At 57.7% G+C, this 57671-nt stretch carries 50 protein-coding genes (2 of these 50 running past the window's edge); 17 read left to right on the top strand and 33 right to left on the bottom strand.

Annotation, left to right across the window (positions count from 1 at the left end; all coding sequences use genetic code 11):
* A protein-coding gene (locus PSH59_RS01020) for a hypothetical protein (RefSeq protein ID WP_305394088.1) crosses the window boundary here: on the top strand, positions 1-639 show its 3' portion. It extends 72 nt beyond the left edge of the window; 639 of the gene's 711 nt are visible here — the last part of the coding sequence; its start codon lies beyond the left edge, outside the window; its stop codon occupies positions 637-639.
* Positions 640-1193: 554 nt separating this feature from the next.
* On the opposite strand, the gene glyA is transcribed toward PSH59_RS01020, so the two are convergent.
* The 5 genes from glyA to serC all read right to left on the bottom strand — a co-directional run bounded on the left by glyA (position 1194) and on the right by serC (position 6978).
* A complete protein-coding gene (gene glyA, locus PSH59_RS01015; protein WP_305394087.1) occupies positions 1194-2459 on the bottom strand; it encodes a serine hydroxymethyltransferase in 1266 nt (421 codons plus the stop codon).
* A 26-nt stretch (positions 2460-2485) separates the two neighbouring features.
* Positions 2486-3667 carry an aspartate aminotransferase family protein gene (locus PSH59_RS01010; protein WP_305394086.1) on the bottom strand — a complete coding sequence of 394 codons (1182 nt, stop codon included), beginning with the start codon at positions 3665-3667 and terminating at the stop codon, positions 2486-2488.
* Between the two features lie 29 nt (positions 3668-3696).
* Entirely contained in the window at positions 3697-4536 is an 840-nt protein-coding gene (locus PSH59_RS01005) for a YggS family pyridoxal phosphate-dependent enzyme (protein ID WP_248082935.1), read from the bottom strand.
* Entirely contained in the window at positions 4536-5768 is a 1233-nt protein-coding gene (locus PSH59_RS01000) for a benzoate/H(+) symporter BenE family transporter (protein ID WP_305394085.1), read from the bottom strand. The genes PSH59_RS01005 and PSH59_RS01000 overlap by 1 nt, the downstream gene beginning before the upstream one ends.
* Positions 5769-5895: 127 nt before the next feature.
* On the bottom strand, positions 5896-6978 hold the full coding sequence (gene serC / locus PSH59_RS00995) for a 3-phosphoserine/phosphohydroxythreonine transaminase (protein ID WP_305394084.1): 1083 nt from the start codon (positions 6976-6978) through the stop codon (positions 5896-5898).
* Between the two features lie 136 nt (positions 6979-7114).
* Between serC and PSH59_RS00990 the strand changes: the two genes are divergently transcribed.
* Positions 7115-8611, top strand: coding sequence for a PLP-dependent aminotransferase family protein (locus PSH59_RS00990; RefSeq protein ID WP_248082924.1), 1497 nt, complete (start codon positions 7115-7117; stop codon positions 8609-8611).
* A gap of 10 nt (positions 8612-8621) precedes the next feature.
* Here the strand turns inward: PSH59_RS00990 and PSH59_RS00985 are convergent, their stop codons facing one another.
* Complete coding sequence (locus PSH59_RS00985; RefSeq protein ID WP_248082922.1) at positions 8622-9920, bottom strand: serine hydroxymethyltransferase; 1299 nt, start codon at positions 9918-9920, stop codon at positions 8622-8624.
* Positions 9921-10159: 239 nt separating this feature from the next.
* Between PSH59_RS00985 and PSH59_RS00980 the strand changes: the two genes are divergently transcribed.
* The 5 genes from PSH59_RS00980 to PSH59_RS00960 all read left to right on the top strand — a co-directional run bounded on the left by PSH59_RS00980 (position 10160) and on the right by PSH59_RS00960 (position 14711).
* Positions 10160-11377 carry an MFS transporter gene (locus tag PSH59_RS00980; protein ID WP_305394083.1) on the top strand — a complete coding sequence of 406 codons (1218 nt, stop codon included), beginning with the start codon at positions 10160-10162 and terminating at the stop codon, positions 11375-11377.
* A gap of 154 nt (positions 11378-11531) precedes the next feature.
* Positions 11532-12494, top strand: a complete 963-nt coding sequence (locus PSH59_RS00975; RefSeq protein ID WP_248082918.1) for a diiron oxygenase — start codon at positions 11532-11534, stop codon at positions 12492-12494.
* Positions 12491-13543 (top strand): 2Fe-2S iron-sulfur cluster-binding protein, encoded by a 1053-nt coding sequence (locus tag PSH59_RS00970; protein ID WP_305394082.1) that lies wholly within the window; start codon positions 12491-12493, stop codon positions 13541-13543. Before PSH59_RS00975 ends, PSH59_RS00970 begins: the two co-directional genes overlap by 4 nt.
* A gap of 37 nt (positions 13544-13580) precedes the next feature.
* The gene (locus tag PSH59_RS00965; RefSeq protein WP_248082914.1) at positions 13581-14282 is read left to right on the top strand and encodes a glutamine amidotransferase; all 702 of its coding nucleotides are present in this window, start codon (positions 13581-13583) and stop codon (positions 14280-14282) included.
* Positions 14283-14354: 72 nt separating this feature from the next.
* The gene (locus PSH59_RS00960) at positions 14355-14711 is read left to right on the top strand and encodes an antibiotic biosynthesis monooxygenase (protein ID WP_065880860.1); all 357 of its coding nucleotides are present in this window, start codon (positions 14355-14357) and stop codon (positions 14709-14711) included.
* 155 nt (positions 14712-14866) lie between these two features.
* Here PSH59_RS00960 and PSH59_RS00955 read toward each other — a convergent pair whose 3' ends face one another.
* The 3 genes from PSH59_RS00955 to PSH59_RS00945 all read right to left on the bottom strand — a co-directional run bounded on the left by PSH59_RS00955 (position 14867) and on the right by PSH59_RS00945 (position 15856).
* Positions 14867-15109: a hypothetical protein gene (locus tag PSH59_RS00955; RefSeq protein WP_305394081.1), complete on the bottom strand. Its 243-nt coding sequence runs from the start codon at positions 15107-15109 to the stop codon at positions 14867-14869.
* A gap of 12 nt (positions 15110-15121) precedes the next feature.
* On the bottom strand, positions 15122-15244 hold the full coding sequence (locus PSH59_RS00950; RefSeq protein WP_305395334.1) for a hypothetical protein: 123 nt from the start codon (positions 15242-15244) through the stop codon (positions 15122-15124).
* A gap of 111 nt (positions 15245-15355) precedes the next feature.
* Complete coding sequence (locus PSH59_RS00945; protein WP_305394080.1) at positions 15356-15856, bottom strand: N-acetyltransferase; 501 nt, start codon at positions 15854-15856, stop codon at positions 15356-15358.
* A 203-nt stretch (positions 15857-16059) separates the two neighbouring features.
* Here PSH59_RS00945 and PSH59_RS00940 point away from each other — a divergent pair, with 203 nt between their 5' ends.
* Positions 16060-16518, top strand: a complete 459-nt coding sequence (locus tag PSH59_RS00940) for a GNAT family N-acetyltransferase (protein ID WP_305394079.1) — start codon at positions 16060-16062, stop codon at positions 16516-16518.
* Between the two features lie 392 nt (positions 16519-16910).
* On the opposite strand, the gene PSH59_RS00935 is transcribed toward PSH59_RS00940, so the two are convergent.
* On the bottom strand, positions 16911-17369 hold the full coding sequence (locus PSH59_RS00935) for a VOC family protein (protein WP_056840931.1): 459 nt from the start codon (positions 17367-17369) through the stop codon (positions 16911-16913).
* A 234-nt stretch (positions 17370-17603) separates the two neighbouring features.
* On the opposite strand from PSH59_RS00935, the gene PSH59_RS00930 reads away from it, so the two are divergent.
* On the top strand, positions 17604-18383 hold the full coding sequence (locus PSH59_RS00930; RefSeq protein WP_305394078.1) for a helix-turn-helix domain-containing protein: 780 nt from the start codon (positions 17604-17606) through the stop codon (positions 18381-18383).
* 689 nt (positions 18384-19072) lie between these two features.
* Here the strand turns inward: PSH59_RS00930 and PSH59_RS00925 are convergent.
* Positions 19073-20011 carry a LysR family transcriptional regulator gene (locus PSH59_RS00925; RefSeq protein ID WP_305394077.1) on the bottom strand — a complete coding sequence of 313 codons (939 nt, stop codon included), beginning with the start codon at positions 20009-20011 and terminating at the stop codon, positions 19073-19075.
* A 101-nt stretch (positions 20012-20112) separates the two neighbouring features.
* Here PSH59_RS00925 and PSH59_RS00920 point away from each other — a divergent pair, with 101 nt between their 5' ends.
* The 4 genes from PSH59_RS00920 to PSH59_RS00905 are packed head-to-tail and all read left to right on the top strand — an operon-like array spanning position 20113 to position 24794.
* The gene (locus PSH59_RS00920) at positions 20113-21009 is read left to right on the top strand and encodes a DMT family transporter (protein ID WP_305394076.1); all 897 of its coding nucleotides are present in this window, start codon (positions 20113-20115) and stop codon (positions 21007-21009) included.
* Positions 21010-21062: 53 nt separating this feature from the next.
* Positions 21063-21446, top strand: a complete 384-nt coding sequence (locus PSH59_RS00915) for a cupin domain-containing protein (protein WP_305394075.1) — start codon at positions 21063-21065, stop codon at positions 21444-21446.
* Entirely contained in the window at positions 21446-23104 is a 1659-nt protein-coding gene (locus PSH59_RS00910) for an acyl CoA:acetate/3-ketoacid CoA transferase (protein WP_305394074.1), read from the top strand. Before PSH59_RS00915 ends, PSH59_RS00910 begins: the two co-directional genes overlap by 1 nt.
* Positions 23105-23147: 43 nt before the next feature.
* Positions 23148-24794, top strand: coding sequence for an FAD/NAD(P)-binding protein (locus PSH59_RS00905; RefSeq protein WP_305394073.1), 1647 nt, complete (start codon positions 23148-23150; stop codon positions 24792-24794).
* Positions 24795-24935: 141 nt separating this feature from the next.
* On the opposite strand, the gene PSH59_RS00900 is transcribed toward PSH59_RS00905, so the two are convergent.
* From PSH59_RS00900 to PSH59_RS00890, 3 genes are all read right to left on the bottom strand, one after another.
* The gene (locus PSH59_RS00900; RefSeq protein ID WP_305394072.1) at positions 24936-25319 is read right to left on the bottom strand and encodes a hypothetical protein; all 384 of its coding nucleotides are present in this window, start codon (positions 25317-25319) and stop codon (positions 24936-24938) included.
* Between the two features lie 349 nt (positions 25320-25668).
* Complete coding sequence (locus PSH59_RS00895; RefSeq protein WP_305394071.1) at positions 25669-26208, bottom strand: AAA family ATPase; 540 nt, start codon at positions 26206-26208, stop codon at positions 25669-25671.
* A 232-nt stretch (positions 26209-26440) separates the two neighbouring features.
* A complete protein-coding gene (locus PSH59_RS00890) occupies positions 26441-27505 on the bottom strand; it encodes a 2,3-butanediol dehydrogenase (RefSeq protein WP_248083178.1) in 1065 nt (354 codons plus the stop codon).
* A gap of 363 nt (positions 27506-27868) precedes the next feature.
* Between PSH59_RS00890 and PSH59_RS00885 the strand changes: the two genes are divergently transcribed.
* The gene (locus PSH59_RS00885) at positions 27869-28504 is read left to right on the top strand and encodes a LysE family translocator (protein ID WP_305394070.1); all 636 of its coding nucleotides are present in this window, start codon (positions 27869-27871) and stop codon (positions 28502-28504) included.
* A gap of 91 nt (positions 28505-28595) precedes the next feature.
* Here PSH59_RS00885 and PSH59_RS00880 read toward each other — a convergent pair whose 3' ends face one another.
* Genes PSH59_RS00880 through PSH59_RS00870 form a run of 3 tightly spaced genes read right to left on the bottom strand, consistent with a single transcriptional unit; the run spans position 28596 to position 31455 of the window.
* A complete protein-coding gene (locus PSH59_RS00880) occupies positions 28596-29216 on the bottom strand; it encodes a hypothetical protein (RefSeq protein ID WP_305394069.1) in 621 nt (206 codons plus the stop codon).
* Positions 29213-29785, bottom strand: coding sequence for an RNA polymerase sigma factor (locus PSH59_RS00875; RefSeq protein ID WP_248082877.1), 573 nt, complete (start codon positions 29783-29785; stop codon positions 29213-29215). The genes PSH59_RS00880 and PSH59_RS00875 overlap by 4 nt, the downstream gene beginning before the upstream one ends.
* Before the next feature lie 41 nt (positions 29786-29826).
* Positions 29827-31455, bottom strand: coding sequence for a VWA domain-containing protein (locus PSH59_RS00870; protein WP_305394068.1), 1629 nt, complete (start codon positions 31453-31455; stop codon positions 29827-29829).
* A gap of 464 nt (positions 31456-31919) precedes the next feature.
* Between PSH59_RS00870 and PSH59_RS00865 the strand changes: the two genes are divergently transcribed.
* Entirely contained in the window at positions 31920-33599 is a 1680-nt protein-coding gene (locus PSH59_RS00865; RefSeq protein WP_305394067.1) for a M10 family metallopeptidase C-terminal domain-containing protein, read from the top strand.
* Positions 33600-33649: 50 nt separating this feature from the next.
* On the opposite strand, the gene PSH59_RS00860 is transcribed toward PSH59_RS00865, so the two are convergent.
* From PSH59_RS00860 to PSH59_RS00830, 7 genes are all read right to left on the bottom strand, one after another.
* Positions 33650-34300 carry a DUF799 domain-containing protein gene (locus tag PSH59_RS00860; RefSeq protein WP_248082871.1) on the bottom strand — a complete coding sequence of 217 codons (651 nt, stop codon included), beginning with the start codon at positions 34298-34300 and terminating at the stop codon, positions 33650-33652.
* The gene (locus PSH59_RS00855) at positions 34297-34659 is read right to left on the bottom strand and encodes a DUF4810 domain-containing protein (RefSeq protein ID WP_248082869.1); all 363 of its coding nucleotides are present in this window, start codon (positions 34657-34659) and stop codon (positions 34297-34299) included. The genes PSH59_RS00860 and PSH59_RS00855 overlap by 4 nt, the downstream gene beginning before the upstream one ends.
* Positions 34660-34688: 29 nt before the next feature.
* Entirely contained in the window at positions 34689-35369 is a 681-nt protein-coding gene (locus PSH59_RS00850) for a CsgG/HfaB family protein (RefSeq protein WP_305394066.1), read from the bottom strand.
* Positions 35370-35411: 42 nt separating this feature from the next.
* Complete coding sequence (locus PSH59_RS00845) at positions 35412-35993, bottom strand: hypothetical protein (protein WP_305394065.1); 582 nt, start codon at positions 35991-35993, stop codon at positions 35412-35414.
* 352 nt (positions 35994-36345) lie between these two features.
* Entirely contained in the window at positions 36346-36966 is a 621-nt protein-coding gene (locus PSH59_RS00840; RefSeq protein ID WP_305394064.1) for a hypothetical protein, read from the bottom strand.
* 239 nt (positions 36967-37205) lie between these two features.
* On the bottom strand, positions 37206-37898 hold the full coding sequence (locus PSH59_RS00835; protein WP_305394063.1) for a hypothetical protein: 693 nt from the start codon (positions 37896-37898) through the stop codon (positions 37206-37208).
* 77 nt (positions 37899-37975) lie between these two features.
* The gene (locus PSH59_RS00830; protein WP_305395259.1) at positions 37976-38368 is read right to left on the bottom strand and encodes a DUF2846 domain-containing protein; all 393 of its coding nucleotides are present in this window, start codon (positions 38366-38368) and stop codon (positions 37976-37978) included.
* Between the two features lie 508 nt (positions 38369-38876).
* Between PSH59_RS00830 and PSH59_RS00825 the strand changes: the two genes are divergently transcribed.
* Positions 38877-39134 carry a hypothetical protein gene (locus tag PSH59_RS00825; RefSeq protein WP_145336111.1) on the top strand — a complete coding sequence of 86 codons (258 nt, stop codon included), beginning with the start codon at positions 38877-38879 and terminating at the stop codon, positions 39132-39134.
* 33 nt (positions 39135-39167) lie between these two features.
* On the opposite strand, the gene PSH59_RS00820 is transcribed toward PSH59_RS00825, so the two are convergent.
* The 3 genes from PSH59_RS00820 to PSH59_RS00810 form a co-directional block, all read right to left on the bottom strand.
* Positions 39168-39506 (bottom strand): RDD family protein, encoded by a 339-nt coding sequence (locus PSH59_RS00820; protein ID WP_305394062.1) that lies wholly within the window; start codon positions 39504-39506, stop codon positions 39168-39170.
* Positions 39507-39832: 326 nt separating this feature from the next.
* Positions 39833-40315: a hypothetical protein gene (locus PSH59_RS00815; protein ID WP_305394061.1), complete on the bottom strand. Its 483-nt coding sequence runs from the start codon at positions 40313-40315 to the stop codon at positions 39833-39835.
* A complete protein-coding gene (locus tag PSH59_RS00810; RefSeq protein WP_305394060.1) occupies positions 40312-44523 on the bottom strand; it encodes a hemagglutinin repeat-containing protein in 4212 nt (1403 codons plus the stop codon). Before PSH59_RS00810 ends, PSH59_RS00815 begins: the two co-directional genes overlap by 4 nt.
* Positions 44524-44925: 402 nt before the next feature.
* Between PSH59_RS00810 and PSH59_RS00805 the strand changes: the two genes are divergently transcribed.
* Positions 44926-45183 carry a hypothetical protein gene (locus PSH59_RS00805; protein ID WP_032883635.1) on the top strand — a complete coding sequence of 86 codons (258 nt, stop codon included), beginning with the start codon at positions 44926-44928 and terminating at the stop codon, positions 45181-45183.
* Positions 45184-45646: 463 nt separating this feature from the next.
* Here PSH59_RS00805 and PSH59_RS00800 read toward each other — a convergent pair whose 3' ends face one another.
* From PSH59_RS00800 to PSH59_RS00775, 6 genes are all read right to left on the bottom strand, one after another.
* Positions 45647-45877 (bottom strand): hypothetical protein, encoded by a 231-nt coding sequence (locus PSH59_RS00800; RefSeq protein ID WP_167656017.1) that lies wholly within the window; start codon positions 45875-45877, stop codon positions 45647-45649.
* Positions 45878-45954: 77 nt separating this feature from the next.
* On the bottom strand, positions 45955-46353 hold the full coding sequence (locus PSH59_RS00795) for a hypothetical protein (RefSeq protein WP_305394059.1): 399 nt from the start codon (positions 46351-46353) through the stop codon (positions 45955-45957).
* Between the two features lie 156 nt (positions 46354-46509).
* Positions 46510-46728 carry a hypothetical protein gene (locus tag PSH59_RS00790; RefSeq protein ID WP_137220436.1) on the bottom strand — a complete coding sequence of 73 codons (219 nt, stop codon included), beginning with the start codon at positions 46726-46728 and terminating at the stop codon, positions 46510-46512.
* Positions 46715-50428 (bottom strand): hemagglutinin repeat-containing protein, encoded by a 3714-nt coding sequence (locus PSH59_RS00785; RefSeq protein ID WP_305394058.1) that lies wholly within the window; start codon positions 50426-50428, stop codon positions 46715-46717. Before PSH59_RS00785 ends, PSH59_RS00790 begins: the two co-directional genes overlap by 14 nt.
* Positions 50429-50968: 540 nt before the next feature.
* Positions 50969-51355 carry a hypothetical protein gene (locus PSH59_RS00780; RefSeq protein WP_248082845.1) on the bottom strand — a complete coding sequence of 129 codons (387 nt, stop codon included), beginning with the start codon at positions 51353-51355 and terminating at the stop codon, positions 50969-50971.
* Positions 51328-57671, bottom strand: the 3' portion of a protein-coding gene (locus PSH59_RS00775; RefSeq protein WP_305394057.1) for a DUF637 domain-containing protein. The gene runs 1438 nt beyond the window's last position; the window shows 6344 of its 7782 coding nt (coding positions 1439-7782); the start codon falls outside the window, past its right edge; the stop codon is at positions 51328-51330. The genes PSH59_RS00780 and PSH59_RS00775 overlap by 28 nt, the downstream gene beginning before the upstream one ends.

Genomic DNA, 57671 nt, shown 5'->3' with positions numbered 1-57671 from the left:
CGTTGTGACAGCAAACAATTCGAATCTCGATTCTTAATGCTAGACGATTTGTTATCAAAAGGTCCTACTTGTTATCTAAGTCAGTTTCTCCCCGACCCTCTGGTGAAAGGAGTACAACATATTTACTTAGAGGAGGGGGAAGGTATACCTGTAGTCAACACTCTAAGCATTCAAAAAATGAGCATCAATATTAACGACTGCAGATATATAAGTGACGAGGCATTTTCTGCATTAACACCAACGAGGAAACTCATTAAAAATGACGTTCTACTCACAATGGACGGAGGAACCTCAATAGGTAAACCAGTTCTATTCGACCTAGTCGGTGACTATTCTGTAGATAGCCATGTAGCTATTTTGCGACCGAAAGGTATTTCTCCAAAAGCTCTAGTATATCTGCTCGCCTCACCCTTAGGGCAGTTACAGTTTCAACGATTTGAATCTGGCGCTTCGGGACAAACAGCGGTTACTGAAGAGGATCTTCGACGGTTCAAATTTCCACTATCATCCTTGCAGCGTCTTGAAGAAGAAGTTTCGACGCTCGATACAGAAAGAGTTCGGATACAGATTGCGCGTGACAAGTTAGATCGTGATGAAAAAGAACTTTGGGAGAACTTCACACTGAAGGTATTGCGGTAGCGGATTGCGCAGCCAGCTTATCAACTTAAACGGCCATGAAATCTGCCACAATTTTGCCACACCCGCCCCGCTAAGCGGGGCGAAATCCCGCTAACGCTAGCCTACACAAGTCGTTGATTTACCAGCTAATCCCCGCTAACGTATTGATTCTAAACGTCGACTTTTAGGACTCCGAAGGCAGGGGTCGTGGGTTCGAATCCCGCCGGGGCACCATATAGCAGTCTTGGGCTGTCTCAGACAGTCTACGACCCCCCCCCAAGAAGCCCGCCCCGTGCGGGCTTTGTTGTTTCACAGACCTCAGCCTCTCCTTTGAAAAGCCTAAGCCACAGCCCATTTGAAACGAGGGTGCTACCCCGCTCGGGGATGCTGATCACATTCTCAATATCGCCACCGAAGCGCTTTAAGAGCAGTCCGTTACGAACCTCTCCGGCATATCATCACGACGCCCCCACTCCCCCGATCGAACGCCTGATAAAGCTGGAAGCGGGCTGTATGCGCGTCCTTTTCGGGTAAAGGCGTGAATCAGGGGCCGTCCACACGGCCCCCCAAACCAGTCAGCGATAAACCGGATAACGCCGGCACAGTGCGACAACCTGTTCGCGCACGTGGTGGCCGACCTTGTCACTGTCGCCATATTCCAGGGCGTCGAGTACGTCGCACAACCACCCTGCCACTTGCTCGCAGGCCTCGACCCCGAAGCCCCGCGTCGTCACCGCCGGGCTGCCGATGCGCAGGCCGGAGGTCACGAAGGGTGAGCGTGGGTCATTCGGCACCGAGTTTTTATTCGCGGTGATGTAGGCGCTGCTCAATGCCGCATCGGCGTCCTTGCCGGTGTAGGGCTTGTCGGACAGATCGATCAGCATCATGTGGTTGTCGGTTCCGCCCGAGACGATCTTGTAGCCGCGTTTTTGCAGCACAGCGGCCATGGCGCGGGCGTTGATCACCACTTGGGTCTGGTAGACGCGGAACTCGGGCGTCAGCGCTTCCTTGAACGCCACGGCCTTGGCTGCAATTTGGTGCATAAGCGGGCCGCCCTGCACGCCGGGAAACACTGCCGAATCGAGTTTCTTGTAGAAGGCTTCGTCCTGGCCTTTCGACAGAATCAAACCGCCCCGTGGGCCGCGCAGGGTTTTGTGCGTGGTGCTGGTGACCACATGCGCATGGGGCAGCGGGTCCGGGTATTCGCCGGCGGCGACCAGCCCGGCGACGTGGGCCATGTCGACCCAGAATATGGCGCCGACCTTGTCGGCGATGGTGCGCATGCGTGCCCAGTCCTTGTAGCGCGAGTACGCCGAGAAGCCGCCGATCAACATTTTCGGGCGCGTCTGCAGGGCTATTCGTTCCATCTCGTCGTAGTCGAGAAACCCGGTTTTCGGGTCCAGCCCGTAGGGCACGATCTTGTAATGCCGGCCCGAAAAGTTCGCCGGGTTACCGTGGGTCAGGTGGCCGCCCTGGGCCAGGTTCATGCCCATCACCGTGTCACCGGGGTTGATCAATGCGAGGAACACCGCCGCGTTGGCCTGCGCACCCGCGTGAGGTTGCACGTTGGCGTAGTCGCAGTTGAACAGGGTCTTGACCCGCTCAATCGCCAGCCGCTCGGCGACATCAACGTATTCACAACCACTGTAGTAGCGCTTGCCGGGATAGCCCTCGGCGTACTTGTTGGTGAGTACCGTGCTCTGGGTCTGCATGACCAGCGGGCTGGCGTAGTTCTCCGACGCGATAAGCTCAATGTGGTCTTCCTGGCGATGCGCTTCGTTATGAATCGCCTCACGCAGTTCAGGGTCGAAAGCATCCAGGGTGAGCGTTGAGTCGTACATGGTGGGGGCGTCCTTGGTTAACAAATTCAAACAGCGGGCGACAGCAGGCGAATGACACGTGCGGCGATCTCGTCGATCTGTGCGTCATCGCAGATCAGTGCGGGCAACAGGCGCACGGTGGTGCCACGGGTGACGGTGATCAGCAGGCGTTGTTCTTCACGGGCGCGGTCGACCAGCTCGCCGCACGGGCGGTTGAGTTCGACGCCGACCATCAAGCCGATACCACGAATGGCCACCACCTCGGGATGGTTACCCAGCGCCAGCTTGAGCGCGGCCAGCAGGCGTCGGCCGCTGGCGGCGGCGCGTTGTGGCAGGTGCTCACGCTGCATGATGTCCAGCACCGTGCACCCCACACGGCAGGCCAGCGGGTTACCGCCAAACGTGGACGCATGATGACCGGGAGAAAACAGCTCGGCGGCCTTGCCCCGCGCCAGGCATCCGCCTATCGGGTAGCCGTTGCCAAGCGCCTTGGCCAGGGTGATGACATCCGGCTCGATGCCCGCGTGTTGAAAGCCAAACCAGGCGCCGGTGCGGCCCATGCCGGTTTGCACTTCATCAATCATCATCAACCAGTCGTGTTCATCGCACAGGGCGCGCACCCCTTGCAGGTAGCCCGCGAACGCCGCATGCACCCCACCCTCACCCTGCACCGGCTCGACCAGCACTGCAACGATGTTGGGTGACCGCGCCGCGACCGCCCGAATCGCCTCAATGTCGTTGTACGGCACGCGCACAAAGCCGGGCATCAACGGTTCGAAACCGACGTGCACCGCCGGGTTGCCGGTGGCCGCCAGCGTGGCGAGGGTGCGCCCGTGGAAGCTGTTGTCCATCACCAGCACCTGCGGCTGGGCCACGCCTCGAGCATGGGCGTGCAGCCGCGCCAGTTTCAGTGCGGCTTCATTGGCCTCGGCGCCGGAGTTGCAGAAAAACGCGCGCTCCATGCCGGACAACAGGCACAACCGCTCGCCTAGTTGCTCCTGCCACGGGATGCGAAACATGTTGGTGGTGTGCAGCAACTGCGTGGACTGCTCGGCGATGGCGGCGGCAATTTCCGGGTTGGCGTGCCCCAGGCTTGTCACGGCCACGCCGGCGATGGCATCCAGGTATTCAACGCCGTCGGTATCCCACAGGCGAGCGCCCAGGCCTCGGCTGAACGAGACCGGCTGACGGGACGAGGTGTGCATCAGGTAAGCGGATGCTGCGGACATTGCAGGCCTCCTATAGAGATCAATCAACGTTAAGGGGCGAGCGCCGGCAACTCGTCGCCGTTGCGCGGTCTGGCGTCGGCCGTAGGCCAGTAATAGGCATCTGGCATGGCGCGGGCACCGAAGATGGCTTGGCCGACGCGTACCACGGTTGCCCCCTCTTCAATGGCAATTTCAAAGTCGCCCGACATGCCCATCGACAACGCCTGCAGCGACACGCCCTCGGGCACCTGCGCGAGCAAGCGGTCGCGCAATTCACGCAAGCGCACGAAGCAGGGGCGCACCCGCGCAACGTCGGCGCAAAACAGCGCCAGGGTCATCAGCCCGCGAACCCGCAGCGCCGGGAATGCCGGCAGGGCCGCGATGAACGCCGCCACATCCTCGGGAGCCAGGCCGTACTTGCTGGCTTCGCCCGAGGTGTTGACCTGCACGAACACATCCATCTGCCGACCTTCGAGCTGCAGGCGATGGTTCAGCACTTCGGCCACGCGCAGGCTGTCGAGCGCCTGGAATTCGCTGGCAAAACGCGCAACCTGCTTGGCCTTGTTGGTTTGCAGGTGGCCGATGACTGACCATTGCAGGTCGTGCAGGTCGCTCATGGCTTGCGCCTTGCGCTGGGCCTCCTGCACCTTGTTTTCGCCGAGCTGGCGGCAACCGGCGGCATAGGCCAGGCGCAGATGGGCTTCGTCGAAGGTCTTGCTGACCGGCAGCAACCGCACGGTGGCCGGGTCACGCCCGACGCGATGGCAGGCATCAATGATGCGTTGCTGCACAGCGGCAAGATTGCGACGAAAGTCCTCGACGCTGACCGCCTGCGGATAGCGACCGTGGTCGGCGTGGAGCGTGGTGAGGTGTTCGGCTTGCCCAGTCATCAGCGGGTCGCTCCCTTGGTGGTCACCGCAGTGGTTTTTTCACGATGTGGCAGTTGCCCATTGAGTACCGCATACGCCGCGAGGCCGATGAGCAAGCCCCAGAACGCGCCGCCAATGCCAAGCAAGGTGATGTTGGCGGCGCACGCCAGAAAGGTGATCAACGAGGCTTCACGGGATTTGACGTCCGCCATGGCATTGGCCAGGCTGCCGCCGATGGTGCCGAGCAGCGCCAGCCCGGCCAGGGTGGTAATGAACGTCGCCGGAAAGGCCATGAACACCGCCGCCAGGGTTACGCCAAAAATCCCCACCAGGATGTAGAACACCCCTGCCGCTACCCCGGCGATCCAGCGTTTGGAAGGGTCTTCGGACGCTTCCTTGCCGGTGCAGATCGCCGCCGTGATTGCCGCGATATTGAACGCATGGGAGCCGAACGGCGCCATCAGCAGCGAACCCAGCCCGGTCACGCTGAGAATCGGGTTGGCGCTGGTCTTGAAGCCGTCATTGCGCAGCACCAGCATGCCCGGCATGTACTGCCCTGTGAGGGTGATCAGAAACAGCGGCAACGCCACGCTCAGCAACGCATTGAGCGAGAACTCGGGCCGCGTGAATACCGGTGTGGCGAACGCCAGCGCCAGCCCGGAAAATTCCACCCGCCCCTGCATCAGCAAAAAACCCAGCCCCAGCACCAGAATGCCGACCACCGCGTAGCGTGCGCTCAAGCGCTTGAACAAGATGTAGGCGCCGATCAACAGCCCCACCAACAGCGGGTCGACCGTCATGCTCGCGAATGCGCCGATGCCGAACTGCAAGAGAATGCCGCCCAGCAGGCCCGCCGCAACGCCAGGCGGGATAAGGCGCACAGCCCTTTCAAAATAGCCGGATACCCCCAGCAGCACGAACGCCGCCGCTGAGATCAAATACGCACCAATCGCCTCGGCGTAGGGCGTGGTCGCCAGGGCAACGATCAAGAACGCCGCCGCCGGGGTCGACCAGGCGGTGATGATCGGCTCGCGGCTCACCCAACTGAGGAACAGCCCGGTCACACCGACGCCAATCGACACCGACCAGACCCACGACGCCGTCAGCTCAGGGCTGAGGCCGGCCACCTTGGCGGCCTGGAACACCAGAATGAAGGTGCCGCCGTAATTGACGATCACCGAGATCAGCCCGGCAACCACCGGGTGCAGCACATCCCGCAGACGCAGGGACGACTGGGATTGAGTAGAGGGCATAAGTCTTGGCTCCTTGCTGGACAATGGATCAGGCCGTGGCCAGGCGGCCATTTATAGCCGTTGAATGGTGGGGTTCGCCCCTACGCTTGCGCGCGGCAGACCAGACCACTTTTTCGCGCAGGGGCGGTTACCCATGTGCACGTGCGAAGTCAGCCATAAAGTCGGTCAGCGCCTCGACTGCGGTTAACGAGACGGCGTTGTAGAGACTGGCGCGCAGGCCGCCGACGCTGGCGTGGCCTTTCAAGCCGTTGAGGCCGGCGTCTTCGGCGCGGCGCAGGAAGGTCTTCTCCAGCGTCGAATCCGCCAGCACGAACGGCACGTTGTTGATCGAGCGGTACGCCGGCTGCACCCGATTGCGGTAGAAACCGCCGCTCTCGTCAATGGCGCGATAGAGCCGGCGCGCCTTGGCCTGGTTACGCTCATGCAAGGCCGGCAGACCGCCGTTGTGCTTGATCCACTTGAGCGTCAGCCCGGTGAGGTACCAGGGAAACGTCGCCGGGGTATTGAGCATCGACTGCGCATCGCTGATGTGGGCGTAGTTGAGAATGTCCGGAGTGAAGGCATGGGAGCGCTCCAGTAATGCGGGGTCGACGATGACCACCGTCAACCCGGCCACCCCCATGTTTTTCTGCGCGGCGGCATACACCAGGTCATGCCGGGCGACGTCCATCGGCTTGGACAAAAGGCTTGAACAGGCATCACACACCAGCGGCGCGACGCTGTCGGGCGGGGCGATGAATTGCACGCCGTGGACTGTCTCATTCTCGGTGTAATGCAGGTAGGCGGCGTCAGGATTGAGGTGCCAGCTCGCTGCGTCAGGCACGCGGTCGAAGCCGGTCGCGCGGGCACTGGCCGCGATACGCACATCGCAATAACGCCGCGCCGCTTCAATCGCCTTACCCGACCAGAGGCCGGTGTGCAGGTAGTCCGCCGTGCCTTTGTCGCCCAATAGATTCATGGGCACCTGGGCGAACTGCAGCGAGGCGCCGCCTTGCAAAAACAGCACTTTGTACGCGTCCGGCACGCCGAGAATGTTGCGCAGGTCCTGCTCCGCCTGGCGGGCCACGTCCATGAACACACGGGAGCGATGGCTGATCTCCATCACCGACATACCGGTGCCAGCAAAATCAAAAAATTCTTCGTGTGCCTGGGTGAGCACTTCCAGCGGCACCGCCGTGGGGCCGGCGCTGAAGTTGTGGGATCTGGCCATCGTCGCGTAACTCCTGTTCAAGAACACTCGCATCGTGCGGGCTCGCCACGCGCCGGGGCCGGGTTGGCGAGGGCTGGATTCTACGGATAGACTGGCCTGCCATTACCGGCCAATTCCAAAGGATGGAGCAGACCACATGGCAAAAACCTTCGAGCTCGAAACCCTGAAAATGCGCCTCAACGACGTGGAGTTTCAGCTGCTGGACTTGCACCAGCGCATCCAGCGGGCGTTGCGCGCACTGATCCTCGACGGCGCCCTCGGCCCCGGCCTGAAACTGCCGGCCACGCGGGTGTTGGCAACGTCGCTGGGGTGCGCTCGCGACACCGTCGAGAACGCCTACGTGCAGTTGCATCGGGACGGGTTTATCGTGCGCCGCGAGGGTGCCGGCAGTTACGTCTGCGACACGGTCGGCGTCGAATTGCGCGGTGCCACACGCCGGCGCATCAAGGCCCAGGAAGTGCGCAGCAACGCCGCCGCACCCGGCGCCGAGCTGAGTCAGCGCGGGCGGATGATCTTCGAAACGGGCGGCGTCAGCGACCAGCAAGTCATCAAGGCCTTCGCCACCGGCTTGCCGGAAACCCGCAGTTTCCCCACGGATGTCTGGGAACGCCTGCAACGCCAGGTGATGAAGGACTATCGCGCCAACGTGCTCTTGCACGGCGACCCGCAAGGCGCCGAGCCGCTGCGCAAGGCGATTGCCACCTACTTGAACCTGGAACGCGGGGCCAAGTGTTCGCCCGATCAGGTGCTGGTGCTGAGCAGCACGCGCCAGGCCTTGTACCTCTGCGCGCAGTTGCTGGTGGATGCCGGCAAACCGATCCTGCTGGAAAACCCTGGCTATTACGGCGCACGCAAAGCCTTCGAGATCGCTGAAGCCAAGGTGCTGCCCATCGATGTCGATGAACGCGGCATCCGCACCGACCTGCTGTACGCCGACCGCAGCGGCGCCAACTGCGTGTACGTCACACCGTCGCACCAATACCCCACCGGCGTGACGCTGCCGCTGGAACGGCGCCTCGAGTTGATCAACTGGGCGGCAGAAAAAGGCAAGTGGCTGATCGAGGACGACTACGACAGCGAGTTCCATTACGACGGACAACCCACCGCCTGCGTGCAGGGGCTGGACAAGTATCAGCGCACGCTCTACATCGGCACGTTCAGCAAGACGCTCTATCCCGGCTTGCGCATGGGCTACATGGTGCTGCCCCACGAACTGGTCAAGCCCTTTGCCTATGCGCGCAGCATGATGGACGGGCATACGCCGCAAGTGCTGCAACTGACCCTGGCGCGGTTTATGGAAGACGGCCATTACAACGCCCACGTGCGCGCCATGCGCAAGCTGTATGCCGGGCGCCGCTCGATCATGCATGACGCCATTGGCAAGTACCTGGGCGAGGTCGTCACTGCCCAGTTGCCGCCGGGCGGGTTGCAGATTCCGTGTCTGCTGAAAGCGGGCTGGAGCGAAGAAAAAACCATCCGCCAAGCGGCCACCGCCGGCGTGCAATTGTCCGGACTCAGCAAGCTGTACGCAGGCGAACCGCAGCAATACGGCTGGCTGCTGGGCTACTCATCGTTGACCGCGTATGAAATCGAAGCCGCCATGCTGCGCCTGGCCAATGCGCTGAAGATCTAGAGGCAGCCGCTCAGTAAGGAAGCTTGAAACGCTTGGTCAGGTCGCCGATGCCTTCGCGAATGGAACGCTCGGTGCGACTGTCGAGGGCTCCGCTGCGCACACCGCCGAGCATGGCGAGAATCATGTCGCCGATCTCGCGAAATTCATCCACACCCATGCCCCGCGACGTGCAGGCCGCGCTGCCGATACGAATGCCGGAGGTAACGCTGGGTTTGACCTCGTCGCCCGGCACGATATTTTTGTTCACGGTAATCCCGATCGCTTCCAGCGCCTGTTCGGCGACATTGCCGACCAGGCCCCAAGGCCGCAGGTCAATCACGCCAAGGTGACAATCGGTGCCGCCCGAGACCACCGACAACCCGCCTTCGGCCAAGCGCCCGCACAAGGCCTGGGCGTTCGCAATCACCGCATGCGCGTAGGTGCTGAACGCCGGTTGCAGGGCTTCGCCGAGCGCCACGGCCTTGGCCGCCAGCGTGTGCATCAGCGGTGCGCCTTGCAGGCCGGGAAACACCGCCGCATTGATTTTCTGCGCAATGCCCGGCTCGTTGCACAGGATCATCCCGCCGCGCGGCCCGCGCAGTGTGGTGTGGGTGCTGATGGTGGTGACGTGGGCGAACGGCACCGGCGACGGGTACGCACCGCCCGCTACCAGTCCGGCGACGTGGGCAATGTCGGCCATCAGGAAGGCCCCCACTTCGTCGGCAATTGCGCGAAAGCGCGCGAAGTCCAGCGCCCGCGAATAGGCCGAAGCGCCGACGATGATCAATCGCGGGCGTTCCTGGCGGGCCATCTGCTCGACCTGGTCCATGTCGACCCGATGGGTCAGCGGATGCACGCCGTAACTGAGGGCCTGAAACCAGCGCCCGGACATATTGAACGCCGCGCCGTGGGACAGGTGCCCGCCGGACTTGAGGTCCAGGCCGAGGATCTTGTCGCCCGGTGCCAGCAGCGCCAGAAACACCGCCTGATTGGCCTGGCTGCCCGAGTGGGGTTGCAGGTTGGCGTAGGCACAATTGAACAATCGCCGGGCGCGCTCGTTGGCCAGCTCTTCTATCGCGTCGACGTTGCAGCAGCCGGCGTAATAACGGCGCCCCGGATACCCTTCGGCATGCTTGTTGGTAAGTACCGAGCCCTGAGCCTCAAGCACTGCACGGCTGACGAAATTCTCGGCAGCAATCAGCTCGATTGACTGCATCTGGCGCTGGCGCTCGGCGTCGATGGCACGCCACACATCCCCGTCCGCCTGGGCCAGTGCGACGCCACTGAGCACCGGCAGCGCGTGCCCGTCTCGATAAGCGAAATGCGGCATGGTCACTCCCTGTGAAAACGTCGATTGGAAAACGGCGTTTACCCTAGCGGCCCCCGGCCCGCGCCGATATACCAGTTTGCGCCAGCGTTGCAGACCACTGTGCGGCGCGGCGCCACGGCGCGAGACCAGTAGCGCTGCAAAGTGGTCTGGTGAACCTTTGAACATTGGACTATCCCGCAAGACCAACGCCTCACTAAGCTCTGCGCCGGTTTTGTCACCCCCATTCCACAGGTTCCGCCATGACGTCTTTTCGTATCGGACTGCTGCCGCAGGTCGCAGCCGCGCACTTTGTCAGTCATCTGCACATCATGGTGCTGGCGGCGTTGTTTCCGCTCCTCCCGGCTTTTTTCGACGTCGATTACCTGCAGTTGGGCCTGGCCTTGAGCCTGTTCAACATCGTCACCGCGCTGGTGCAGGCGCCGATGGGATTTGCCGTGGACCGCTTTGGCGCACGCCGCCTGCTGTTAGCCGCGCTGGCAGTGGGCAGTGGCAGTTTCCTGTTGATTGCGCTCGTGCCCAGCTACCTTTGCCTGCTGATCGGCATGGCGTTGGCCGGCGTCGCCAACGCGGTTTACCACCCGGCCGACTATGCCCTGCTGTCCCGCCATAGTGACCCTGCCCACATTGGCAAAGCGTTCTCTGTACACACCTTTGCCGGCTTCCTCGGCGCCGCCGTGGCCCCGGTGTTTTTGTTGAGCATCGCCGTGGCGAGCACGCCGGCCATGGCGTTTGCCGCCGCCGCAGGCGTAGGGTTTGTCGCGCTGGCGGTGTTGTCGATACCTGGCGCTGCACTGGCCCAACGCAATTATGTGTCGCCAGCGACCGACCCGGAGCCCCTCGAGACGCGTCGGCGCTCGTTGCTTTCGCCCTTGGTGCTGAGCCTGACGTTGTTGTTCGTGCTGCTGAACCTGAGCACCGGCGCAATTGAAAAATTCTCGGTCGCTGCCCTTATGCAAGGCCAGGGCGTGGCCTTGACCTGGGCCAACTCGGCACTCACCGCGTTCCTGTTTGCCAGCGCCTTTGGCGTGCTGGCAGGCGGCGCACTGGCGGACCGCACCCGCCGCCATGGCGTGGTGGCCGCCAGCGCGTTTGCCGTGGCCAGCGGGTTGATACTGTTGGTCGCCACGGCGCACTTGAGCGAGCTGGCACTGCTGCTGGTACTCGGTGTCGCGGGTTTCCTGACCGGGGTGATCGCGCCGTCCCGCGACATGCTGGTGCGCGCAGCGTCGCCGAAAGGCGCGGAAGGCAGGACCTTCGGCATTGTCTCCAGCGGCTTCAATATCGGCGGCATCCTCGGCCCGGTCGGGTTCGCCTGGCTACTCGACCAAGGCCACCCCAACTCGATTTTCTGGGCCAGTGCTGCCTTTATGGGCCTGACGGTCGCGCTGACCCTGATGCAGGAACGGCACCTGGCCAAAGCCCGGAAAATGCCCGCATTACACGCGCAATTCAGCTGACCTGGAGCAATAACCCCGGCGCTTTTTTGCCGCAGACTTGAAGGGCAACGTCCCGCATTTATTACGCCGCAACCCGCTTGTGCGGCCCCGTCATGTTTGCAAAGGACTGCACTGTTAACCCGAACACCAATAGTTGTTTCCTTGGAGTTAAAACATGGACCGTTTGAATTGTGGTACCGATGACGTGGTAAAAAACATGCTCGCCAAGTTGTCCGGGCTCTGGAAAACCCGCGCTGCCGTGAACAATCCGCAACCGGATTACTGGGGCCTGGCCTTTGACCCGAACAAGCAGGATTTCAGCCTGTCGCTGCTGCCGTTCCGTCATCACCAGGCCTGGCTCGAAGCACCGCAGGACCTGCAATCCAAGTGCCTGTCCTACGCGTGGGGCATCTACAACCTCAAGACGATCTACATCGAATGCGACGTGGTGGTGCCCGCCTGCGAGGACATCATCAAGACCCCGCCACACAGCCAGAATCGCGCCCTGCTGCAGGACGTGATGTCCCAGGCACTGCTCGACGAAGCCCTGCACACGCGCATGTCGATCATGGCCTGCAACTACATCTACGACATGCGCAAACTGACTCCGCTGGATTTCAGCGCGTTCAACCTGGTGACCTGGCGCGAAGCCCTGCTGGCCAACTGCACGGCCGAATGGGAACGTCGCCTGACCCGTTTTGGTGTGGCCTGCGCGAGCGAAACGCTGATCACCGATTACCTCAAGACCATGGCCGAGGACACCAGCATCCAGGCGGTGTGCCACGAGGTCACACGCACCCACGCCATCGATGAATGGAGCCATTCCAGCGTGTTCAGTTTTGTCGCCTCCGACATCGTTCATGGCCTGAGCCGCACCGAGCGCGAGTACCTGCGCTCGATCATCCTGCGCACCGTGCAGATGTTCGCCAACAACGAAATGGGCGCGTGGGCCAAGGTGTTCTCGATGCTGCAGATGCCGCATGCCAGCGAGATCCAGCACGACGTGGGCGATAACAACGAAATCAGCGTATACACCGACTCGCTCCAGGCCCTGATCGACCGTATCGGCCTGACCGGCAAAGGCCTGAGCAGCGCCGAACACGCCATCGAAACCTTGAGCGAGAAGGCCCGCGCATGAACGCCATGACCCCACTGCAGGCCCGTTGCGAACGCGTGACCATTGAAACCGCTGCGATCAACGTCTTCAGCCTGCGCGTCGCGGGCGCCCACGCCGAGTTCCTCGACCGCCTGGAACCCGGCAAGCACGTGGCGCTGCGCTTTCCGGACACTACGGGCATGCCGCAGCAACGGCTGTATTCGATCACTCGCAGGCAAGGCGCCGACGGGTTCGAAATTGCGGTCAAGCGCGAAGGCCATGGCGGGGTCTCGGACCAGTTGCACGCTACCTTGCAGGAGGGCTCGCAGGTCGCGGTGGAGTTTGTGGCCGGGGACATCAGCCTGGCGTCGATCAGCGGCTGCAAGCACGTCGGCATGCTTGCCGGCGGCATCGGCATCACCTTGCCAATCGCCTTGCTGCGCGGCCTGCAGGAACGCGCACGACGCGGCCTGGCGGTGCCCGAGGTGAGCCTGCTGTTGTGTTTGCCGACGGTGGCCGACATTCCCTTCCTGCATGAGTTGCTGGACCTGGAACTGAACACCCGCTGGTTTTCGCTGCAGGTCTTCATTACCCGCGAAGCGGTGCGCAGCAACGGCCATTTCAGGGCCGGCCGCCCCGCCGCCACCGACCTGAACCTGCTGGGTAACCCGGACACGGTGGTGATCTGCGGCAGTCATCGTTTTGCCCAAGGCTTACGCGACCAGACGCTGGCGCTGTTTCCGGACAGCCAATTGCTGATCGAATCCTTCACCCCGCCGGTCATGGCCGCGCAGGCGCAACCTGCGATCAGCGATGCGCTGCGTCTGCACATCAGCCACACCGACGAGGTGCTGGAACTGACCGCCGGCAAGAGTCTGCTGGAGATGCTCGAATCCAGCGGCATTGCAGTGCGCAGCCTGTGCCGCGCCGGGATCTGCGGCCACTGTCGGATCAGAGTGTCCGAGGGCCAATACACCCTGGAGCCCGACTTTTGCCTGACCGATAAGGACAAGGGCGAAGGCTTTGCATTGGCCTGCTGCACCTTCCCGCAATCGGGGACGATCAAGGTCGACCTCAACCCCACGGCATAAACCGTCATGCCTTTTATTTCAATCGCTGAGTGTTTCCATGAAAACTGCTATTGCACTGCGCCATATTCATTTTGAAGACGTGGGTACCCTGGATGTGGTGCTGGCCGATGAAGGCTACACCCTGATTTACCTCGACCCCACCGTGGACACCATCTATAGCGAGCAGGTGCTGCAGGCCGATTTGCTGATCGTGCTCGGCGGCCCGATTGGCGCGTATGACGAGGACCTTTACCCGTTTCTGCACGACGAACTGGAGCTGGTGCGCCAGCGCGTGGCGTCCGGCAAACCGTTGTTGGGCATTTGCCTGGGCGCACAGCTGATCGCCCGCGCCATGCATGCCAAGGTCTACCCGATGGGCGTCAAGGAGATCGGTTTTTCCGCGTTGACCTTGACTCCGGCCGGCCAGGACTCACCGCTCGCCGCGCTGATGAACACGCCCGTGTTGCACTGGCACGGCGACCAGTTCGATGTGCCCGAAGGTGCCCTATTGCTGGCCAGCACACCAGTGGGCGCCCACCAGGCGTTTGCCGTGGGCCGCACGATTCTGGGCCTGCAGTTTCATCTCGAAGCCAACACCACCAACATCGAACAGTGGCTGGTTGGCCACGCCAGCGAACTCGCCCACGCCGACATCGACGTCGTCGCACTGCGCGCCACGGCCGCTGGCCTGGGCGATCGCCTGACCCGCGCCGCCGGCAACGTGATGCGCGCCTGGCTGAACAACCTGGGCCCCCGTTAACCCACTGGCGGCGGGCAACCGCCGCCGTTTAAGACCACCTGAAAAAAAACCGTCAAGGATGAGGAGTCAAACATGATCGTCGTGTTATTCGAATTGCAGGCACTGCCCGGTCAGGGCGAGACCTATGTGGACCTGGTCAATAAGCTGACCCCGTTGCTGGAACCCATGGACGGGTTTATCTCCGTCGAGTGTTTTCAGAGCACGCTGAACCCCAAGAAGGTGATGTCGGTGACCACCTGGCGCGACGAGGAAGCCGTGGTGCAGTGGCGCAACGTCACCGCGCACCTGTCTGCACAACGCGCCGGGCGCGACAAGATATTCGACGATTACCGCGTTCGCGTGACTTCGGTCATTCGTGATTACGGCCTGCGGGATCGTGAGCAAGCGCCGTATAACGTCGTTGTGGATGGCGCACACGCCACGGCGTAACGCCACGCTGATCGTTCTCGCGCAGCTTGGGAACGATCATGAGTGGGACGCTGGAGGGCTGTCGCAGAGCGCGCGTTGCCGTAGAACGCGCACTCTTGAACACTCACAGGAATGAAACCCATACCAGGTGAAAAAACCAGGAAGAGGCTTGTGTATCACCCCTTCTGCGCGAACCGCCGCCGTTTTAGGAACAACCCCACCCCCAATGCAACGGCAAAGATCGACAGCAACCCCAGGTCAAGCCCAAACAAGCGGATGTGGCTCGCCGCAACGCAGCCGAGCGCCCCCATCGCCACCAGCAGTCCCCCTAACCACTTGCGAAGCGGGTACGACTTAAGAAACCGATCGAGCAGAAAGAACAGCACCAGAGCAGCGACCAGTTGGGTAATGTCAGACACGGGTTTCTCCCCTCAGGTCTTGATGATCATTGTCGAGGCGGTACGTTGCGGGCCAATACCGCCGCTCACCTGCGCCTCGATGCTCACCAGTATGTCGCCTGCATGATAGGTGGGCAGGGTTTCATTCACGTACATGCGCACACCGGCGCCGACGGGGACACCCACGTAGGGGGAGGCAACGTAAGAGGTGGCGCCCGCGAGCGCCGAGGCCAAAGGCGGGGATTGTCTAGAAGGCGCGTGCTGGATTCAAATCATTTCACCTGGCTGGCAAGGTGCATTGCACGGCGTAAGGTGCTGACGGACATAGTAATTGTCGAATTCACTGCTTTCGACAAATACGAAGCCATGGCGGGTGTAAAAACGATTTGCGGCACTTTCTTTGAGGGCACCTACTGTGATCGGCAGTGCAGCTGCATCCGCTGCTTCGAAAATCTGAGCGAGTACAGCCGAGCCGATCCCCGAACCCTGCGCGCTCGGCCTTACGTATAGGTGCTCGAGTACAAGCTCAGTGGGGTGGTGCTTGACCACTACAAAGCCAACTCGCTCTCCAGAAACCTCAACGTAACGTGTGTTGTGAGCTTCAAAGCCACCGGCAAACCGCTCGCGCGCCCGTACTGGATCAAACCGCCCGACGCGCTCCAGACTTTCGCGCATGGCCTCAATTCGAATGGCAACAAGATCGTTCAGGTCGCGTTGCTGAGCGCGGACTAGCGTCACTGGCGAGTGTGGATTGGGTTTGATCGGCATATTGAATCGGTCCTGAGTTCGTAGATGCGCACACTTCAATTTTGACGAAGCGTTTTTACACACTCTGGGCCATCAGAAGCGGTCATTCCGGAAGAAAAATAAATCTGTCACCGTTTCAGTCACCTTTTCACCGTTGCGCTTGACCCTATTCCCTCCTTGCGGCCACATACGCGTACTGATCCAAAAACAAGGAAGACTCTCACATGCCCCGCCTGGTTTGGCTGCGTGACCATATGCAACACAGCGACACCCTGGCGCAGTGGCTGCATCAGCAGTTCGCATACGAGTTTGTTGAGCAGCCATTGGCCGATTGGCAACGCGAATTCGCGGAAGGCCAGGGCAACGGTGATTGGCAATGTCTGATCGCCCTAGAGAATGACCAGCTACTTGGCGGCGCTGCACTTGCCGCCAACGACTTGCCCGAGCGCCCGGAGCTTGGGCCCTGGCTAGCCTGCGTCTTTATCGCCCCGCAGGCAAGGAAGCGAGGGTTGGCGGAACAATTGATAGAAGGCATCTGCGACGCCGCAAAGGCAAACGGCACCACGCGGTTGTACTTGCACACCTACGATCGCAGCGACTACTACGCCAAGCGTGGATGGCAGGTGCAGGAGTTTTTTCGGGCGTGGGGTAAGGAGCAGCGATTGATGCTGCGGGATCTTTGAACTCGCTCAGGTTTGCAGCATATGTATGGAGAGCAAACGCCTGGGAGCGCGGATGTTCGCAATAGGAACGAAAGGCCAGAAGCTGCTAATTCAGGAATGTCCGCCGCCAAAAGCAGTCATTGATAGATCCTATATGGCGGTCATTTAAGATTTGCGCCTTTACGCGTTAGTGATCTGCGCTCTAGCGCACTAACAGGGCTTTAGCTTTTCGATCTGCGCAGTGGAGTGCCAGAAAGGAAATCCAAATTTTATTTGGCCGGCGAAGTGTATGACTACGCCAGCTATATACTTGAAGTTGATGATCTTTATGTTTGCCATGAGACGTCATGCGCGACGGAGAGCGCTTTAAGTAATTGCTTTAGGGAATAAGCTTAACAGCCTTCGGCAGGAAGCTACTCATTAGCCTGCATCAGTTCCAGAGTGATATGATCTGGCCCTGTCACATATACAACTAGCGTTCCCTTGCGTGGGCCTGCGGGAATCGCTTGAGGCTTGCCTCTTGCTTTCCAGCCTGCTTGCTCAATGCGTTCGAGTACGGCGTATATGTCTTGCACTCTCAATGCCAAATGCGCTGAACCAATCGCTGATGCCGTAGGTGGAGTGATACCGTGGCGGTCACCCTGCGAATATTCCAGCAACTCTACTCGGCTGCCATCCGGGCCTTTGACTATCGCCGTTCGCACGCTCGGATCGGCGGTGCCGGTTACTTGCAAAATAAATGATCCGCCCATTTCCGACTGACGCTCAAGAGTGAACCCAAGTCCAATTGTCCAGAAGCGAATGGCTTCTTCCAATGAACTGACTGCGAAGCCAATATGATCGACGGCATGCACCATGTGGTTAGAATTCATCAAATGATCCTTTAAAGGTTCACGGGCCAAATAGGGAGGTGAGCTTGCGCATCCAGCTGTTACGGCCAAAACACAGAAAATAAATGTGTGAGGGGTACGCATAATCAGGTCAATTCAAGAGAAGCAACATTTGCGATTTTTAGACATTGAGTATTCCTCTGACCGGTCTTATTCTCCATTAGGCATTCAGGATATGGCTACCTCGGATATGACATTGGATAACGTAAACCAGCCATGAACCGCGCGCTTATGCCACTGTTGGCGATAGAGCAACGCGACCGGGCGATCCGCGAAACGGCGCCCCACACTCATACGACAGGCCAACTAATCGCAAGCCTTGCCGGCCTGCTTTCCGTCAGCACTGACGGCGGCTCATGGGTAGTGCCGGCTACCCATGCCATTTGGATACCTCCGCGTGTCGCACACGCGATGATGTCACATGGCGCTTTTGCAGGAGCGATGGTCTATATCGCGGAGCAAGAGTGCGGGATCCTGCATCAAATGCCATGCACATTCAGGGTCAGCCGTTTGCTGCGCGAAGCGGTAAGCCGAGCTGCGTCGTGGGGACAACCACCCCGCAACGAAATGGAGTCGCGGGTTGCAGCAGTCATCTTGGATGAAATTGCTACCTCACCCGCTGAACCCATCGGTCTGACGCACCCCAATGACCCGCGCTTGAGGCGTATCACCGATGCGATACTTGCTCAGCTTGATGACAATAGATCACTTGAGGATTGGGCTGCTTGGTCAGGTATGGGATCTAGAACACTGACCCGGCGTTTGGTCGCTGAAACCGGTTTTAGTTTTTCTGAATGGCGACAACGTGCACGCACGTTGCGCGCTATTCAACTATTGGTCGACGGGATGTCAGTGACGACAACGGCGATTGAGCTTGGCTACGAAAATATTAGTGCGTTCATTGCCATGTTCCGTCGGATAATGGGTGTTACGCCAGGACAATATGTGCGAGCGCAGACATTGATTAGCAAAGAGGCAATGTCTAGATCAAGTTGATGGGTGTAAGAACCGCTGTACCATCCAACCCGATCCTGCACGCTACAGGCTAGACCTTCAACCATGCGCCGGAACAGATGAAGAAAGAAATGCCAGCCACTTCAGGAGTCGCCAGAGCATCAGTTTTTTTAACTGGTGGGGCACTCACGCTGCACTCAGCTGGCGCTTGTAACTTCAACCGTGCTAGTTGCGTATTCCCCCCCCCCAATTCCATCATAAGCGCTCTACGAGCTGTTCGTTAGTGCATTGGCTCAGGCATAACGTTAGTGTACGCGAAGTCCATGCTTCGCCTAATTGTGCGGCGCCAAGTGCTAAGGTGCTTTTGTAGAGAGCGCTGCGCGCACCACGCGATAGCCTTGTGTACCCCGCAATGATGTCCATTGGGAAAAGAGAACAGATTTATTTCTCTGTTCTAAACGTCCGCTTCCGGCCAAAAGCGGTCAGTCGCGACCGGTATAGAACGGCTAATAGCTGGGGCTCTCGAGTATACGTATTGAAATGCCAATATCGAAGTCACCTGAATCTGCCTCGCTCGCTGGCTCTCTATCTGTATGCTCTTTCGCACCGACACGTGCAGCCATCCTGCCGCTTTTCCGATAGATAGGTATATAGCTGCCCTTCAAGACGAAGACTAATCGGCTAGGTCATCAAAGCGTCCGCGTAACGGCAGGCAGTTATGGTGATCGAAGTCATTCAGCCCTGTCGGAACCTTGCCCCCATTCACCACCGTCTTTGAGTTTATCAATCAGAAAATCTACAAAAACGCGCAGCTTTGGAACGGCAAATTTGCTCGGTAAAAAAATCGCATGAATGCTGTTGCCGAAAGTCCCCTCTACAATGTACTTGGGCAAAATGACGCTGAGACTGCCCGTGCGCAGATCCTCGGCAATAGAGAACGTTGGTAGCAAGCCTATGCCGACACCTGCCAGAGCTGCCTGCCTCACGGACTCACTGCTGTTCACGCAGAAGCGACCTGCTACGTGCACTTCGGTCTTCTCGCCGTCGCGTAAAAACCGCCAAGTTACATTCCGAGCCAAACCGTTGATCAAGCAATTATGCGCTGCCAAATCACCCAGCGTGGTAATTGGTGGGTGACTGCTTAAATAACTGGGTGTCGCGCATAGCACGTAATCGAGCCCAGCCAAACGTCGGGCTACAAAGCTGTCAACGGGAGTGCTGGTCAGTCGTATCGCGATGTCGAACCCCTCTTCGACAATGTCGACATAGCGGTCGCTCAAGGAAAGCGTAACGCTGATGTCAGGGTAAGCGTTCAGAAATTGCCCGATCAAGTTGCTCAAGTGGAGATTGCCAAAGGCAACCGACGTCGTCACCCGCAGATGCCCCCGGGGGGCTGACTGCAAGCTTTCGACGGAACTGAGTAACGAATTTGTTTCGTCGGTAATCCGGAGACCATGCTGATAGACAAGCTCTCCTGTTTCCGTGAGAGCGAGGCTACGAGTGGTACGGTTCAATAATTTGGCTCCCAGGGTTTCCTCGAGCCGGCGCATTTGTTTGCTCACGGTTGACTTGGTCGATCCGAAGAAACGTGCAGCTTTAGAGAAGCTTTTGAGCTCAACAACTTTAACAAAAACAAAAACATCCGAAATATTATCCGAAAAATTTTCCATTGTTTCTCCAGAGGATACAGCCTTGTTCTTTTTCAGCGTATTGTGCTAAACGGCTGAGTTAAATACTTTGAACTCTCTATCGCTTTAGCCCAGGAGAATTCATGAAAACCCTAACCAGAAGTTTTAACATAGTCTTGCCGGCCACTCTACTACCCCTGCTCTTCATTGTCATGTGGAGTTCAGGTTATGTCGTTGGCAAAGTTGCACTCCCCTTTGTCGGTCCCTACACCCTGATTTTCATTCGTTTTGCCAGCGCGGCTTTGGTTCTGCTGGCAGTGGCGCTATTGACTAAAGCGCCATGGCCAAAAACGCGTGCTCAATTCGGTCACATAGTCGTTGTTGGTCTTCTAATTCAGGCGCTCCAGTTTGCTGGCCTATATATGGGCTTGGACCTGGGCGTATCAGCTGCTGTTGCTGCACTGATCGTCGGCACAATGCCGGTATTTACAGCACTGGGTGCCACTCGTTTCCTCAATGAAAAGGTCAGCCGTATTGAGTGGCTCGGCCTGATTGGTGGTTTGTTCGGTGTCGCACTGGTTGTCTATGAACAGCTTGGCGCCAGCGCAACGGCCAGCCTGACCGGTTACCTATGTGTGGTTCTAGCGCTGATCGGCATCACAACAGGCAGCCTATATCAGAAAAAGTACTGCTCTAGTATGGATTTGCGCACTGGCGGGTTTATCCAACTAGCCACTGCATCTTTTGTAATGTTCTTTTTTGCCGAGCATTTTGAAAATATGGCCGTTCAGTGGACGCCAACCATGATCTTTGCTTCAGGGTGGTTGTCACTGGTCAACTCTATTGGCGCCATCAGTATCCTCTACGTCCTAATGCGCAAAGGCGAAGCAAGTAAAGTTGCTGGACTGTTCCACTTAATTCCAGCCGTTACAGCGTTAATGGGGTTTGCTTTCCTAGGTGAATCTTTCAGTGCAATTAACGCAGTCGGATTCGCGATTACCGCATTGGCTGTATATGCGTGCACCCATGCCAAGAAGTGATGTCCTCTCCCACCAATGAAGTTCCAATCTTTTTCAGCAATCAAGGAAATATCATGCATACCGGACAAATTCTTAAAGATGTACTCAACGCAGTACGTAGTAAAGAAGCCTTACCTTGGGTGCCGTATACAGCAAACGGCCGAACCAAGACCGATATCGTGCATCTGTATCAGGGGCCGGAAGTGGACGGTCCATCAGCGGCCTTGGTGCGCTATCAAGCGGGTGCCCGTACCCAACGTCACATCCATCCTGGCTACGAACTGATTTTCGTGCTTGACGGTGTACTCCACAACGACGCGGGTGCACACCCTGCCGGAACGCTTGAGGTATGCCCACCTAATAGCGAACATGCATTATGGAGTGATGAAGGCTGCACTTTCCTGGTGGTGTGGGAAAAGCCAGTGCAAGTCATTTCGCAGCAGCTGGCGCAGCAGTAATGGACGGCCTGAATAGTGCCTATAACGTCCATGCCACCCGAGGGGCATCGGTCGCAGCTGCCTCGTTCGGCAATGATTATGTGATGGAGCCCAAACGCGTCATCACTGCCAGCCAAGCGGCCGCCTTGGTACCCAGTAATTGCACAATCACCACTGGGGGATTCGGCAGCTGTGGTCATCCTGATCTGCTCACCGAAGCACTTGCCGCACGCTTTATTGCCACTGCACAGCCAACCGACCTGACATTGGTTTTTGCTGCGGGCCAAGGTGACAAAGCCAGCCGCGGCCTCAACCGACTAGCAATAAAAGGTTTACTGAAAAAAGTGGTGGGAGGCTACTGGGCGCTCGCGCCGTCTATAGGTCAGATGGCCTTGCGTGGAGAAATCGAAGCACACAACTGGCCACAAGGCGTAATAAGCCATCTGTTTCGCTCTATCGCTGGGGGAAAAAGTGGCGTTTTATCAGAAATTGGCTTGCACACGTTTATCGACCCTAGGCAGGAAGGCGGCAGAGTTGGCCCGGCTACAACTGAAGAGCTGATCTCGGTGGTAAACATCGGCGGCCGCGAAGAGCTGTTTTATCCGGCCATGCCCATCAATGTGGCATTTCTGCGCGGGAGCAGAGCCGATGTCGACGGCAATATCAGCATGGAAGATGAAGCCAACTTTCAGGACAGCCTCGCCCAAGCACAGGCGGTTCATAATTCCGGCGGGATCGTCATCGTCCAGGTTCTGGAACTGGTCGACCGTAACTCGCTTGACCCCCAGATGATCCGTATTCCCGGCATCTTCGTTGATTATCTCGTCTTGGCCACACCGGAAACACACTGGCAAACCTACGGCGAGGTGCGCAACAACACGTACACCGGACGCTCGCGTTCGGATACAGCAGTAACGCCTCTACCGCTGTCTGCGAAAAAAATTGTGGCGCGTCGAGCACTGTATGAAATAGCTCGCTACAACGCACCAATTGTTAATTTGGGCATTGGAACACCCGAGTTCATTGCAAGAGTTGCGAGCGAAGAGCGTTGCGCCGCCCATGTGCTCACCGTCGAATCAGGGGTTATCGGCGGGACGCCTGCCCATGGCCTGTCGTTTGGCGCATCGAGCAACCCTCAGGCGATCCTCGATCAAGCCAGCCAGTTTGATTTTTACGATGGCGGTGGAATCGATCTAGCATTCCTGGGTTTTGGCCAAGCCGACGGTAGCGGCAATGTCAACATCAGTCGCTTCGGGGGCAGGCTCAATGGTGTTGGCGGTTTTATCAACATTTCGCAAAGCGCCAAGCGAGTGGTGTTTTGCGGAACGTTCACTGCCGGTGGGCTCGAACTGGGGTTTGAGTCAGGACAGTTAACGATAAAGCGTGAAGGAGACATCGCTAAATTTATCGAAGCTGTTGAGCATATGAGCTTCAATGCCGCCCATGCTGAATCGCGCAACTGCCCAGTTCTATTCATCACCGAGCGAGCTGTTCTCGCTTTGAAAAATGGGCGTCTGGTACTTAAAGAAATTGCGCCAGGCGTAGATATCGAGCGCGATATTTTGGCTCGCAGCACGGCAGATATAATCGTCGCTGACCACGTGGACTTAATGCCTGCGTCGATTTTTCTCCATCAGCCCCTCTCTGTCACTGATAAACACTGGCGTTTTCGTGCCTGATTAATCATCTAATAATTTGACCTGCCCCTAGGGAGTACACGTTGTGGAAAACACACAGAAAAAAATAACCATTGCCATCGTTGGCGGCGGATCTGTCGGCGTCGCATACTTCACACAATTAATTAACGAAGCCGTTAGTCAGGGCCTTAGTCGCAACTTAGAAGTGCTGATCTTTGAGTCGCAGAAAACGTCTGGGCCTGGCTATGCGTATCAAGCCGACTTTGAGTGCAATCTGCTTAACACTCGAGCCGACGCCATGTCTGCGGTGGCAGATGACAAGCGTCATTTCATTCGCTGGCTGGATGAACATGGCGTTGACCAAGCAATCGATTTTCCAGAAACAATCATCGACGATCACGCGTTTTTACCACGCAGCCTATTCGGTAGATACCTCGCACATCAATATGAACAGGCCATGGCCCTAGCACGTGCCAATGGAATTAAAGTTACGCCAGTTATATCAACGGTCACGGATTTGATATCACTATCTGACAGACGCCCGTGCATCGATACCGAGAGTGGTGTGGCATATGTAGCCGATCGGGTTGTCCTCAGCATGGGAAATCTGCCATCCACCAGCTTTACTCAACTCAATGACATTGCTGGCTTTGTCCGTAACCCTTATCCAACCCGTGACATGGTACGTAATATACCGGCTACAGCTTCGGTATGTGTGTTAGGAACTGGGCTATCAGCCATTGACACCGTACTTTCACTAGTTGAAGCCGGGCACCAGGGGAAAATTGTAATGGCCTCGCGCAATGGCCGTCTGCCCAGTGTACGCGGGACCTTCAATCGCCCCCATACACTTACCCACTTGACCAGAGTACACATCGATGACTTTTGTCGTGCAAATGGTGGTCTGCTTAAGCTACATGACGTTTTTACGATGTTACGGCGTGAAATCGAAGAGGTTACAGGCGCCTCAATAGATCTGAAGCACATTATGAACTCAAATGCAGGGGTGTTGGAGTACATTAATTCCGAAATTGTGCAGGCAGACAACGCCGAACGACTTTGGCAGTCGGTAATTTATTCAACAAACTCTATTATTGATTATGTCTGGCATCGCCTATCACGCGATGACAAACACGTATTCCAGAAAACGTTCGGCAGCCTCTGGTCTTCTTACCGAGTCTCTGTGCCTGTCAAAAATGCGCATAAGTTACACGCCTTGCTAAAAGCCGATCGCATACTAGTACTCGGAGGCGTGAGTCAAGTTACTTACAATGAAGCCGCAAAAGTCTTCGAGACACGTATTGATGATCGCCGAAATGCCTTTCGGACAGTGATCGAAAGCGAATATGTAATTAACGCAACCGGCTACTCCGTCCAGGTGGAAAAGTCGGAGGTGCCTCTCGTCGTGAATTTGCTCCGTCGCAGACTTGCAGAACCTAACGAATTCGGTGGTTTTGAGTTGGACTTCGACACAGGGGAGCTGGTTGGTTCTGCCGGTAAGACTTGGCCCAATGTGTCGGTGCTTGGCAGCCTGGCCTCGGGCACGTATTTTTGGACTAATGCAATGGACGTCAACGTCAGACTAGCCCGGCGTCAGGTCAAAGACGCACTGCAATTATTGTTAGACCGTGTTCCTTATACATCCAAGCCTTTGGTACGCGCGCCTCGTCAGCGACCCGTGACTCGCAGAAATCGCACCGTCTCAATTTCGTCGAGCTCTAATACACCTTAGACACTACAGCTTGAAGCGGATTCGGGGGCGCTTTCTCTAGTATGCTGTCTCAAAATAAACATAACTGATTTGTGGTCAAATCTATCTAGTCCACATAAAAAATTTATGAAAATTAAAGCGATTTAACAATGAGACTGCACACTAGAGATATTTTGCAATATAGCCGTTCTCGTAAGCAAAGGAATCCCACGTGAAACAGTCATCGTTTTGGCGAACAGATATTGCGTAGGCGCCACACCCGATATCACCGCACTCGGGACAGATATAAAGGAGTATCCGACCGCTTTCTGTTTGAGCTGGCTCGCGTAATAGCAGACGAGAATTAGATTGTTTGTTTTGCTCCGGAAAGCCCTTGACGAAACAGCCCATGAAATCGGAATGATCACCCGCTGCCATAACGAGAGCATTGAGCAACGAACGTTCGTTTATCTGAAAATCGATGGAGAGTCGTTCGGCCACGGTGCAGCCATTTGAATCGCTTCCCGGACGATACAACCGTTGAAATGTGAGGGAGCGGGTGTCCATTCCTGCGAACCACTTTATGCACTGAATTGGTGTGGAATTACATACAACATCGTGGGTTGGTACAAGCCAAATTTCATCCGCCGACTGACCGCTTCTGGCCGGTTGCGGCCCTTCGCGACAGGCAGAAATCAGCCAAGAGTGTTAAAAAACGCTTCGCCAAAATTGAAGTGTCCGCGTCTACGTTAAATCTGAAATTTATCGGCACGTCTGCAGATTTGGATTTCGCGTAGAAACGCGATTTCCAGTCCGGTTTTGAGCACCTGATGTGCTCAAAAACGTTTTTACACAGCCTCGGCCAATAGCAGCCACACGTAAACGGCAGTCCCGCATTGAATCAGGTAACCGTCGATCAATCTCGCGGAGTCTGGATGGTCGAATTTCCAATGCTCGCGAGAAAAGTGCCGGTATCCCGATTAGAGCGCAGACAAACCACGCGGCAAGCTGGTGGCGCTGTTGCAACAAGTTGCTGCATCTTTTCTCGCGCTGATTTTTTCGTCCGCCACATGAATCTAAAAAACTCCGGCAGGTTCATCAGCAGTTCGGGGCAGTTCTCAGGCAACTCAGGCCGAGACTGACCGCGTTGGAACAGGGTTCTGCGCAGTACGCGCAAGAATCGAAGCGTCGCCGAACGATCAATCCATATCAAAAGATCTGCACGGGCCAGCCGGTTGTCCCAAGTGGCTGAATGGCCGCCTTCGAATATCCAACAATCTCGGGCCTCTACATCGAGACAAAGCTGTGTCTTCTCGTCCGCACTTCGCTCGATCCACCCTGGCTGCCAGTGAATAGTGTCGATATGAACGACCGGCAAACCTGAGCGAAGACCAAGCTCACGCGCCAAAGTGCTTTTGCCTGACCCAGGTTGACCAACAATCATCACCCGTTGCATCGAAGCTCCTTCTCGCTATGCAAGCTGATTTTTCGGGGGTGGCGGTTTTACCTCAAGACCTATCTCGGTCAACAACAAGCGGTCAGTATGACAGGCAGCTTCGATAACTGGCCGGTTCCAGCCCTTCACGAGAGACACCAATCGTCCCATACAAACGAAAAATCCATAGGCCTTTCGGCCTATGGATTTTTTGTGAGGCCCAGAGCAAAAACCGCCCAATCCCCCCTCCTACTCAGCCCCGCGCCGGCGACACAATAATCTTCACGTTGTGTTCCTTATTTCGAACCAACTCGTCAAACCCTTCCCCCACAATCTGCTCCAACTGAATGCGCCCGGTCACCAGCGGTGTGATGTCCAGCCGTCCATCCGCGATGAATGCGATGACGTCCGCGAATTCGCCGTTATAGGCCAATGCGCCGAGTACTTGTTTTTCGGTGGAGACCAGTTCGAAAAAGTTGAATTCACTGGGTTCTTCGAAGATGCCCACGAGGACGCATTTGCCGGCCTTGCGGATGAGGTCGATGGCAAACTTGGCGGTGTGTTTGTTGCCGATGCATTCAAAACTGACGTCCGCGCCGAGCCCGGCCGTGAGGCGGCGGACTTCGGCCAAGGCGTCGCATTGGTTGGGATCGAGCACGTGGGTGGCGCCCACTTCGAGGGCTTTGGCTTTGCGCGCGCTGGACATTTCCAGGGCGATCACCTGCGCTGCGCCCGCCGCTTTGGCGCACATGATGGTGCATAGGCCGATGGTGCCTGCGCCAACCACCACCACGTTTTGCCCGAGCAGGCTTCCGGCTTTTTTCACGGCGTGCATGCCCACTGCCAGCGGCTCGATGAGGGCTCCGGCTTCGGCCGGAAAGTTTGCCGGCAAGGCGTACAGCAGGTTGGCGGGCACGTTGACCAGTTCGGCGAAGGCGCCATTGTTCATCAGGCCGGTGAAGGCCAGGTTTTCGCAGATGTTGTACAGACCGTGGGTGCAGTAGTAGCACGTGCCGCAGTGCTGGCAGGCGTCGGCCGCCACCGGGTCGCCAACATTGAAGCCCTGCACACCGGCGCCGAGTTCGACGATCTCGCCACAAAACTCATGACCCAGGATGCACTGGCCCTTGATGCCGGTCAGCGGGTGCGGGGCGTCAACCGGGATGAACACCGGCCCGGCCACGTACTCATGCAGGTCAGACCCGCAGATGCCGCACCATTGCACGCGAATCTGCACCCAACCTGCCGGTGGCGAAACGGGCAGCGGTACGTCTTCAACGCGGATATCGTTACGGCCGTGCCAGACAGCGGCACGCATGCTGCGTTGCGAAGTAATCGGTAGGGTCATAGCGACGTCTCCTTGAGGCGGTTGGCACTGGCGCGCCGGGTGGGTTGCCAGAGCCAGAGCAAGGCCGGTGCCAGCTGGGCCAAACGGCCTGGACACGCCTTTTTTAGAGCGCTCCGATGCCACGCGCAGGCTGGCCCACATCGCGGTCGAATGAGACGCGCCAAGTCAGGTCGCACGCGCCCGCGACGAGACCGTGAGACGCTGCGTCTCAGTGCCAGCGCGCACCTGTATGACGTTTTGTCGGCCCATCTGTATCTAACGCTCGCCCCCGCGGCCGCCCTACCATCAGACACATCCAACCCGCGCAACAAAGCACCTACAAGGAGTTAACCCGTGCCCGAACTGTCGAGCCTGCTGGCGTATGGTCTGATTTCACTGGGAATGGTGCTCACGCCCGGCCCGAACATGATCTACCTGATTTCACGCTCGATCTGCCAGGGGCCGCTGGCCGGGTTGATTTCACTGGGCGGCGTGGCACTGGGTTTTGTGGTGTACATGCTGTGTGCCGCGCTGGGTATCACCGCTCTGTTGATGGCGGTGCCTTACGCATATGACGCGCTCAGGCTCGGCGGCGCGCTGTACCTGCTGTACCTGGCCTGGCAAGCGGTCAAACCGGGTGGGCGCTCTGCGTTCCACGTGCGCGATTTGCCCAAAGACGCCCCCCGCAAGTTGTTCATGATGGGCTTTGTGACCAACCTGTTGAATCCGAAAGTCGCGGTGATGTATCTGTCGTTGCTGCCGCAGTTCATCACCCCCACCGGACACGGCAGTGTGCTGATGCAATCGGTGGTGCTGGGGTTTACCCAGATCATGATCAGCGTGAGCGTCAACGCGGTGATCGCGATCATGGCGGGTTCCATCGCCACGTTCCTGGCGGCCAAGCCCGTATGGCAGTTGGTGCAGCGTTGGCTGATGGGCACGGTGCTGGCCGGTCTGGCCGTGCGTATGGCGCTGGATGCACGGCGTTGAACGCAACGGTTTATAAAATGGCCACGGGGGGGCAAGCCTGCGGCAGGGGGTAAAAAGCCCCAGGCGCACACGCCTGGGGCTTTTTTGCGGCTCACCGCTTACGCAACGCCTCCAACCGCGCCGGCAGGTCTTCGTCGGGGTAGCGCGCGTGCAGCGCAAGCAGTTTTTCATCCGCGGCCTTGCTTTGACCTGCTTCGCGCAGCCGCACAATCGCCTGCAATTCCGCCTCCAGCGAGGGCAATGCCAGTGGCGCGCGTTTGCTGAGTTTGGCGCTCGACTCGTCCGCCAAGGCCCCGGCGATTTCAGCCTGCACCGGCGCGCTTTCCGTCTGCGGCGCCTTGGGTGCGGCAGCCATTCTGGCCATCGGCGCGGGTGCCGGTGCGGAAAACGCCTGGGGAGCGGGTCGGGCGGCTTCTTCGCGCAAGGCGGAGAAGGTCGCGGTGGAGATTTCGGGTTGCGGCACCGGGGAGCGCATCACCACACCGATCATCAGCGCCACACCGGCCACGGTGGCGAATGCCATTTGCCAGCGCGGGCGCTGGCAGGCGTGCAGCCAGCGTTGCCACAGGTTCGGTTGCGGCGCCGGGGCTTCACGGCGGGCGGCGTTGAGGATGAAGGCGTCGAGGGACGCGGGCGGCTCGCCGGTGCTGTGTTGACGAAAATGCTGAAGCAGCAGGTCGTCGTTGTCTGGAGTAGGTCGAGCGTCGGTCATACGAGTATCTCCTCGGCCAGCAGGCGGCGCAGTTTCTGCTGGGCGTAACGCAGGCGGCTTTTGACGGTTTCCAGCGGGGCGCCGATGAGGGCAGCGATGTGCGGCACCTCGAGGTCGCCGTGCAGGCGCAGCAGGAAAACTTCGCGCTGGTCTTCGGGCAAGTCTTGCAGCGCCGCGTCGAGCCGGGCCTGATCGCGGCTCAGGCTCAGTTGCTGCTCGGGGCCGGCGCTGTCGTCGACCCTGGCGTGCAGTTGCTCATCGTAGCTGTCGTGCAAGGGCGTGTGGATGCCGTGCTTGCGCCAATGGTCGATCAGGCGGTTGCGGGCAATCTGGAACAGCCAGGTACGAAAACTCGCCCGGCCTTGTGGCTGGGTGCCGCTGCGGATCAGGCTGAGCCAGGTTTCCTGGTAGATTTCCTCGGCCAGTTCGGCCTTGTTGCTCAAGGACACGAGAAAACGGTACAGGCCCTGACGATGCCGTGCGTACAACACTTCGAACGCGGCGGCATCGCCGGTGCGGTAGCGGGCCAGCAGGGATTCATCGCTGGGTGGATCATCGGGTACGGCCATGTCAGGGGCTGACTCCTTGGTGAAGTTAAATCCGTTCAACATCAGTGTTTCAGGCCTTGAGCCAACTCCACCAGTTGCACAAACTCATTGCGCAAACCGAACGGGTCATCGCCTCGGGCCGAACGGGCAAGTGCCGCCGTGTCGTTCAAGCTCATGTTGCCAGTGTAGCGGCCATCGCCCTTGAGCTGTTGGGCGAAGGCGGCCACGGCGGCCGCGAACCGCAGGTCATCGCTGGCTTGGGTAGACACCTTGCCCACGGGCCGCTCGATCAAGCGGCTATCACCGCCCGCCGCAGGCTTATAGCGCACGCGGACCATCGCCAGTTCATCGGATTTGTTTTTAGCCGCAGGCACTGACGCGTAGCGCAACGGCTCCAGCCAGCCCTTCTCGCCCCTTGGCACAATTTCGTACAGCGCTGTCACCGTATGACCCGCACCGATGTCGCCGGCATCGACCTTGTCGTTGTTGAAATCCTCACGCTTCAACGCACGGTTTTCATAGCCCAGCAGCCGGTATTCGCTGACCTGCTCGGGGTTGAATTCCACCTGCAATTTCACGTCCCGCGCCACCACGGCCAGGGTGGAGCTGAGCTGATCCACCAGCACCTTGCGTGCCTCGCGCAGGGTGTCGATGTAGGCGTAGTTACCATCGCCAGCATCGGCCAGTTGTTCCATGAGGTGCTCGTTGTAGTTATCCACACCAAACCCGAGGGTGGTCAGCGATACGCCGCTTTTGCGTTGTTCGACGGCCATTTGCTTGAGGCTGTCGAAGTCGCTGATGCCCACATTGAAGTCGCCGTCGGTGGCCAGCAGGATGCGGTTGATGCCCTTGTCGATAAAGCCTTCGCGGGCCATCTGGTAGGCCAGTTGAATGCCGGAGGCACCTGCCGTTGAGCCGCCTGCGGTGAGTTGGTCGATGGCGTTGCGGATCCTGGCCTTGTCGCGGCCTGAGGTGGGCGGGAGCACCACACGGGATTCACCGGCGTACACCACCAATGAAACACGGTCCTGCTCGCGCAACTGATCCACCAGCAGCTTCAAGGTGCTCTGCACCAGCGGCAAGCCTTCGCGGCGATCCATGGAGCCGGACACGTCCACCAGAAACACCAGGTTGGCCGGCGCCAGCTGCTTCACCGCACGGTCGGACGCCTTGATGCCGATGCGCAGCAGTTGCGTGCGCGGGTTCCACGGTGTGGCCGCGACTTCGGTGGTTACGCCAAATGGCGAGCCGTCGGTGGGCAGTGCGTAGTCGTAGGGGAAGTAGTTGAGCATTTCCTCCAATCGCACAGCGCCTTCGGGTGGCAGGCTGCCCTGGTTGAGGAAACGTCTTACGTTGGCGTAACTGCCGGTGTCGACATCAATGCTGAAGGTGGAAACCGGCGTTTCGGCAACCCGATGCACCGGGTTGTCCGGCAGGTTGGCGTATTGCTCGCGAGGTACGCTGCGGTAGTCCATGGCCAGCGACTCCTGCATGCGCATCGGTGCCGGCATTGCCATGCGCTTGACCAACGCGCCCTGTACCGTGGCGTTCTGTCGCTCAGCGACCGGCGCGGGCTCGGCCGGTTCGGCCACCTCATGGGAAGACGACCCTCCACAGCCTGCCAGCGTGATCAGGAAGGTCATGGCGAAGCCGCAAGCTGCGGGACGTCGGTGCAGAAGAGGACGGGACATGGGTTAACCTCGTGCGTGAATGATCCACTCGCAAGGTCAGACGTAAGGCTTCTCGCATTCGGGTTAATGACCGGTCAACCCGGATAAATCCTGGCAGGTTGCGCCGCATCCCCCAGCGGATCGATGCCGCCCCAGCATCGGCGGGCTTGAGCGCTCAACTGACACCGCACGCAAAACAATAAACGCCCATTTCAAGCGCCCGCAACCCGGCCAAAACAATCTTATGCGGACACATATCGACCTTTGAACACTCGCCCGCGCACTGGCAGTTTTGCACTCGGCAAAACGGAGTTTGCGCGCTTGATGACGTAAGGAAAGGTGCATACAACACAGCGGAAACGACTACCGTGAGAATACAGTTCACAACGCCTTTTCAACTCTATACGCAAAGCCCTCAACCGGCCCGACGCCCCTCCCGCCAGTCCTTCCTGAGGGCGATTTTCCGGCCATTTCTACAGCCGTTCATGCCGCACCGTTACGTACGCCAGGTTCAGCACCAGTACGTGCATCAAAACCGCCGCTCGGACCCGCCACCGACGGACACTCGCAACGACGCGAACGGCAACTACGATGCGACGCTGCGCGCGAACGACCCTCATATCGCCAGGATCAACAAGCAATCCTTCGACAAGCAGCGAGCCATCGAGCAACTGACACAGGGCGCCGGCCAGTGGCAGGACTGGAACCGAAACGGCACGACGGAAATTGCCTACACGTTCAAGCAGGGGCCCGGAGCCTTCAACGACGCTCAAAAACACGAGGCCCGGCGCGCCATCCAGTCCTGGGGCGATGTCGCCAACCTGGCCTTCACCGAGAACGGCAGCCACAAGGAGGGAAAACTGTCCTTCCAGATCTCCAACAACGAAACCACCGCCACAGGCTTCTATCCCGGCCCGCACGCCATCAGCGGCGACACCCGTTACAACCCCAACTACGTGACCCGCCCGACCATCGCCCACGAAATCGGCCACACCCTGGGCCTGACCCATCCAGGCCGTTACGACAGAACAGCGTCCGAGGGGCAACGGGTTTACGCACAGGACTCCAAAGCCCATACCGTCATGAGTTATTTCGACGCACGGGACAGCGGCAAACGGCTGGAGGGACGGCCAAAAGCACCGATGATGGATGACATCAGCGCCGTTCAACAACTGTACGGCGCCAATCACCAAACCCGTCGGGGCAACACCACCTACGGCTTCAATTCCAACAGCGGCAGGGATTACTACTCCCTCGCGCACCCGCGTGAAGCCGCCGCCTTCTGCATTTGGGACGGCGGCGGCAATGACACCCTGGACGTTTCGGGCTACAGCAACAACCAGGTCATCAACCTCAAGGCCGGCTCATTTTCCGACGTGGGCGGCTTGCTGGGGAATGTCTCGATTGCCCGCGGTTGCAGCATCGAAAATGCCATTGGCGGCGCGGGCCACGACGCACTCATCGGTAACGATGCCAACAACCGGCTCACCGGTGGGCGAGGCGGTGATCGGTTGCGCGGGGGTGGGGGTGCCGACACGTTCGTCTATCACCATGCCAGCGACTCCACGCTTGAAGCGCCGGATGAAATCATGGACTTCACCAGCGGGCTCGACAAAATAGACGTGTCGGGCGCGCTGAGAAACGCCGGGCTGTCTGCACTGTTTGTCGTCAACAACTGGAGTGGCAAAGCCGGCGAAATGCGCCTGACCTATGATGAAAAAAGCGCCACGGGCACGGTGTCCATCGACCTGACCGGCGATGGAAAACCCGATCTGCTGATCAAGACCCATGGGCAGGTCAAACCCCAGGACATCCTCCCCGCGCCTACCCTGGCGCCCACACCGCCACAGGCGGGCGCCGTCACAGCCAGGCCGCCCGTGGTCTTCAACAGGGCGAGTGAGTCAACGCTTGCCAATGCGCGCCTGCTCACGGACTTCGCCAGCGGCACCGACAAGCTTGATCTGCGCGCAATCGAAAAAGAAGCCAACACGCGCCTGACCCTCGTGACGCAATTCACCGGGCGCATTGGCGAGACCCTCGTGAGTTACAACCCGAACAGCCGTCGCTACTTCGTCGCCGTCGACCTGAGCGGCAACGGCAGCACGGACTTCCTGGTTAAAAGCACGCACCTGATCAAGCCCAAGGACATCCTGGTGAACCCCTAAGGCCAAGCCTTTGCCGACCGGAGGACGGCCAGCAAAGGTTTTTTTTAGGCTCAGTCGGTGCCGTACTTGGGGTTACGCGGCCCGTACAAAATCCCCGCGCGTTGCCCCGGTGACAGCAGGCGTGCGCTGGTGATCCCGGCAATCGGGTGCGCGGCGTCGGTGGAGCTGTTGATCACCTGCTTGACCGCTGCGGTGATCAGCATGCCGACCAGGCCGCCGCCGTTGTTGTTGCCCTCTTCGCTGGAAGCCCGCGCCGAGCCGGTCCACAGGGTGGTGCCGGTGCGCAGGTCCACCAGTTTGGCCGAAGCGGTCACAGCGGTGTCGCTGGCGATCAGCATGTACTTGGTGCCGTACTCGCTGACGGTGATGTACAGCGCCGCATCCGCACCAAAGATGTCATGCAGCTTGGCCGGCGGCACGCCCTGGATATCGTTGGCAGTGGTCAGGCCGTTCTGGCGGAAGGTTTCGTCCACCAGGGCGATCGGCAACACGTAGTAGCCGGCTTCGGCCAGCGGGTAAGTGACCTGCGAGACCAGGCTGTAGGAGGCCTGCACTTCCGGAGATTCGTTGATCGGTGGCAGCACCAGGATCGACTTCGGTCGTGCCTGTTTGTACGCCGTGTAATCAATGGTCTTGGGGGCTGCGCAACCGCCGAGCAAGGCCAGGGCCAGCAGGGCGCCGGTGAGTTTCAACAGGCTCATTTGGCGGCCACTCCGGTCTTGGCGTTTTTCAGCAGAAAGTCCATGTACGACGCGGACTCGGGGAACAGTGCTTTCTCGGTGCGAAATTCCTGCACCATTTGGTCATCCTTACCCATGCTCAGGTACAGCATGCCCAGGTGGGCGTGGTAACCCGGCGGCGCCTTGCGGCCACTGGCGTTGATCTTCTGCAGATCGCGCTCCAGTGCCTCGACCTGCGCTTCCTTGGGCTCGCCTTTGAAGTACTCGTAAACCTGTGGCTGGTAGCTTTCCCATTGATACAGGGGCTGGGGCGCCGTCTGGCACCCGGTAACCAGCGCGATTGCTGTCAGCGTCAGCGCTAACTTCACTGCCTTGCTCATCCTTGTACTGCTCCTTGAGAGGTTGCTGATCAGTTGCGCGGGTTCCAGGCGCCGGCGTTGATGCCGTCGACCAGGCGGTTGATCGCTTCGCGCATGGCCAGGTCGAGGACCTTGCCATTGAGGGTGGAGTCGTAGCTGGCGGTGCCGCCGAAGCCGACCACTTCACGGTTGGACAGCGCGTACTCACCGGCGCCCTGGGTGGAATACACCACTTCGGAGGTGCTGATGTTGACGATGTTCAACGCGACTTTGGCGTAGGCCACTTGGGTCTTGCCACGGCCGAGAATGCCGAACAACTGGCGGTCGCCGGTTTCTTTACGGCCGAATTCGGTCACGTCGCCAGTCACCACGTAGTCGGCTCCCTTGAGCTTCTGCGCGGTGCCTTTGATCGCGGCTTCCTGGGAGATTTCGCCCATGTTGTCGCGGTCCAGCACGCTGAAGCGGTGGGTCTGCTGCAGGTGGGTGATGAGGATGGTCTTGGCCTGGCCGCCGAGGCGGTCAACGCCGTCGGAGAAGATGCCGCGCATGTAGCTGGAGCGGTTGTCGAACTTGCCCACGGCGATTGGCACGCGCACGCCGGAGTAGGCGACGCTGGCGCTGGCGACTTGCTCCACCGGCATGGCGCGGTTGCTCTCCGTGGCGCAACCGGTCACGGTCAGCAGTGCTGCGGCGGTGAGGCCGGACAGCAGGATTTTGGACAGTGTTTTCAAGAAGTGCTCCTAAATGGGGGGAATCGGGTATAGCCGCTGACGCTAGCGAGACGGCATATCGCGCAAGTCGTCGACGATGTAGTCGCTTAGCCCGCTAGTGAAATACCGCTCGACACTGGCGTTACCGGTGTTGGTTATAACGCCGCCAAGGGTCCTCCATTGTTGCGGCTGGCCTCGCCAGTTGCTGGGCTCAAGGCTGGGGCGGTTCTGGGCGAAGTGCAGCACCTCGGCACCGGCTTTCTTGACCTTGACCTTGTAGCCAAAGTCGATGCTTTGCAGGATGGTGCCGTCGTCAATCAACAGGTTCGAAAACCCACCATTGGAGTCGATGATATGGCGCACATAAACGATGTCGACATCCAGCAAATAATCGGCGCTGTCTTTACTGGTTGCGTAACGCTTGGCCTTGAGCAAGCGATTTACCAGATCGACGCCGAGCTCCTGGCGAACTTTGTCATCCGACATGAAGTGCTTACTCTCGCCCTTCACCTCAACGTTGAAGGTGTCGAGCCAGTAAGTGGCAGTCTTGGGAATAGTCACCGGTGCCGGGGAAATGTAGTAATCCGGCTTGGAGGCGCAGCCCGCCAGTAGGCAGAGGCAGAGGAACACGGCGAACGCGCGCATGTGTGAATTCATCCCTGAAAAGTATCGTGCTTTAAACAATCGCGGCATTTTACGGGGTTGAGAGCGGTTCTCAAGGTGTTTCGTCGGTTGGCGTGCGTTGGCGCACATTCCCTGAAGTGATGGCCGTACAGGTCGATGGGGCTTGCTCCCGTTGGACCGCGTAGCGGTCCCAGCCGTTTTTCAAACACAAAGAGCTAGGGGGCCGCTGCGCAGCCAGCCTGCTCAGGCATTGATCACGATCGTCCTGGCCAACATATCGTCCAGGCGACGACGCAGCCCGAATAGCACCAAAAATGTGAGCACCAAGCGCCCGGCCTCAGGGCCGAGCGCCGGCAATCGGCGCAGGCCGGGATTACTTGATCAGGTCCGGTCGAGTGGTCTTGAGCATCGCTGCGCTTACCGCACCCTGAACCGAACAGGTGATCATGCCCTTGCTGGTCTTGGCCAGGTCAGTGGGTGCGGGCTCGACCATTAGGATGCGTTCGGCCGTATCGGTGACCAGCTTGCCCGCATTGTCATCGCCGCCTTCCGGCACCCAGGCTGATTGCTTGTGCGACCAGATCTGCGCACGCGCGTAGATACCGTTGGCTTTCTCCAACGCCGTACCCTGTACTTTGCTCAGTTGTGCGTAAAGCGCGTCGGGCGCCTGCTCGGTGTAGAAACCCCAGTTGATGATGCGAGAGCCCATCAGGTCCTGGTCTTCGGCGAAAAAGCCGGTCAAGGTCATACCGTCAAGCGTCAGTGGCGTATCGAACATCCAACGCTGGCCCATATCGGATTTTGTGCCACCGCTGAGCGTGATCTTGCCGTTCTCCAGCTTATGGGCGACACGTTCATTGAGCCCTGGCTGGCTTACCACCGCCAGGGAGTTCTGGTCGCAGGCGAAAAAGTTGTCCAGCTTGGGCGTTGCCGCATACGTGCTGAGGGAGGTGATAAGCGCGGCGAAGGGAATTACCAGATGATGCAGTTTCATTGAACAGTTCCTTTGCTGAAACAATGTGGAAGGTTGCGGGCAGCACTTTAATTCAAACCGAGCTTGAGCGACCACTCGGCCGCCCAGGAATGCTGGCCGGCCTGCAATAGCGGCTCGGCAGAAAGGCGGTATCTGCTGAATGCAGTCACTGCGGCCTGGTCTACCTCATACCCAAGCGTCAGCAGCGGGGCCTGAGCGCAGAGACGCTAAAGGCCCTCAGCATTAACGCACTTGCGAGCTTATTTGAGTTCTTTGACCAGATACCCACTGGAAATCTGCGTAATACCCGTAAGGGCGCGGCGCAATGCCTCGGGGTCGGTGCGGTAGGTGAGCGGCGTGTAGCCGTACACATTCTGACCATTGAACGGCGTGATCGTCTCCGCTGTGCGCCAGAGCATCTCGTCGCCGCGGTCCATGCGCGCCACCACAGTGAGGGTCGGATACACCACGCTGCTGAAACCCTGGGTCAGGCGAAAGCCCCACTCGCCTACCGTGAGTTCAATCTGCGCATCGGCCGGTTCATCGTCACCCACGACCTTGAGGGATGAGGTTTTGACCAAGGCGTCGACAAAGGCCTGCTTGAGCAACACGCCCAAGTCGATATGTTCGGCATCCATCACCGTGAGGATCGCCGCTGGCGTCGACATCTCGGCCAGTTGCCCCACCTTAAGGCCCGCGGCAAACCCCGCGCCGCTCAACGCCGCCGTGCCCAGCCTGGACGCGCCGCTGGCCATGCCGACGCCTGCACCCAGCCCGGCACCCAGCGCCGCGCCCCAGGCTTGTTCACGGCCCATGTAGACCATGTTTTTTTGCCATTTTACGGGCAGCACTTTGACCGTTTTGACCTGTGCACGGTGCTCGGGCGTCAGGGGCTGGCTGACGCAACCGCCGAGAATGAGGGTGGTGAGGAGGATGAAGAGGAGGTTTTTCACATCAGTCCTTCAATGTTTGCAGTTGAACAGCGACTGCTGGCAGAGCCTCGGGCCCGGCCGGCAACCAACGCGTTAACTCATTTGCTTTCTTTGGCAATGGTGCCCAAGGACGCATCCTTGACCAGATAACGGCCTTCCAGATCGCTCAGTACTTTGAGGCTGTTGCGCGCCACGGCGAAGCCCATTTCGACTTCCTGCTTGAGGTAAACCACTTCACCCGCCTTGACGTCGATTGGCATGTCCGCCCAGTTTTCAGCCTTGGAACTGATCACGTGCTTGCCAGGCGTCACGAAAAAGTAGATGTACTGGTTACCGCGGTTGTAACCCATCTCCGAGTCAGCTTCCTTGTCATCCAGGAACACGTTGAACCGTACCAGCATCCCAACATTGCTAGGGCGTACGACGTACACCAGGCCCTTATCGGCCACAGCAGCCTTGGGCAGCGAATAGCTCGCCACGTCAGCCTGCATCTTCTCCACAGACGGTGTCGAAGAACAGCCAAACAGCGTGGCCAGGGACAGGACGACAGCGGCTTTGCAGAACAACTTGATCATGTATTTCTTCCTTGTGGGTAGCGGTGGGGCGGTTTCGAAAACGCCGGCGAAAGCCGGTTCAGATTTTTGATGCGTCTGGGAATCGCCAGTGTGTCGGCAGTGGATGGCATTACATGAGGCATTGTGCCACTACTCTGCTGCCTTGCGCGATTTTGGGTGAGGGGCTTATAGTCCGGCCGTCGTCCAAATGGCGATCAGGTTTGGCGACCTGACAACAGAGTGCAAAAGCAATCCGCTTTAATGCAGGTGTTTTTGCACCCGTAAAGCCGTGCCTTTTATGGCGGCTGTGCGCGGGAGACCTACGGGTCTGCCGGTTTACTCTGTTGCCGGTTCGCCAACCTGCGTACAGCTGCCACCCATTCGTTTGGCGACGATTGAGTGGTGGCCTCAACCACTTAACAGAGTGCCAATTATGAACCGTTACATGCCCCTGACCGGCCACGACTGCACCGTCCCCGCCCTGCTCATCGACACCCAGGCGCCCCTCGACGTCCTCCACGACGCCGCCGTGCACCGCATCCAAGCCGTCACCCAATTGCTGGAAAACCTGGCCTTCCGCGATCAACTCAGCAGCGACGCTGTGGTGCTGCAGGACTTCGCCCATCTGCTGGCGATTCCGCTGCGTGACGGCTGCGATTTGTTGGATGTGATCAGTCGCAGGCTGAACGCCAACCCGTCCTGAGTTAAACCGGGCGGCCCGTCCAGGCCGCCCTGCTCAGGTATTGATGACGATCGTCCTGGCCAACATATCGCCCAGGCGACGACGCAGGCCGAACAGTACAAAAAGACCGTCCAGCACACTGAACACCATCTTCGGAACATTGCGCAGGAACGACTGGAACAACGTGCAGTTCGTGGGGTACGGGTAACCCACCACGGCCGTGCGGCACACCCGCTTGCCCAGGCTCTGGCCATTGGGCAAGGCATCGCAAAACAAGTAGTACCCGAAGGCCAGAAATAACAGCACATAGTGGAGGCCATTTAAAAACATCGGGCCTGTCACCGAGTGCAAATACACATAGGCGTAGTTCAGGTTGCGGCTCAAAAACAGCAAGAAAAACACCACGGATATATCGATGAAATAGCTGAACAGCCGCCTGAACGGGCTGGCAAGGTCCCAGTTTTGTGCAGCCGATATCCGGCAATCTGAAACAACACACACATAAACAACAGATCGAACGCGCAGGCACAAGGAAGATAAATAGCGACCCACCAAGTTTCATTTTTTTTCATCGCTGCCTTCTTCTTCAAATAGAAATCAGCTCCACCATTGAAAAACCCTGACAATACAGAGTTACTCATTAGCGGAGACAGATTTATTTAATAGCTTACCGATCACCGCTACACCGAAATAAATCCGCCCCCTTCATCCAATCGTAATCAACCTAGCAAGATATCCTGCGTATCGACGGTCTCCACGGATCCATTAGTAACTAGAACCCCCAAGCCAAGCTGGGGATCAAAATTCGCATCAAAAATGAAACCAATTTGACGCACTCCTGCATCAAAGGGAGACATCACTTTAATACACCTCAGAGAAACCAAATCCCGCATCCCATCAATTGCATGGACTTTGGGGGCTTTGATATCAACCTCATCAGCATCAAAGCCCTCTCGGTACTCCTCAATTCTACATAGGTAATAGTTAAAGATCGCCTTTTCTACAGCCAAAGAGATGGAAGCTTTATTTGAATCAAACTCTCGAAACGCAAGCCTCTGAATATCAGAGATAGAGTCCCCATCAAAAGTTTGGACAATGAGTTCAACCTCACACAAACGTCCAAAAATAAACACCTCACATAATCCTGTCCAAGCTTCGTCAAAATGCAGCTCGCCAAAATCTCTATCTGATATACCAGTCATTTCTTAAGCGCCTCCAGCAAACTTCTCTCAGCGATTCCGCCGAGATGGCCATATTTTACACCAAAACCCATCGGACCAACCTTGCCAGTATGAATAAACGAGGGCACCAACTGCAGTGTTCGCATATCTTCAACCTCATGCCACGTATATTTCTGCTCTCTAACAAACCGGACTACATCAGCTTCTTTAATGCCCAGTTGACTCGCTAACATTTTGTTAGCTGCGCGAAAATTAGAATCCCTATTGGTAGTGATCAAACCCGGAAGTCTTATCTCTTGAACTGCAACTGGAGAAAAGTCCGGATAGCCATTCTTGTATGAAATGCCATCAGGCAAGATCGTTTTTAACTCTGGATTATCGAATACAAAATTCGACTCACCTCTAAGTCCTGACCACGAGCCTCCGTTGATTGGTGTCAGTTTGATTCTATCTTCATACCGACTAAGTTGAGGAACAAACGGCCCCATGAAACTGGCATCGTTCGCCGCTGGCGCACTGCTGCCTACTAGTTTTGTTTCACCGGACAGTAGAGTCGTAGCAGGCCCTTTCGCATCCGCCGCAAGCTCTACTGCTTTACCTACCGCACCTGCTCTGCCTGCAGGAATCATCGCCAACGCAAACTCAGCAGAACTCTTTGCCGCCAACCTGGCCCTGGCGACTTCATCGCCTTGGAGCAGATACAGGAAACCCTGCGCTTCGTCGTGGATATCAGCCTCTGGTCCACGCCCAGATACGAAAGCGACTAACCCATTGGCCATTCGCGAGCTGACACCGGGGAAGTCGGTAACAAGGCCCGTGCCAAGCGCCCAGACCCCACGAGCCGTATTCGCTGCCCCCTCACCCAATCCCTGGGGAATTCCTGTTCCTGCGCCCTCCAGCAGAGCGCCAAGCGACGAGTTATAACCAAGGTTTTTCTGATAAAAGTCGTGTTGGTGGTTCACGACGGGATCCAACTTGCCGACTAGGTACTCTTCGTTGATCTCAGATTTGTTGTAGCTGCCGGAATTATTGACGCGATAGTCCTGAAGTAAACGAACAGTTTCATCAGGCGTGTAAGTCTTTTTCGCACCGGCAATAACCGGTACGTCACCCATATCAACACGCTTGCTGTAGCTATCCCCTAAGGGCGCTAGCGCGATCCCCAGATATTTGAGTGTGAGTGGATCCGGCTGATCCTGATGAGCGCCAACGACTTTGTTCCAAGTCGCATCAACGTAGTACACAAGCCCTCTGGCCAAGCGCTGCTCAGCCTCGGCCGTAGTGATCCGGGCCTCCGCCGCCAACGCATTGACTTGTGTCTTCAGCGCCATAACTTCCGCAGGGTGCATCTGACGGTTGAACATTTCGACTTTGGCCGCACTGTTCCCTCCGACTGCAGCCCCGGACAGGCCAGCACCCGAGCCCGCGCCAGCGCCGATGCCTGTAGCGATCAGCACGGAGATGGCGTCTCGGTTCTGCCGCTCAACAATGGTGTTTTTCAGCGCATCCGTGACAATAGGCGTCAAGGCCGCAGAAGCCCCCGCGCCCAACGCGCCGCTCTGCACACTGCCACTGGACAGCCCCATAGCCGCGCCTGCCAACGCATGCAACATCACACGCGCCGCACCGCCTTCAGCCCAAGCCGCCCGAGTGGCCGCATCAGCCTTCGGATCAGTCGCGCGTGAGTGGGCGTAATCACCAATTTTGTTGAAGATATCGCTGGAGGCTGTGTTGGCGACAATTCCCACCGTCGTTCCCACAGGTGCGCCACCCAGCCCTGCCGCGATCAAACCGGTAGCAATGTCGGCCATTAACTTTTTGTCGCCACCGACATGCCAGCGCTTGGCTTCGGCATAAGCGGCATTTGCTGCGAGTACCGTTCCGGCGGCATCCGGCGAACCGGCTTCGGTCTGGGTTTTGGCTTTATCGGCCAGTGCTTTCGCCTCGTCCGCCTTCGCCTTGCCCACCGCACTGATCAACCCACTGGCCAACTGCGCCGAGCTCTGGATCAGGTCAATACACTCTTGCATGGCCTTTTCATCGGGCCGGTCGAGCTTCTGATTGGCATTGGCGGTGTCGCGATTCAACCCCACCAGGTCGTTGGCACCTTCGGCACTGCGAACCACAATCGTGCCTTCGCTGACCGCGCTACGGGTGTAGCTATGGTCTTTCTCCTTGAGTGCTATCGGGATGCTGCCGCCCATCGACGCACCACTGGTACTGCTGGAAGACATCGAAATACCGGCAGACTGACTTTTGATTTCGCTGACATTCTTGATGTCGCTGACGATCAGGCGGTCAGTGCTTAGCCGGTTCTTATCAGCTGACGCCTCACTGGCAATCACCGCGCCTTGCAGGGTGGTGTTCTTGCCGACATTGATGTCGTAGCCGCCCGTGCCCGCATACAAACCGCTCTGGTCGGTCACGCCCTTGTAGTCGCTGTTCATATTCGCGGCGGCAAGGTTCGCCGAGCCCGCTACGGTAGAGCCGTAGCAGAACGGCGGGACGCAGATACTCGCGCCGAAGCCTGCGCTGCTCTGTTTGCTGCGCGACGACTCGGTGTCCTGTAGGGAGATGATATTAAGGTTTCCGCCAATATCGGCCTTGATACGGTTCGCACGAACCTGGGCGCCTTTGAGAGTGGTATCGCCACCGCTTTGTAACAACAGGCTGCCTGTATCGAGGGTGCTATTGACCTGAGTGACGGAGTTACCGTTGCCATTGTTCTTGGCACCCTGCGCTCCGAGGTCGAGGGTGAAGCCGTTTTGCTCGCCAATATTGAAGCTGGCGCCAATGGCGGTTTTATTTTTCGACCCTTCGTTTTTGCGGTCGGTGGTGTTTTGTGCGCTTTGCATCAGCACATCGTTTTTGGCTAACAACAAGGTGTTGGCGGCTTTCAAGCGGCTGCCGGTGATCTGGATATCACCCTGAGTACCCGCCGCTGCGCCCGTGGCAACGATCGACAAGTCTTGCCCTGCGTTGAGCGTGCTCTGCTTGGCGGTGGCACTGTTGTATTCGCTGCTGTTCTTGCTGCGGTTATTGGCCAGTTCAGTGCCGATCTTGATCAGCGAACCGTTGCCGGGCGTGCCGCCGGTTTTGTTTTTGAAGCCGGAGCTTTGCGCATTGGCGTCTGAAGCCTGGCCATTCAGGTTGTAGGCGGCGAGGGCTGCCTGGGCGATTTTGACTGCCTTGAGGCGTGGGTCATCAGCACTGCGGGCCGCTTTGACGGCGTCGCGCATACTGGTGGCGGTATCCACCACCGAGCCCGCAATCACCCGCCCAACCGCCAAGCTCTTGGAACTGTCCTTACTGGTCTGACTGGCCGTCTCCATCCCCGAAGTAACGGTGACATTCGCCCCGCTCAACTCCATGTTCTTGGTGCTCACCAGATCACTGGCCACCACCTTCAACTCACGCCCCGCCGTCAACGACACATTGCCCGCACTCGAACCAATGGTGCTGCCGGTCAAGGTCATTTCATTGGCCGTGCCGTTGTGCTTCGAGCTGTTGATGTACAGCTTCTGGTTGCCGGTCATGTCGTCCAAACCGAGCTTGTTGCCGGTCAGCACGCCGGTGAGGTCGCGATTTTTTTCCTTGTGCATGTCGGTGCGGGCGAAGGTGTTCTGCGCCGCGTCGATGGTCAGGTCACGGCCTGCCTGGACGGCGAGGTCGCCGGTGCTGACCAGGGACGAGCCGGTGACCGTGGCATCGCGTTTGGCGGCGACCGTGACGGTTTCGCCGGAGACCATGCTGCCCATGGCGGTGGTGCGTTTTTCGTCGACTTTGTCCTGGACTTTGCTCGACTTGAGGCCGCCCCAGCTGCTTTTGCTTTCCTTGCGTTCGTGACGGGCGCTGTCGGCGTTGCTGACGGCGAGGATGCTCAGGTCCTGGCCGGCCGCCAGTTGGGTGGCGCCTTTTTCGGCGGTGACGGCGCTGCCGGCCAGCAGCAGGTTTTCACCGGCCACGACGGTGCTGTTTTTGCCGGCGCTGACGAGGCTGCCGACGTTGTTCACCACGTCGGTTTCATCCAGGCGGAATTTTTTGCCTTGGGAGGTTTTCTTGGTCTTGCTGTAGAAGCTGTAGTCCTGGTTTTCAGCGGACTTGAGGTCGAGGTTTTTGCCGGAGACCAGGTAGGCCTCGTTGCCGGCATTGACCTGGCTGGCGACCATCTGCAGGTTCTGCCCGGCGCTCAGGGTGACGTCGCCGCCGCCCTTGATCACGCTGGACACTTGCTGCACGTGGTCTTCGATGCTCTTGACCTTTTTCGTGTTGCCCGTGGAGTGTTGCTCGTTGGCTGCCGCGATGGCGTTGAGGTTGGCGCCGGCTCGAAGGGCGACGTTGGCCTTTTGATGCCTTGCGTGTTTTTACGCTGAGGACTTATAGTCCGCCGGTCGTCCAAAAGGGCGATCGGATTTGGCGATCCGTTGACCGTATGCGAAAGCTTTCTGCTTGCTTGCAGGGGTTTCCGTACCCGCATCGCTGCTTTATGGCAGCTGTGCGCGGGAGACCTTCGGGTCTGCCGGAACTCGGTCCCGGTTCGCCAACCTGCGTACAGCTGTCACCCATTCGTTTGGCGACGATAGGTGACAGCTTTCATTACATCGACCGAGGTTTTACCTATGAATAGATACATGCCGCTTACGGGCCATGACTCAACCATCCCCGCGCTGGTGATCGACACACAAGCGCCCCTAGATGTTCTCTATGATGCCGCCGCGTATCGCATTCGTGCGGTAACTCAATTTTTGGAGAACCTCGCATTTCGGGAAGAGATCAGCAGTGATGCGATTGTGCTTCACGACTTTGCGCTGTTGCTGGCTATTCCGCTGCGGGATGGGTGTGATTTGCTGGATGTGATTGGGCGGAAGTTGAATTCACAAATTTCATAAATAAAAATGGGCGGTTATTTTCATAACCGCCTTATTTAAAAAATTTCAAATAGATAAAAATAAAACTAATTTTTAAAGATCGTAATATTGCAAGCTCAATTCCATAGACACTCAAACAAACGTTATCTGACCTCGATTACCCGCTCTACCACCCACCACGCCCGGATATAAAAGATTTCACATAATCCCACCGTGCAACTATCCAGCACACAGCAAATATTGCTGACAAGGGAAATCCAATCCAGATGAACACCCAGTTCGAATCTGTGCGAAGCAGTATACCAACCACTATGGCGACCATCATGCCGAAAAACGTACTCACCCCACACACCACCGCCAACAATGAAACTATCAGCAGCAGGGTATTTATAAGTTTACTTGCTCGCATCGACCGCCTCATTGTAAAGGCTATTGCCTTTTGCGCCCACGGAATTACCGCTTGATCAAGTTGGGTATATGAAAACTACATCTGTCGAATATCAGATAAAAAATCATAAAATTCTTTTTCTGTCATCTCAAACTCTGGCCCTTCGACCATTGCCATTAGTGACAACAACGCAACATCTAAAGCTTTTGTGAGAGAAAGTTTTGGATCTTGGTAAATATCAAGTGCCTCTTTTGATATTTTAAAAATATCAAATCCATCAGCAACTACTCTTCCAAGTCTGTCAGCCACTATGTCTTCCATGCTCATTGCTGCCCCCCGAGAAATAGGGGTCAGACCACCAATATACATTGGTGCAATAATCGTGGTCTGACCCCTATTTTCTCCTATTTCATACTCGACCTTGTGTACCTGTCACAGACTTCGGAGTAGTTAAGCGTCACCGCATTAACGTCATCTACAACACAATTCCATTTCTTGCCAAACTCGTACGCCAACCATAAATACATCTCCATCGAGCCTTTCGAATGACCCAACTGCATTTCGATCATTGTCTTAGGAGGGGCACCCAACAAATTTTCCCAATCGAGAATATCTTGCGAATCATAAAAATTCATGAATTTTTCGGAATTGAGTAATGAAATATACAAAGTGGCCTCGTCCCAATTCAATATTCCACGATTACGTTTTCCGATACTAACGACTCCGCCTATAGAGTGGATAAAATCAGCAAACGCATCTTCATCAATTGCCACATCCGATATAATTGAAGCTGAGTCGCTCACGATTACAACCCTCCTTTTTTGGCACTACTTTCACAAGTGGAATTAAAGGGGACAGATTTATTAATCGACTACCGACTAGCGTCACGTTTAAATAAATCCGCCCCCTTTCATGCACCCTTTTATACAAAAACTCAGCCACCTTTATTAAATTAAAAGTCAACGAATATTAAAAAACCACAGAACAAAACCTAGAACAAAGCCAACCCCAGCCATTTTTAAATAAAGCGGCGTATTTTCTTTTATAAGCACAATAAAGTCCTCGCCACCACTCAACCAATACCCGGCAATCTGAAAGAACACACACATAAACAACAGACCGAACGCACAGGCACAAGGAAGATAAATAGCAACCCACCAAGGTTCATTCTTTTTCATTGTTGTCTCTTTTCTTCAAATAGAAATCAGCTCCACTATTGAAAAATCCTGACGATACAGAGTCGCCCAGATTACCAAATATGGAGGGAACGGAACTTTGCGATGCCGGCCTGCTGATAGTCCATATTCCAGTCGGCATCCACTCATACTGCTTCGACACCGGGTTAAGCAGCTTATCAAGAGGCGCCTTGATCGTATTACCAACGGCAAACCCCACAGAAGCGCCCGCCTTACTTAACAAAGCTCCCATAAATGGGTCTTCCCCTTTCATTTCCGCTTGATAATAACCACCCGTTGCATTCCAAGTAACCGTCGGATTGTAACCTTTGCCAGCTGTGATCGCGCCGACTACCCCAGAGCCAATCACGTCCGACAGTGTCACTTTTCCTGTCGTTCCATATTGGATAGCTGCACCAATACCTGCGGAAGCGCCCACCGCTATCAATTGCTCTTTACCTTTGGTCAAAGCGTTAGTAAGGATTGAACTTCCGCCCATCACCATTACCGGCCAAGAGAGCGGATCGATGACAACTGACATGACTCGGTCTGTGTCAGTAATATTTTCCTTCAAAAATTTAAGGTCCGAGCCATTGAGGTAATTTACCAGTGCGACAGCCTCGGGATTTTTCAATTTTTCACTCAGGCGGAACTGTGACGGGTCGGCATCTCTCGCAGCATTGGTGCTTGCCTGAATTTCCTCTTCCCGTAGGACACACGTTAAACCACCGCCAATGCAACGACCCATCATTTTTTTACTGTTTTCATTACTGATTTCAATATATTTTTTTAATACTAGACCGCAGTCGCCTTTAACGTTTTTGCAGGCCGATAGTTCTCTATCAAGTGCGCGGGCTTCTGTCTCACTCAGCCAGTTATTCTCCACCGCATTACGTCCTGCCTGAGCGCCAGCGGAGGCACCGAGCATATCACCGCCAGTGAGCCCTCCGCCCACCCCCGCAGCCAAGGTCGACAAGGCGGAAACCGTTTCCTTTTGCGCTTGCGTCAGGTCACTTGTTGCGGTGCCCGGATAAAGTTGACGGGCAATCAACTCACCCATCGCAGCGCCGGTGCCCCCTGCCAGCGCCGAATTTCCTTGCGCTTGCGCCACCATCGCGCCAAGCACTGCGTGAGCCATCAGGTTGGCGTAAGGGTCGCCTTCAGTTTTTTTCTTGATCTCCTGTGCCAGGTACGGCGCCGCGGCACCTGCCAACGCACCGCCAACATTGCCACCCATGACCGCTTGAACAATGGCGGTGACGGCTTGGCTGGCCCTCTGGAAGCTGCTCCCTAAGCCATAGTCCTTCTGAGCACGCTGGCTGACTTGTTCGGCAGTCGGGTTAGCGATGCCGTCTTCAATTAGCTTCTGCCGCGTGGCTTTGCCAGCCTCAGTGGTGGGGTCTTCGGCGTCCCTGATCTTCGCGGCAGCAATCGCGTCGCCAATGCCCTTGGTCAGCTCCATCGAGCTTTTGATCAGGTCCATGCGTTCCTGCATGGCCTTTTCATCAGGCTTGTCGAGACGCTGGTTGGCGTTGGCGGTGTCGCGGTTCAGGCCGACCAGGTCACCCGCGCCTTCAGGGTTGCGCACCACGATCGTGCCTTCACTCACCGCGCTACGCGTATAACTGTGGTCCGAATCGTTCAGCGACATTCCATACAAGGCACCCGGCGTGAGGGTGCTCGCGCCGCTGCTGTAGGAACCAGAGACGCTCATGCCCGCCGACTTGCTCTCGATCTCGCTCTTGTTCTTGATGTCACTGACCAGCAACCGATCGGTGAGCAGCAGGTTCCTATCGGCCGTAGCCTCGCTGGCAATCACCGCGCCTTTCAGTGTGGTGGTTTTGGCCACGTCGATGGTATAGCCGCCCTTGCCGGCGAAGAAACCGCTCTGGTCGGTGACCGCCTGATAATCGCTGTTCATCTTCGACGCCGCCAAGTTCGCGGACGCGGTGACTGGGGAGCCATAACAGATCGGCGGAATGCAAATGCTCGCACCGAAGCCTGCGCTGTTCTGCTTGCTCTTGGACGTTTCGGTGTCTTGGCGCGACAGGATGTTGAGGTTGCCGCCGATGTTGGCATCGATACGCTCAGCGCGTACCTGCGCCCCGATCAGGCTGGTGTCCTGGCCGCTGCGCAGCACCAGCGAGCCGGTGTCCAACGTGGTGTTGACCTGGGTAACCGAGCCACCCGAGCCAAGGTTCTTGGCGGTTTGTGCACCGAGGTCGATGGTGAAACCGTTTTGCTCGCCTATGTTGAAGCTGGCACCGATAGCGGTCCTGTTGCGCGAGCCATCGTTTTTACGGTCAGTGGTGTTCTGTGCGCTTTGCATCAGGATGTTGTTTTTCGCGGACAGCAACGTGCTGTCGGCTTTCAACGTACTGCCGGTAATCGTCAAGTCACCCACAGTGCCCGGCGCATCGCCCGCAGCGATGATCGACAGTTTGCCCCCGGCGTTGAGGTTGCTCTGGTGAGCGGTCTGCGCCGTGTATTCGCTGCTGCTTTTGGTGCGGGTGTTGGCCAGTTCGGTGCCGATCTTGATGAACGAACCGTTGCCGGCGGAGCCACCGGTTTTGTCCTTGAAGCCGGTACTTTGCTTGGCGAGCTCGCCCATCTGGTTATTGAGGTTGTACATCGACAGCGCCGCCTGGGCGATCTTCACGGCCTTGAGACGCGGGTCGTCGGAGCTGCGCGCCGCCTCGGCTGCGTCGCGAATGCTCTTGGCGGTATCGACGACGGAGCCCGCAACCACTCGGCCTACTGCCAGACTTTTGGAACTGTCCTTACTGGTCTGACTGGCCGTCTCCATCCCCGAAGTAACAGTGACATTCGCCCCGCTCAACTCCATGTTCTTGGTGCTCACCAGATCACTGGCCACCACCTTCAACTCACGCCCCGCCGTCAACGACACATTGCCCGCACTCGAGCCAATGGTGCTGCCGGTCAAGGTCATTTCATTGGCCGTGCCGTTGTGCTTCGAGCTGTTTATGTACAGCTTCTGGTTGCCGGTCATGTCGTCCAGACCGAGCTTGTTGCCGGTCAGTACGCCAGTGAGGTCGCGGTTCTTCTCCTTGTGCATGTCGGTGCGGGCGAAGGTGTTCTGCGCCGCGTCGATGGTCAGGTCACGGCCTGCCTGGACGGCGAGGTCGCCGGTGCTGACCAGGGACGAGCCGGTGACCGTGGCATCGCGTTTGGCGGCGACCGTGACGGTTTCGCCGGAGACCATGCTGCCCATGGCGGTGGTGCGTTTTTCGTCGACTTTGTCCTGGACTTTGCTCGACTTGAGGCCGCCCCAGCTGCTTTTGCTTTCCTTGCGTTCGTGACGGGCGCTGTCGGCGTTGCTGACGGCGAGGATGTTCACGTCTTGGCCGGCCACCAGTTGCGTGGCGCCTTTTTCAGCAGTGACGGCACTGCCAGCCAGCAGCAGGTCTGCACCGGCGACGACGGTGCTGTTCGTCCCCGCACTGACCAGGCTGCCAACGTTGTTCACGACGTCAGTTTCATCCAGGCGGAATTTTTTGCCCTGGGAGGTTTTCTTGGTCTTGCTGTAGAAGCTGTAGTCCTGGTTTTCAGCGGACTTGAGGTCGAGGTTTTTGCCGGAGACCAGGTAGGCCTCGTTGCCGGCATTGACCTGGCTGGCGACCATCTGCAGGTTCTGCCCGGCGCTCAGGGTGACGTCGCCGCCGCCCTTGATCACGCTGGACACTTGCTGCACGTGGTCTTCGATGCTCTTGACCTTTTTCGTGTTGCCCGTGGAGTGTTGCTCGTTGGCTGCCGCGATGGCGTTGAGGTCGCGGGTGGCAATCAGGTGCAGGTCGCAGCCGGCTTGCAGAACAACTGTTGGCTTTTTGATGCCTTGCGTTTTTACGCTGAGGACTTATAGTCCGCCGGTCGGTCAAAAGGACGAAAGTTGAATACACAAACCCTGTAAAAAATGGGGGCGGCTAATCGATAACCGCCCTACTTAAAACATATCAAGCAGATAAAAATAAAAACTAAATTTTTAAAGAGCTCTTTCATACCAGCCTTATAAACTCTAAAAACAAAAACATATACTACATTCGATTCCTCACCAAAACGGTTCCCTACAAATAGATCCGTCCCCTTCCGCACCCTTCGATCCTCATTTTGTGTCGACATCTAATGCCAGTCGAGACAATGCCATGCGAGACAGATTTCTTTGACTCAGACCATTTAAATAAATCCGTCCCATCTTCCAGTTTAAATAAATCCGTTCCCTTTTTGTCTATTTTGAAAGCAGAACATTTAAAGCACCCTTAGATGCACTAACAACCCGCAACCATTCCTCTTTCTCCAAATATTCCTTGTCAGAAAGTCCAGTACCATACTTATCAAAAATGACGTCAAGTGCATTTACCACGCTTTCAACGGACATTGCTTCTTTTTCATCCTTCAGGACCAAACCAATCCAATCGGAAGCATTTTCAGCCAATCCTGTATCATCGTACAAAAAATGTACTGTGTAATTAAACTCGTCATAACCTAAATCCGGCGATGACCGCTCTACCCAAGCTTGGTACTGATAGTCAATGTCCGATAACCCGCTCAAGTATGAGATAAGCTCCTCCCTCATACTAGGAAATTTTAGTTCGGAGAGTTCCAGCTTTTCCATTTTTTATACTCGCTCAGAGGTATATGGACTTGTTCCGCATGTTCTTTAATCGATCCACTAACAGGCTTCCCGTCCCTACCGATAACTCGACCGTTGGACCTCACAATAACATGGTCCACTTGCTGAGTAGGCTGGCTAATATCAGGTTCGCCCTTATCTATCCGTACGCCATTGCCTTGATTTTTTGGATCCTGCCATCTAAATCCCACCCCCTTCTTATTGGGTGTTACTGCCCAAGTATCTGGAAGCTTGGCAATCGTAGTGTCTGGGACATCCCAAATTTTTGGCAATTCGCTCTGTGTTGTTTCAGTGTCTGTCTTAGCACTCGTAGGGTTATGATTTTTCGCCGGAGCATTTTTTCCTGCGCTAGCAACCGCACGTTTGTATGCCAAGGCTCCGGCAGCGGTACCTAAGCCAACCGCAAGAGCAATTTTGAGATCATTCGTAATTTCCTGCGCCTGCGCGTCGCTGAGATTCCATTTTGCTTTGAGCGTATCGACCATAGCTCCTACAGTATGCTCAGTCGTCGCTGTCGCTAACATCTCCTGGAATTCAAAGTTTGAATTAATAAGGTTCTGGACTGCTTCTCGAGCTTTCGGCGAACCATACTCCACAATATCTTTGATGGGGTTCAGGTCTGCCATGGTATTGGCGACTTCTTTAGACCGTGTCGCACAAGTCGAAGGATCAGCCCTACAGCCCGCTATCGCTTCAATATCCTGCTGGAGACTCAACTCTTTAAATTTACGAGTGGCGTCTTCAATGCAGGAGGTATCCGTGCACGCGGCTATTTTCTTGGCTGCTCTCTCAAGCTGATTGTGGTTTAGATAGTTGTATTGCGTTCCGTTCAGAGCAATCCAACTGCCTTTTTCCAGCGTGGACGCATCTACATCCCCTTGTGCCGCAGCCGCTAGCACACCGACAATTTGCGAACTCATCGTAAGCAAGTCATCGTCGCCTTTAACCAAGGAATCCAGATGAGTGACTAGCGCCTCGCTCGCACCAGCTGCCAATGCGCCGGTTTTAAAGTCTCCACCAGTTGCCTCCGCTAACAGCCCACCCACCATGGCATGAATTGCGACCTTTGGTGCCGAACCATCCGCAAAAACGTTTTTCGTGTAATTACCAACCAAATTGAAACTGGCCGCCGCCAATGTGTTGAACAACGCATTTTTAAGCGCATCGCTGGCGCTGCCGCCCTGCCCGAGCGCTTTGCTCAACAACATGGAAGTACCACTTTGCAACGTTTGGTTAGCCGCAAATTGACCAACACCACGCCAGCTATTCAGTATGCCCGGTGTAGTAATTTTTCCCGTTGCCGTATTTGTTTCTGTTCCCGTCCAATCACCAAAATATTCTGCCGTCAGACCTGCTGTAGCACCGGCAATGACATACCCCTTCATAGCATCCGAAGAAGTTACATCCTTGAGCACAGCACCAAGGTTGCCCCGATTGTTGACTACGCTGACAGTCGCATTTGTGGACGCGCCCGCCGCTACGGCCCCTGCGACGGCACCCACAGTCCCACCGCCTGCCGCAGTCGCTGCAAGCGGCCCAACCACCGCCGCCATCACAATCGCAATAATGATCTGCGAAGCAGGCCCCAGCCCTGAATTGCTGTACTTGAAGCTGTCGTGAATCTCTTTAACCTGCCTCCAGTCCACATCGCCACGCTTCTCAGCGTCCTTGATCCACGCCAATTGCGGATCAGCCTTCACCATTGCATCAATCGACTGGCTGACGGTCTCCTGATTGACTTGGTTGATGTCGATCTTCAAACCGGCGACCGCTTTGATCGCCACATTCCCTTCAGCAATCAACTGGCTCTGGCGGACGGTCTCGTCGGTATTTCCCTTGCCTTTGGAAGAAACCCAAAACGCGTTGTTGTTGCTCTTTTCGTGGCTCTCTTGATGCAGGTCTTTGACCGCCTCAAAAGTGATTGCGCCGCCGCTGTCCAGGACGATGTCTTTACCGCTTTGTAGCTTGGCAAGCTGATAGGTCTGGTCGCCGGCACTCCTGAGGGTCAGGTCGCCGCCGGTCTTGATTTCAGTGCTTACGTTGGTAATGCGGGTGACTTCATCGCGCTGGGTCTGTTTGGAACCCCAGCCGCTGTTTTTCTTCATGTCATACAGCGTGTGCGTGCTGTTCTCAGCCGCCAACAAACTCAACTTATCCCCGCTATACAGATAAGCCTCATTCCCCGCACTGATCCTGCTCGCCACGATCGTGGTGTCACGCCCGGCCTGGCTGGTGAAATTCCCACCCGCCGTCAGCACGCTCGCTACTTGGGTGGTCTGCTCATCCGCCGTCTTGATGCGCTTTTTGCCGTGTTTTTCCTTACCTTCCACGTTGTGCACATCGCTGACCGACGACACGTTGAAGTCACGCCCGGCGTCGACGTTGAAGTCTTTGCCGGCGGTGGCAGTGCTGCCGATGATGTTGACGTCCTGCCCGGCCTTCATGTTCAGGTTGCCGCCTGCGGTGACGGTGGCGGCGCGGTTTTTGACGTCGGTGGTGATGCTGGATTTGTGCCCGCCGTCGCTGAAGGCGTGTTTCACGCTGGTGTCGCTGACAGGCAGGATGCTGATGTCGCGGCCGGCGGTTAAGGTCACGTCGGTGCCGCCTGTCAGGGCGCCTCGGGTGATGAGGTCGCGGCCAGCGCTCATGGCCAGGTTTTCGCGGGCGACGATGAGGCTGGTGCCATTGTCGGTGAGGGTGCGCATGCCCGCGCCGTCACGCACCTGGATGGCGGTGTTGTCGTTGGTGATGTCACCTCGAACCGCCGCCATGCTCACTTGCTTGCCGCGAATTTCACCGGCCATGGCGTTGCGGATGCTGTCCTGGGCCAGCAACGTCAGGTTGTTGCCGGCTTCGATCAGGCCGCCGTTGTAGAGACTGCCGCCGGCGGTCGCGGAGAGGTTGTTGCTGGCGCGCAGGGTGCCGACGTTGATCAGGTCGCCGCCGGTGAACAGGTTGAGGTCACGGCCCTGGATCAGGCTGTTGCCGCGCACGTTGCGCGACTCCGCCTGGGCCAGGTAGAGCACCGGCACGAGGACGGTCTGGCCGTCGACCACGCGGTTTTCCATCCACACGATGTCGTGGGTCAGGGCGCCGACTTGCTGGCGGGTGAGGGATACGCCGAGGCTCAGGCGCAGGGCGTCTTTGCTGGCGAGGGCGTTGTCCATCAGGTAGCGGAACTGGTCGGCGTCGCTGGTCAGGCCGCCAGCGAGGAAGCGTTGGCCGGTTTGGGCGAGCACGGCGTCGCGGATCAGGCGGCTTTCGTATTGGCCATCGCCGAGGCGGCGCCAGGCGTTGTCGCTGGTGAAGCCGAGTTTGCCGAGCATGTAGTCGGAGCTGAAGAAGCCGGTGAGGCTGGCAAATTCCGGGTTGGTTTCGATCAGGTAATGGCTGGTGGGGTCGGCGTTTTTGACGAACAGGCCGTACTCGCCCTTGGGCAGCTGGAAGTTGGACGAGGTGGTGGGGTCGACCGGGGCGAAGGCTACGCCGGTGTAATCCACGGGTACAAAACCGCCACCCGCTGCGGGGGTGACCACCGGCAGTACGCTGCCGGGCGCCTGGGCGCTGGGGTCGTTGGCATGTTTGCTCAGGTTGATGTTGATGCCGCCGACGGGGATGCCGGTCTGGTCGTCGCCCAGGGTGCCGGTCAGTTGCGCCAGGGTGTTTTCGTGCAGCGTGCCGTTTTGCGTTTTGCGGGTGACTTTGGAAAGGTCGACCGTACCACCGGCCTGAAGCGTGGCGTCGTACTCATGGCCGGCGTTGGGGGTCCAGGTGGTGACGTCGCTTATGTGGGCGAAAGGCAAGCTATTGGGTGAGCGGTTTTTCAGTTCTTCGAAGCGCGCCTTATCGAAATGCCCAGCCGCCGTGGCCGCATTGAAAGCGGGAACATCGACATATTGCATGCGCTCAAACAAATCGTCGGAAACGCGACCTGGCGTGCTGATGACAATCTTGCGCTGCCCCGTGCGCGTAGCTGCACCCTGGTTCAGCAGGTCACCGGCGGTGATACTCAGGTCGCCATTGGCGGCCATCAGGCTGTAGCGGTTCTGCACATTGTCGCCTTGCAGCAGCATGTTTTTGCCAGCTACCAGGCGCGCCGATGCCGAATCCTTGGTCGCCGCCTCAAGGTACGTCTCGTAGATGGTGATTATGCCTTTTTCCCACCAGTCTTTTTCGCCGCAGTGCTGGCCACAGATCCAACTCAAGCTGCCGGTGGTCAGCGTCTGCCCGAGTTCGAATTCATCTTTGGCGTTTTCGATAAAGCCTGCATTGATACCGATCGAGCCTTCGCTTTCCACGGTTCCGGAGCGGTTGCTGAACAGCACGGCACGCCCGCCATCCCGTGCGGCGAAGCTCAAGTTGCGTTTGCTGTAGACATCGCCATAGAGGTTGCTGAAACCATTGCTGCGCAAGGTCATGTCGCCACCGCTGAACAGCAGCGAGTCGGCGGCATTGGCGATGCCATTCACGGCGGTCAGGTTCACCGCGCCCTGGGCGCCCAAGGTGCCACGGTTATTGATCTGCGCCGCCGCGATATCCAGCTGCTGACGTGCGGTGAGGAAACCGAGGCTGTCGAGGGTGCCGGTCAGGCTCAGACGGGTGTTGGTGCCGGCCAGACGTCCGCCGTTCTGGCTCAGGTTATTGGCTGTAACGGTGAGTGTTTGCAGAGCCGATACGCGGCCGCTGTTGGTCATGTCGCCGGTGGTGATGCTCAGGTCACCGTCGCTGAGCAGTTCGCCGCCGTTATCCAGGCTGGCCACGTCGATGACCAGGCCCTTGCCGCTGGCCATTCGGTCACCGGCTTTCAGCGCCAGCGCCTGGCTGCTTTTATAGGTGATGACTTCGTTGAGTTGCACACGGCCCAGACCATCGACCTTGCCGAATGCCCAGTCGGCTGTGCCCATGCCGTTGATGTTGCCCTGGCTTCCGGTGAGGCTGGCGGTGTGGACGCGCATCAGGCCGCTGCCAGCGTGCTGCAGCACACCGGACTGGTTGTTCAGGCTGGCGGCGTCGAGGCTGAAGCCTTGGCTGCCAAACTCCAGAATGCCGTTCTGGTTATTGACTGCGCCGTTCAGGTTGATACTGCTGGTGGCCCCGTTCAAGGCGCGCAGTTGACCGCCCGCGCTGTTGTCGAGGTTGCCACCACCGACGGTCAGGCCCTGGTTGGCCTCGATCAGGCCCCCCCGGTTGGTCAAGGTATCGCGTGACGTGAGGGTCATCTGTTTGCCGCTGATCTGGCCGCCCGCGCTGTTGTCGAGGGTGGCGCCGCTGACGGTCACCTGCTCTTTGCCGAACAGCTTGCCGCCACGGTTGGCCAGGGTTTCGACGGTCAGTTGCAGGTCGCCGATCAGGCTCGCCATCAGGCCGTCGCTGCCGTTGTCGACCGAGTCGGCGGTAACGGTAAGGGCATCGCCCTGCACGGTGCCGCCCTGGTTGTCCAGGCTGCCGGTGGTCAATTCGGTGAGGGCGCCGCCGCTGAGGATCAAGCCTTTGCGGTTGCTCAGCTCTTGGCCGCTGTAGTTCAGGCCGAGGTTGCCGGCCAGCAGTTGGCCGTTATCGTTGTTTAGATGCTGCGCGGTGATGTCCAGGCGCTTGCCACGCAGCAGGCCGCCGCTGTTGTTGAGGGTGGTGAGCTGTTTGACCAGTACGCTGCGTTCACCGGCATCGATCGCGCCGCCGGTGTTGGTCAGCAGGTCGCTGATGGTGAGCGTGACGTCACCGGCATCGCTGATCAGCGAGCCTTTGCTGCTGTTGTTGAAAGTCTTGGCGGTCACGTCGACGGCGTTGCCCAGCACGGTGCCGGCGCGGTTGTCGATGTCGGCGGCGTCGAGCAGCAGTTGCTTGCCGACAATTACGCCGCCCTGGTTATCCAGGCTCGCGGCATGCAGTTCAATATCGCCCTTGCCTGCCTGCAAACGGCCCTGTGCGTTATTGAGCTGTTGCACAGTCACGAGAGTGAGCTTGCCGGTGTCGGCGCTCAGCACGCCATTGGCGTTACTGCTGAGGCTGCCGGCGTTGAGGTTCAGATCCGTGCTGGCCTGGGCAAACCCTTGGCTGTTGTTGAAGGCGTTAGTGACGTTGAGGGTGAGCGCGCCGGCGTCGGCCTGGATCAGGCCCTTGAGGCTGTTATCCAGGTCAGTGGCGTTCACGGTGGTGGTGCCGGCGACCACGACGCCGTTCTGGTTGTTGAGGCGGCCCGCGTTCACGGTCAGGGTGTTGGCGATGATTTGCCCGCCGCCGTTGTTCAGGTCGGCACTGGTAAGCAGCAGGCTGCCGCCGGCCATTTCGATGCGGCCCT

Origin of the sequence: Pseudomonas sp. FP2309, from assembly GCF_030687575.1 — a bacterium.
In the GTDB taxonomy this organism is placed as follows: Bacteria; Pseudomonadota; Gammaproteobacteria; order Pseudomonadales; family Pseudomonadaceae; genus Aquipseudomonas.
The sequence above is the reverse complement of the archived record's forward strand: the minus strand, read 5'-3'. Positions and strand labels throughout refer to the sequence as shown.

What these genes read in the sequence shown, in the direction of transcription:
- PSH59_RS00985 (WP_248082922.1), bottom strand. Translation starts at nt 9,920, where the DNA reads ATGCCGCATTTCGCTTATCGAGACGGGCACGCGCTGCCGGTGCTCAGT.
- PSH59_RS00865 (WP_305394067.1), top strand. Translation starts at nt 31,920, where the DNA reads ATGCCGCACCGTTACGTACGCCAGGTTCAGCACCAGTACGTGCATCAA.
- PSH59_RS00910 (WP_305394074.1), top strand. Translation starts at nt 21,446, where the DNA reads ATGGACGGCCTGAATAGTGCCTATAACGTCCATGCCACCCGAGGGGCA.
- PSH59_RS00895 (WP_305394071.1), bottom strand. Translation starts at nt 26,208, where the DNA reads ATGCAACGGGTGATGATTGTTGGTCAACCTGGGTCAGGCAAAAGCACT.
- PSH59_RS00970 (WP_305394082.1), top strand. Translation starts at nt 12,491, where the DNA reads ATGAACGCCATGACCCCACTGCAGGCCCGTTGCGAACGCGTGACCATT.
- PSH59_RS00935 (WP_056840931.1), bottom strand. Translation starts at nt 17,369, where the DNA reads ATGAATTCTAACCACATGGTGCATGCCGTCGATCATATTGGCTTCGCA.
- PSH59_RS00915 (WP_305394075.1), top strand. Translation starts at nt 21,063, where the DNA reads ATGCATACCGGACAAATTCTTAAAGATGTACTCAACGCAGTACGTAGT.
- PSH59_RS00790 (WP_137220436.1), bottom strand. Translation starts at nt 46,728, where the DNA reads ATGAAAAAGAATGAACCTTGGTGGGTTGCTATTTATCTTCCTTGTGCC.
- PSH59_RS00940 (WP_305394079.1), top strand. Translation starts at nt 16,060, where the DNA reads ATGCCCCGCCTGGTTTGGCTGCGTGACCATATGCAACACAGCGACACC.
- PSH59_RS00855 (WP_248082869.1), bottom strand. Translation starts at nt 34,659, where the DNA reads ATGAGCAAGGCAGTGAAGTTAGCGCTGACGCTGACAGCAATCGCGCTG.
- PSH59_RS00950 (WP_305395334.1), bottom strand. Translation starts at nt 15,244, where the DNA reads ATGTACGTGAATGAAACCCTGCCCACCTATCATGCAGGCGACATACTG.
- PSH59_RS00825 (WP_145336111.1), top strand. Translation starts at nt 38,877, where the DNA reads ATGCCCCTGACCGGCCACGACTGCACCGTCCCCGCCCTGCTCATCGAC.
- PSH59_RS01000 (WP_305394085.1), bottom strand. Translation starts at nt 5,768, where the DNA reads ATGCCCTCTACTCAATCCCAGTCGTCCCTGCGTCTGCGGGATGTGCTG.
- PSH59_RS00875 (WP_248082877.1), bottom strand. Translation starts at nt 29,785, where the DNA reads ATGGCCGTACCCGATGATCCACCCAGCGATGAATCCCTGCTGGCCCGC.
- PSH59_RS00980 (WP_305394083.1), top strand. Translation starts at nt 10,160, where the DNA reads ATGACGTCTTTTCGTATCGGACTGCTGCCGCAGGTCGCAGCCGCGCAC.
- PSH59_RS00815 (WP_305394061.1), bottom strand. Translation starts at nt 40,315, where the DNA reads ATGACTGGTATATCAGATAGAGATTTTGGCGAGCTGCATTTTGACGAA.
- PSH59_RS00900 (WP_305394072.1), bottom strand. Translation starts at nt 25,319, where the DNA reads ATGGACACCCGCTCCCTCACATTTCAACGGTTGTATCGTCCGGGAAGC.
- PSH59_RS00840 (WP_305394064.1), bottom strand. Translation starts at nt 36,966, where the DNA reads ATGAAACTGCATCATCTGGTAATTCCCTTCGCCGCGCTTATCACCTCC.
- PSH59_RS00990 (WP_248082924.1), top strand. Translation starts at nt 7,115, where the DNA reads ATGGCAAAAACCTTCGAGCTCGAAACCCTGAAAATGCGCCTCAACGAC.
- PSH59_RS01005 (WP_248082935.1), bottom strand. Translation starts at nt 4,536, where the DNA reads ATGACTGGGCAAGCCGAACACCTCACCACGCTCCACGCCGACCACGGT.
- PSH59_RS00920 (WP_305394076.1), top strand. Translation starts at nt 20,113, where the DNA reads ATGAAAACCCTAACCAGAAGTTTTAACATAGTCTTGCCGGCCACTCTA.
- PSH59_RS00960 (WP_065880860.1), top strand. Translation starts at nt 14,355, where the DNA reads ATGATCGTCGTGTTATTCGAATTGCAGGCACTGCCCGGTCAGGGCGAG.
- PSH59_RS00880 (WP_305394069.1), bottom strand. Translation starts at nt 29,216, where the DNA reads ATGACCGACGCTCGACCTACTCCAGACAACGACGACCTGCTGCTTCAG.
- PSH59_RS00860 (WP_248082871.1), bottom strand. Translation starts at nt 34,300, where the DNA reads ATGAGCCTGTTGAAACTCACCGGCGCCCTGCTGGCCCTGGCCTTGCTC.
- PSH59_RS00965 (WP_248082914.1), top strand. Translation starts at nt 13,581, where the DNA reads ATGAAAACTGCTATTGCACTGCGCCATATTCATTTTGAAGACGTGGGT.
- PSH59_RS00870 (WP_305394068.1), bottom strand. Translation starts at nt 31,455, where the DNA reads ATGTCCCGTCCTCTTCTGCACCGACGTCCCGCAGCTTGCGGCTTCGCC.
- PSH59_RS00930 (WP_305394078.1), top strand. Translation starts at nt 17,604, where the DNA reads ATGAACCGCGCGCTTATGCCACTGTTGGCGATAGAGCAACGCGACCGG.
- PSH59_RS00845 (WP_305394065.1), bottom strand. Translation starts at nt 35,993, where the DNA reads ATGCGCGCGTTCGCCGTGTTCCTCTGCCTCTGCCTACTGGCGGGCTGC.
- PSH59_RS00805 (WP_032883635.1), top strand. Translation starts at nt 44,926, where the DNA reads ATGCCGCTTACGGGCCATGACTCAACCATCCCCGCGCTGGTGATCGAC.
- PSH59_RS00780 (WP_248082845.1), bottom strand. Translation starts at nt 51,355, where the DNA reads ATGGAAAAGCTGGAACTCTCCGAACTAAAATTTCCTAGTATGAGGGAG.
- glyA (WP_305394087.1), bottom strand. Translation starts at nt 2,459, where the DNA reads ATGTACGACTCAACGCTCACCCTGGATGCTTTCGACCCTGAACTGCGT.
- serC (WP_305394084.1), bottom strand. Translation starts at nt 6,978, where the DNA reads ATGGCCAGATCCCACAACTTCAGCGCCGGCCCCACGGCGGTGCCGCTG.
- PSH59_RS00925 (WP_305394077.1), bottom strand. Translation starts at nt 20,011, where the DNA reads ATGGAAAATTTTTCGGATAATATTTCGGATGTTTTTGTTTTTGTTAAA.
- PSH59_RS00975 (WP_248082918.1), top strand. Translation starts at nt 11,532, where the DNA reads ATGGACCGTTTGAATTGTGGTACCGATGACGTGGTAAAAAACATGCTC.
- PSH59_RS00800 (WP_167656017.1), bottom strand. Translation starts at nt 45,877, where the DNA reads ATGAGCATGGAAGACATAGTGGCTGACAGACTTGGAAGAGTAGTTGCT.
- PSH59_RS01010 (WP_305394086.1), bottom strand. Translation starts at nt 3,667, where the DNA reads ATGTCCGCAGCATCCGCTTACCTGATGCACACCTCGTCCCGTCAGCCG.
- PSH59_RS00945 (WP_305394080.1), bottom strand. Translation starts at nt 15,856, where the DNA reads ATGCCGATCAAACCCAATCCACACTCGCCAGTGACGCTAGTCCGCGCT.
- PSH59_RS00890 (WP_248083178.1), bottom strand. Translation starts at nt 27,505, where the DNA reads ATGCGTGCCGCTGTCTGGCACGGCCGTAACGATATCCGCGTTGAAGAC.
- PSH59_RS00830 (WP_305395259.1), bottom strand. Translation starts at nt 38,368, where the DNA reads ATGCAGGCTGACGTGGCGAGCTATTCGCTGCCCAAGGCTGCTGTGGCC.